Annotated in this window: 47 protein-coding genes and 11 tRNA genes (1 of these 58 only partly in view); 25 read left to right on the top strand and 33 right to left on the bottom strand. The window is 38.8% G+C overall.

Going from position 1 to position 57,671, the window contains the following annotated elements; genetic code table 11:
* The first annotated feature begins 97 nt into the window (after window positions 1-97).
* The gene (locus GQR38_RS12075) at window positions 98-1,456 is read left to right on the top strand and encodes an ATP-binding protein (RefSeq protein ID WP_231609244.1); all 1,359 of its coding nucleotides are present in this window, start codon (window positions 98-100) and stop codon (window positions 1,454-1,456) included.
* Window positions 1,457-1,460: 4 nt separating this feature from the next.
* The gene (locus tag GQR38_RS12070; RefSeq protein WP_165722930.1) at window positions 1,461-2,138 is read left to right on the top strand and encodes a response regulator; all 678 of its coding nucleotides are present in this window, start codon (window positions 1,461-1,463) and stop codon (window positions 2,136-2,138) included.
* 148 nt (window positions 2,139-2,286) lie between these two features.
* Here the strand turns inward: GQR38_RS12070 and GQR38_RS12065 are convergent, their stop codons facing one another.
* Window positions 2,287-2,973, bottom strand: coding sequence for a DUF3334 family protein (locus GQR38_RS12065; protein WP_007586957.1), 687 nt, complete (start codon window positions 2,971-2,973; stop codon window positions 2,287-2,289).
* Window positions 2,974-3,089: 116 nt separating this feature from the next.
* On the opposite strand from GQR38_RS12065, the gene cmoA reads away from it, so the two are divergent.
* The 5 genes from cmoA to GQR38_RS12040 all read left to right on the top strand — a co-directional run bounded on the left by cmoA (window position 3,090) and on the right by GQR38_RS12040 (window position 7,437).
* Complete coding sequence (cmoA, locus tag GQR38_RS12060; protein ID WP_007378000.1) at window positions 3,090-3,815, top strand: carboxy-S-adenosyl-L-methionine synthase CmoA; 726 nt, start codon at window positions 3,090-3,092, stop codon at window positions 3,813-3,815.
* A 12-nt stretch (window positions 3,816-3,827) separates the two neighbouring features.
* Window positions 3,828-4,796: a tRNA 5-methoxyuridine(34)/uridine 5-oxyacetic acid(34) synthase CmoB gene (cmoB, locus tag GQR38_RS12055; protein ID WP_165722931.1), complete on the top strand. Its 969-nt coding sequence runs from the start codon at window positions 3,828-3,830 to the stop codon at window positions 4,794-4,796.
* A gap of 190 nt (window positions 4,797-4,986) precedes the next feature.
* Window positions 4,987-6,039: a phosphoribosylformylglycinamidine cyclo-ligase gene (gene purM, locus GQR38_RS12050; protein WP_002959993.1), complete on the top strand. Its 1,053-nt coding sequence runs from the start codon at window positions 4,987-4,989 to the stop codon at window positions 6,037-6,039.
* A complete protein-coding gene (gene purN, locus GQR38_RS12045) occupies window positions 6,039-6,686 on the top strand; it encodes a phosphoribosylglycinamide formyltransferase (protein ID WP_007586949.1) in 648 nt (215 codons plus the stop codon). Before purM ends, purN begins: the two co-directional genes overlap by 1 nt.
* 16 nt (window positions 6,687-6,702) lie before the next feature.
* Entirely contained in the window at window positions 6,703-7,437 is a 735-nt protein-coding gene (locus GQR38_RS12040) for a DUF3108 domain-containing protein (protein ID WP_007586948.1), read from the top strand.
* 38 nt (window positions 7,438-7,475) lie between these two features.
* Here the strand turns inward: GQR38_RS12040 and GQR38_RS12035 are convergent, their stop codons facing one another.
* A complete protein-coding gene (locus tag GQR38_RS12035) occupies window positions 7,476-8,240 on the bottom strand; it encodes a class II glutamine amidotransferase (protein ID WP_024591316.1) in 765 nt (254 codons plus the stop codon).
* A 324-nt stretch (window positions 8,241-8,564) separates the two neighbouring features.
* Here GQR38_RS12035 and fadE point away from each other — a divergent pair, with 324 nt between their 5' ends.
* Window positions 8,565-11,021: an acyl-CoA dehydrogenase FadE gene (fadE, locus tag GQR38_RS12030; protein WP_007586946.1), complete on the top strand. Its 2,457-nt coding sequence runs from the start codon at window positions 8,565-8,567 to the stop codon at window positions 11,019-11,021.
* Between the two features lie 728 nt (window positions 11,022-11,749).
* Here fadE and GQR38_RS12025 read toward each other — a convergent pair.
* From GQR38_RS12025 to dnaQ, 13 genes are all read right to left on the bottom strand, one after another.
* Window positions 11,750-11,826 (bottom strand) — tRNA-Asp (locus GQR38_RS12025).
* A 54-nt stretch (window positions 11,827-11,880) separates the two neighbouring features.
* Window positions 11,881-11,957: transfer RNA gene (locus GQR38_RS12020), tRNA-Asp, on the bottom strand.
* 31 nt (window positions 11,958-11,988) lie between these two features.
* Window positions 11,989-12,065 (bottom strand) — tRNA-Asp (locus tag GQR38_RS12015).
* Window positions 12,066-12,102: 37 nt separating this feature from the next.
* Window positions 12,103-12,179, bottom strand: a tRNA-Asp gene (locus GQR38_RS12010).
* A 38-nt stretch (window positions 12,180-12,217) separates the two neighbouring features.
* Window positions 12,218-12,294: transfer RNA gene (locus GQR38_RS12005), tRNA-Asp, on the bottom strand.
* A gap of 31 nt (window positions 12,295-12,325) precedes the next feature.
* Window positions 12,326-12,402, bottom strand: a tRNA-Asp gene (locus tag GQR38_RS12000).
* A gap of 31 nt (window positions 12,403-12,433) precedes the next feature.
* A tRNA-Asp gene (locus tag GQR38_RS11995) sits at window positions 12,434-12,510 on the bottom strand.
* Between the two features lie 41 nt (window positions 12,511-12,551).
* Window positions 12,552-12,628 (bottom strand) — tRNA-Asp (locus GQR38_RS11990).
* A gap of 31 nt (window positions 12,629-12,659) precedes the next feature.
* Window positions 12,660-12,736: transfer RNA gene (locus GQR38_RS11985), tRNA-Asp, on the bottom strand.
* A 41-nt stretch (window positions 12,737-12,777) separates the two neighbouring features.
* A tRNA-Asp gene (locus GQR38_RS11980) sits at window positions 12,778-12,854 on the bottom strand.
* Between the two features lie 27 nt (window positions 12,855-12,881).
* Window positions 12,882-12,958, bottom strand: a tRNA-Asp gene (locus GQR38_RS11975).
* A gap of 97 nt (window positions 12,959-13,055) precedes the next feature.
* The gene (locus tag GQR38_RS11970; protein ID WP_024608203.1) at window positions 13,056-14,426 is read right to left on the bottom strand and encodes a TIGR03503 family protein; all 1,371 of its coding nucleotides are present in this window, start codon (window positions 14,424-14,426) and stop codon (window positions 13,056-13,058) included.
* 9 nt (window positions 14,427-14,435) lie between these two features.
* Window positions 14,436-15,149: a DNA polymerase III subunit epsilon gene (gene dnaQ / locus GQR38_RS11965; protein ID WP_007586004.1), complete on the bottom strand. Its 714-nt coding sequence runs from the start codon at window positions 15,147-15,149 to the stop codon at window positions 14,436-14,438.
* Window positions 15,150-15,217: 68 nt separating this feature from the next.
* On the opposite strand from dnaQ, the gene rnhA reads away from it, so the two are divergent.
* On the top strand, window positions 15,218-15,682 hold the full coding sequence (gene rnhA, locus GQR38_RS11960; protein ID WP_165723093.1) for a ribonuclease HI: 465 nt from the start codon (window positions 15,218-15,220) through the stop codon (window positions 15,680-15,682).
* A gap of 165 nt (window positions 15,683-15,847) precedes the next feature.
* Here the strand turns inward: rnhA and GQR38_RS11955 are convergent, their stop codons facing one another.
* Window positions 15,848-16,633 (bottom strand): class I SAM-dependent methyltransferase, encoded by a 786-nt coding sequence (locus tag GQR38_RS11955; RefSeq protein WP_101217180.1) that lies wholly within the window; start codon window positions 16,631-16,633, stop codon window positions 15,848-15,850.
* Between the two features lie 53 nt (window positions 16,634-16,686).
* Between GQR38_RS11955 and gloB the strand changes: the two genes are divergently transcribed.
* Both gloB and GQR38_RS11945 read left to right on the top strand, forming a co-directional pair.
* Window positions 16,687-17,460, top strand: coding sequence for a hydroxyacylglutathione hydrolase (gloB, locus tag GQR38_RS11950; RefSeq protein WP_101217181.1), 774 nt, complete (start codon window positions 16,687-16,689; stop codon window positions 17,458-17,460).
* A gap of 155 nt (window positions 17,461-17,615) precedes the next feature.
* Window positions 17,616-19,196, top strand: coding sequence for a LysM peptidoglycan-binding domain-containing protein (locus GQR38_RS11945; RefSeq protein ID WP_007586008.1), 1,581 nt, complete (start codon window positions 17,616-17,618; stop codon window positions 19,194-19,196).
* Window positions 19,197-19,261: 65 nt separating this feature from the next.
* On the opposite strand, the gene GQR38_RS11940 is transcribed toward GQR38_RS11945, so the two are convergent.
* From GQR38_RS11940 to GQR38_RS11930, 3 genes are read right to left on the bottom strand one after another with little or no spacing between them, the layout of a single operon-like run.
* The gene (locus tag GQR38_RS11940) at window positions 19,262-19,711 is read right to left on the bottom strand and encodes a flavodoxin (protein ID WP_010553680.1); all 450 of its coding nucleotides are present in this window, start codon (window positions 19,709-19,711) and stop codon (window positions 19,262-19,264) included.
* Window positions 19,711-20,475, bottom strand: coding sequence for a tRNA pseudouridine(65) synthase TruC (gene truC, locus GQR38_RS11935; protein ID WP_165721649.1), 765 nt, complete (start codon window positions 20,473-20,475; stop codon window positions 19,711-19,713). The genes GQR38_RS11940 and truC overlap by 1 nt, the downstream gene beginning before the upstream one ends.
* Window positions 20,468-20,788, bottom strand: a complete 321-nt coding sequence (locus tag GQR38_RS11930) for a YqcC family protein (RefSeq protein WP_165721648.1) — start codon at window positions 20,786-20,788, stop codon at window positions 20,468-20,470. The genes truC and GQR38_RS11930 overlap by 8 nt, the downstream gene beginning before the upstream one ends.
* Window positions 20,789-20,892: 104 nt before the next feature.
* Between GQR38_RS11930 and GQR38_RS11925 the strand changes: the two genes are divergently transcribed.
* Window positions 20,893-21,921, top strand: coding sequence for a DUF3549 family protein (locus GQR38_RS11925; RefSeq protein ID WP_165721647.1), 1,029 nt, complete (start codon window positions 20,893-20,895; stop codon window positions 21,919-21,921).
* Window positions 21,922-22,221, top strand: coding sequence for a DUF3301 domain-containing protein (locus GQR38_RS11920; protein WP_002963032.1), 300 nt, complete (start codon window positions 21,922-21,924; stop codon window positions 22,219-22,221).
* An 851-nt stretch (window positions 22,222-23,072) separates the two neighbouring features.
* Here the strand turns inward: GQR38_RS11920 and GQR38_RS11915 are convergent.
* Entirely contained in the window at window positions 23,073-23,726 is a 654-nt protein-coding gene (locus GQR38_RS11915; protein ID WP_008169301.1) for a GNAT family N-acetyltransferase, read from the bottom strand.
* A 153-nt stretch (window positions 23,727-23,879) separates the two neighbouring features.
* Here GQR38_RS11915 and GQR38_RS11910 point away from each other — a divergent pair, with 153 nt between their 5' ends.
* From GQR38_RS11910 to GQR38_RS11900, 3 genes are all read left to right on the top strand, one after another.
* Window positions 23,880-24,116, top strand: coding sequence for a DUF2789 domain-containing protein (locus GQR38_RS11910; RefSeq protein ID WP_002958240.1), 237 nt, complete (start codon window positions 23,880-23,882; stop codon window positions 24,114-24,116).
* A 96-nt stretch (window positions 24,117-24,212) separates the two neighbouring features.
* Complete coding sequence (locus GQR38_RS11905) at window positions 24,213-24,479, top strand: hypothetical protein (protein ID WP_010553684.1); 267 nt, start codon at window positions 24,213-24,215, stop codon at window positions 24,477-24,479.
* A 13-nt stretch (window positions 24,480-24,492) separates the two neighbouring features.
* Entirely contained in the window at window positions 24,493-25,266 is a 774-nt protein-coding gene (locus tag GQR38_RS11900) for a Zn-ribbon-containing protein (RefSeq protein ID WP_010553685.1), read from the top strand.
* 328 nt (window positions 25,267-25,594) lie between these two features.
* Here the strand turns inward: GQR38_RS11900 and syd are convergent, their stop codons facing one another.
* Window positions 25,595-26,134 carry a SecY-interacting protein gene (syd, locus tag GQR38_RS11895; protein WP_024593671.1) on the bottom strand — a complete coding sequence of 180 codons (540 nt, stop codon included), beginning with the start codon at window positions 26,132-26,134 and terminating at the stop codon, window positions 25,595-25,597.
* 59 nt (window positions 26,135-26,193) lie between these two features.
* Here syd and queF point away from each other — a divergent pair, with 59 nt between their 5' ends.
* Entirely contained in the window at window positions 26,194-27,039 is an 846-nt protein-coding gene (gene queF, locus GQR38_RS11890; RefSeq protein ID WP_024593670.1) for an NADPH-dependent 7-cyano-7-deazaguanine reductase QueF, read from the top strand.
* A 59-nt stretch (window positions 27,040-27,098) separates the two neighbouring features.
* Here the strand turns inward: queF and GQR38_RS11885 are convergent, their stop codons facing one another.
* From GQR38_RS11885 to GQR38_RS11875, 3 genes are read right to left on the bottom strand one after another with little or no spacing between them, the layout of a single operon-like run.
* Window positions 27,099-27,986 (bottom strand): peptidylprolyl isomerase, encoded by an 888-nt coding sequence (locus tag GQR38_RS11885; protein WP_165721646.1) that lies wholly within the window; start codon window positions 27,984-27,986, stop codon window positions 27,099-27,101.
* A 32-nt stretch (window positions 27,987-28,018) separates the two neighbouring features.
* A complete protein-coding gene (locus GQR38_RS11880; protein ID WP_165721645.1) occupies window positions 28,019-31,708 on the bottom strand; it encodes a translocation/assembly module TamB domain-containing protein in 3,690 nt (1,229 codons plus the stop codon).
* Entirely contained in the window at window positions 31,708-33,435 is a 1,728-nt protein-coding gene (locus GQR38_RS11875) for an autotransporter assembly complex family protein (RefSeq protein WP_007378193.1), read from the bottom strand. Before GQR38_RS11875 ends, GQR38_RS11880 begins: the two co-directional genes overlap by 1 nt.
* Window positions 33,436-33,649: 214 nt before the next feature.
* On the opposite strand from GQR38_RS11875, the gene GQR38_RS11870 reads away from it, so the two are divergent.
* The gene (locus GQR38_RS11870) at window positions 33,650-33,985 is read left to right on the top strand and encodes a ribonuclease E inhibitor RraB (RefSeq protein ID WP_007378192.1); all 336 of its coding nucleotides are present in this window, start codon (window positions 33,650-33,652) and stop codon (window positions 33,983-33,985) included.
* A gap of 34 nt (window positions 33,986-34,019) precedes the next feature.
* Here GQR38_RS11870 and GQR38_RS11865 read toward each other — a convergent pair whose 3' ends face one another.
* The 7 genes from GQR38_RS11865 to GQR38_RS11835 form a co-directional block, all read right to left on the bottom strand.
* A complete protein-coding gene (locus tag GQR38_RS11865; protein ID WP_165721644.1) occupies window positions 34,020-35,771 on the bottom strand; it encodes a DEAD/DEAH box helicase in 1,752 nt (583 codons plus the stop codon).
* 124 nt (window positions 35,772-35,895) lie between these two features.
* Window positions 35,896-36,198 carry an H-NS histone family protein gene (locus tag GQR38_RS11860; RefSeq protein WP_007586043.1) on the bottom strand — a complete coding sequence of 101 codons (303 nt, stop codon included), beginning with the start codon at window positions 36,196-36,198 and terminating at the stop codon, window positions 35,896-35,898.
* 533 nt (window positions 36,199-36,731) lie between these two features.
* Entirely contained in the window at window positions 36,732-39,359 is a 2,628-nt protein-coding gene (locus GQR38_RS11855; RefSeq protein WP_076924415.1) for a TonB-dependent receptor, read from the bottom strand.
* Between the two features lie 1,191 nt (window positions 39,360-40,550).
* Window positions 40,551-43,436: a TonB-dependent receptor gene (locus tag GQR38_RS11850; RefSeq protein ID WP_165721643.1), complete on the bottom strand. Its 2,886-nt coding sequence runs from the start codon at window positions 43,434-43,436 to the stop codon at window positions 40,551-40,553.
* Between the two features lie 1,684 nt (window positions 43,437-45,120).
* Window positions 45,121-45,363 (bottom strand): hypothetical protein, encoded by a 243-nt coding sequence (locus GQR38_RS11845; RefSeq protein ID WP_165721642.1) that lies wholly within the window; start codon window positions 45,361-45,363, stop codon window positions 45,121-45,123.
* Window positions 45,364-45,430: 67 nt separating this feature from the next.
* A complete protein-coding gene (locus GQR38_RS11840; protein ID WP_007584034.1) occupies window positions 45,431-48,319 on the bottom strand; it encodes a TonB-dependent receptor in 2,889 nt (962 codons plus the stop codon).
* A gap of 241 nt (window positions 48,320-48,560) precedes the next feature.
* Entirely contained in the window at window positions 48,561-50,903 is a 2,343-nt protein-coding gene (locus tag GQR38_RS11835; RefSeq protein ID WP_165721641.1) for a DNA polymerase II, read from the bottom strand.
* A 193-nt stretch (window positions 50,904-51,096) separates the two neighbouring features.
* Between GQR38_RS11835 and dinG the strand changes: the two genes are divergently transcribed.
* From dinG to GQR38_RS11805, 6 genes are read left to right on the top strand one after another with little or no spacing between them, the layout of a single operon-like run.
* Window positions 51,097-53,172, top strand: a complete 2,076-nt coding sequence (dinG, locus tag GQR38_RS11830) for an ATP-dependent DNA helicase DinG (RefSeq protein WP_165721640.1) — start codon at window positions 51,097-51,099, stop codon at window positions 53,170-53,172.
* Complete coding sequence (locus GQR38_RS11825) at window positions 53,172-53,948, top strand: TSUP family transporter (protein WP_024593658.1); 777 nt, start codon at window positions 53,172-53,174, stop codon at window positions 53,946-53,948. The genes dinG and GQR38_RS11825 overlap by 1 nt, the downstream gene beginning before the upstream one ends.
* A 1-nt stretch (window position 53,949) precedes the next feature.
* Window positions 53,950-54,558: a primosomal replication protein gene (locus GQR38_RS11820; RefSeq protein ID WP_007584039.1), complete on the top strand. Its 609-nt coding sequence runs from the start codon at window positions 53,950-53,952 to the stop codon at window positions 54,556-54,558.
* 13 nt (window positions 54,559-54,571) lie between these two features.
* Entirely contained in the window at window positions 54,572-55,465 is an 894-nt protein-coding gene (locus tag GQR38_RS11815) for a histone deacetylase (protein WP_165721639.1), read from the top strand.
* Window positions 55,466-55,516: 51 nt separating this feature from the next.
* Window positions 55,517-55,798, top strand: a complete 282-nt coding sequence (locus tag GQR38_RS11810) for a late competence development ComFB family protein (RefSeq protein WP_024599785.1) — start codon at window positions 55,517-55,519, stop codon at window positions 55,796-55,798.
* Window positions 55,782-55,934 carry a DUF2496 domain-containing protein gene (locus GQR38_RS11805; RefSeq protein WP_076915774.1) on the top strand — a complete coding sequence of 51 codons (153 nt, stop codon included), beginning with the start codon at window positions 55,782-55,784 and terminating at the stop codon, window positions 55,932-55,934. Before GQR38_RS11810 ends, GQR38_RS11805 begins: the two co-directional genes overlap by 17 nt.
* 2 nt (window positions 55,935-55,936) lie before the next feature.
* On the opposite strand, the gene GQR38_RS11800 is transcribed toward GQR38_RS11805, so the two are convergent.
* Window positions 55,937-56,458: a sel1 repeat family protein gene (locus tag GQR38_RS11800; RefSeq protein ID WP_165721638.1), complete on the bottom strand. Its 522-nt coding sequence runs from the start codon at window positions 56,456-56,458 to the stop codon at window positions 55,937-55,939.
* Between the two features lie 105 nt (window positions 56,459-56,563).
* On the opposite strand from GQR38_RS11800, the gene GQR38_RS11795 reads away from it, so the two are divergent.
* A complete protein-coding gene (locus GQR38_RS11795) occupies window positions 56,564-57,448 on the top strand; it encodes a DMT family transporter (protein WP_165721637.1) in 885 nt (294 codons plus the stop codon).
* A gap of 29 nt (window positions 57,449-57,477) precedes the next feature.
* Here the strand turns inward: GQR38_RS11795 and GQR38_RS11790 are convergent, their stop codons facing one another.
* Window positions 57,478-57,671 carry the end of a cupin domain-containing protein gene (locus tag GQR38_RS11790; protein ID WP_165721636.1) on the bottom strand. Its footprint extends 805 nt past the window's final position, so 194 of the gene's 999 nt are visible here — the last part of the coding sequence; the start codon falls outside the window, past its right edge — the gene reads right to left on this strand; it ends in the stop codon at window positions 57,478-57,480.

Here is a 57,671-nt window from a genome sequence, read left to right as displayed (position 1 = left end):
TACTATTTGCCAATCAGTGAAATTAATACATAAATTCTTTTTAGCTTTTTTTATCACTAATATCGCCCTTGTTGGGCTTATGTTTGTGTTTATATACATGACCTTTTCGTCAGGTTTTAACGACTTTGTTGAACAAGAAGAAACAAAACATGTAGCAATGGTTAAGCATCAACTTATTGAGCTTTATAGCGGATTAGGCAGTTGGCAACCCATTACACAAAGCACGCAATTATGGCGCTCTATTGTAGAGCCGCAAAAAAAGCCAGGCGAGCCCAAAGCGAATAAACACACAAGCACCCCACCCAAACCAAATAACAGCAATGCAACGCCTTCTTTATTGTGGGTACACTTACCTGCAGGTTCCCTTAAAACAGGGCAACGTATAAGTTTATATGATCAAAATAAAAAGGTTGTTATTGGTAGGGCTAATTTAAACGACAACCCACATATAGAACCTATTTTATTAAACAATAACGTTATAGGCTGGATAGGTTTAGTCCCTTCAAAACTTGTGCAAAGTAGCCCAACAAAAGCGTTTTTAGCAGCGCAATTTCATAACTATTTTATGATCACATTACTCGTTATTGTGCTCGCATTTATTATGGCTATTGTGTTATCTCGCCATTTAATAAAACCAATAAAGCAAATAGTGACTGGCACCGATGAGTTAACAAAAGGAAATTTTGCCAGCAGAATCATCCCCTCTAGTAAAGATGAGCTAGGTACCCTATCCAACAACTTTAACGCCTTAGCCCACACGCTTGAGCAAAACCAACAAATGCGATTTCAATGGGTGTCAGACACATCCCACGAATTAAGAACCCCACTTACCGTACTACGCTCGCATTTACTAGCCGTACAAGATGGCGTATTTACAGCCGATACAAAGCGCATTAATTTACTCATAAACCAAGTAGATAATTTAAGTCACATTGTTGACGACCTAGCCCAACTAGCACAAACAGATAGCGTTAATTTAACCTATAGCAATGCACACATTGATTTAATAAACATTTTTGAGCAATCAATTGAAAACTACACCGCTCGCTTTAAAGAGCGTGAATTAAATGTAGACAGCAAAAGTTTAACCAAAGCCGGCAAATGTATAATAAATGGCGATAAAGAACGCCTTGTGCAATTATTTTCAAACCTGTTAGAAAATACCTGCAGATACACGCATAAAGGTGGGCAAGTAATAATACTTGCCAACAAAACACCCAATAACATTGAGCTTATTTTACAAGACTCAGCCCCAAGTGTTTTACCAAACGAATTACAAAAATTGTTTGAGCGTTTTTATCGCGTTGAAAAGTCTCGAAGCCGAGAGCACGGCGGCTCGGGCTTAGGACTTGCACTTTGCAAACAAATAGTAGAGGCACATGGCGGTCAAATATCGTTGCACAACTCACCACTTGGTGGGCTAGAAGTAAAAATAACGCTGACACTTTTAGGTTAAAATAATGGCATCACAAAAAATACTTATCGTTGAAGACGAAGAAAACATTGCAGAGGTACTTATTGCCTATGCTAAGCAACAAAATTACGAAACTGAGCACTTTAATAGCGGCAAAGGTGTAGTTAGTTTTGTAAAACAAAACGCTGTAGATTTAATACTTCTTGATTTAATGCTGCCAGATGTTGATGGCACAGAGCTATGTAAGCAAATTAGAGTCTTTTCAAGTGTGCCTATTATTATGCTTACCGCAAAAAGTGAAGAAATAGACCGCTTACTGGGTTTAGAGCTCGGCGCCGATGACTACATATGCAAACCTTTCAGCCCTAAAGAAGTTATAGCACGCATAAAAGCCGTACTAAGAAGAACCAGCCAGCCTAAAACAAATATCATCAATCATAATAATTTTCAATTGCACAAAGACGATTTCGAAGCACGCCTTAACGGAAAAAGCATTGGCTTTACCGCCGTCGAATTTAAAATCTTTTTACTATTTATAAGTCACGTAGGGCGTGTTTTTACCCGCGAAGATATTATTAATAACGTATACAGCGACACAACCGACATCTCCGATCGCAACATAGATACACACATTAAAAATATACGAAAAAAGATTAACGACATTCAAGCAGGACTAAACCCAATAGCTGCGGTTTATAGTGTGGGTTATAAGTTTAAAGAGTAGGTTTACTTATTCAAATAAAGCTAACATGACGAAAAAGCGCGATATAAATCGCGCTTTTATTTTAATCACTAACCCGAACACTCATAACTAAAGATTAATAGCTGAGCAGTCGTTGGGTTTCGCTTCGCTCTACCCAACCTACATATAATTAAAGTCCTAAGCCTGCCATAAAGTCGTCATCGGCATCGTCTTGCTCTACTGCGGTAGATGCTTTTTCTTTGTCCGCTTTTTTACGTGCTTCGTTTTCAATTATGTCATCAGGGTCTAGTGCTTCTGCAATATCAAAGTCGTGTAATTTAATAAACTCTGTTTTATCCATCGCTAATTCCAAGTAAAAGATATTTTGTTTACTTGTAGTGAATGTTACGCGGCGGGCTTGCGGGCGATCCATGGTGGTATCTACCGATATTTGCACTTGCTTGTTTATTGCCATCATTTTTGGCTGGTTTTGCGTAATTGAAGTATGTAGCTGCTCGCGCACTTTAGACGTAAAGTCGCCAACAATTTGATTCATCAACTCACCTAGTACGTTTGATACGTCGTCTGATAAATGGCTATGTGCTATTTCATCTTCTGGCATCCCCATGTTGCGCATGTAATCGCCATAAATTTCCATCGCCGCTTGCGAAGTAAAGTTGGTAATTACAAGCCCTGTAAAACCGCCGTCAAATAAAACAAAGCAGCCAATATCTGGTCGCATACATGTACGTGTTATTTTTTGCACCATGGCTGAGTAGCTAATACCATTACCGCTGGCTGATGTGAGTACGCCTGTCACTGAATGACAAAGGGTTGCTAATATATCGTCTGTGCTGATGACCTTACTTTTGCTCATTTAATCTTCTCTTTTATACTTATTATTCATAATTCTAGTCAAGCTACTGAATTTATCACTGACTATCCAGTATAAAATGTTAAAATAGCGCCATTATTTACAAAGAGACTGCCTTCGTGACCATAAAAGACAGTATTTATGCCTCTGAGCAACAAGTAAAAGATTTTAGCTTTGACCAAAATGTAGTCGAAGTTTTTCCAGATATGATTCAGCGCTCGGTACCGGGCTACGCAACGATTGTCAGTACAATGGGTAAACTTGCCGGTGAATACGCACAAAGTAACTCAAATCTTTATGATTTAGGCTGCTCACTTGGCGCAGTAACACTTAGCATGCGACGAAATATTCGCACCGATAACTGCCATATAATAGCGGTAGATAATTCTCAAGCTATGGTTGAGCGTTGTAAGGTACATTTACAAGGCTTTAAATCAGATGTGCCTGTTACTGTTACTTTGGGCGATATTAACGAGCTTGAGATTCAAAACGCCTCAGTAGTAGCAATGAACTTTACGTTGCAGTTTATTCCACATGCGCAGCGCCAAGCTGTGCTGGAAAAAATATACGCTAATTTAAAACCTGGCGGCGTATTACTGTTAAGCGAAAAAATTAAAGCTGAAAACGAGCAATGCGACAATTTATTGATTGATTTGCACCACGACTTTAAACGACACAATGGTTACTCTGAGCTTGAAATAAGCCAAAAGCGTACCGCCATCGAAAACGTTATGCGCCCAGATACACTAAGCGCTCACTTTACTCGCTTACAAGATATTGGTTTTAGCCAAACTCAAGTGTGGTATCAATGTTTTAATTTTTGCTCAATGGTAGCAATTAAATAAAGAGAGTCATCCATGTCTCAATGGTTTAACCAATTTTACGCATCTATCGCACAAAGCCCACTTAGTCACTGGCTAGAAACCCTTCCTGCACAATTAAAACATTGGCAAAACGAGGCTAGCCACGGTGATTTACCTAAATGGCAAAAAGTACTTAAAAACTTACCAGAGGTGGCAACTTCGCACGTTGATATTTCTACTAAGGTAGAAATTGGCGCCCCAGGGGAGATGAGTGATGGCGAGCAAAAGCAAGCCATGCATTTATTAAAACGCATGATGCCATGGCGCAAAGGCCCATTTAGTGTGCACGGTATTGAAATAGACACAGAGTGGCGCAGTGATTGGAAGTGGGACAGACTCCTGCCTCATATTGAGCCATTAAAAGGTCGCACTGTTTTAGATATTGGTTGTGGTTCAGGTTATCATTTATGGCGTATGCGCGGTGAAGGCGCAGAGTTTGTAGTGGGTATTGATCCGTCTGATTTATTTTTATGTCAGTTTCAAGCAATTAAACACTACAATCCAGACGAAAACGTGCATTTACTGCCACTAGGCGTTGAAGCATTACCTGAGCTTAAAGCGTTTGATACGGTTTTTTCGATGGGCGTACTTTATCATCGTCGCTCACCTATCGACTTTTTAGCGCAGTTAAAGGCGCAGCTTCGCCCCGGCGGCGAACTTGTACTTGAAACGCTAGTAATTGAAGGTGATGAAAACACAGTATTAGTCCCTACCGACCGCTACGCTAAAATGCGCAACGTTTGGTTTATTCCAAGTACTGCAGCATTAAAACTCTGGATGGAACGCGCTGGCTTTAAAGATGTGCAAATAAAAGATTGCGCTATTACCACGCTTGAAGAGCAACGCAAAACCGATTGGATGGAAAACGAATCGTTAATCGACTTTTTAGATCCAAACGATACAAGTAAAACAATTGAAGGCTACCCCGCTCCACTTCGAGCCATATTAACCGCAAAAGCATAGCTGTTAATTTAACGCCTTTAATACTAAAAAAACGCCTACGGGCGTTTTTTTGTTTATTTAAACAACAGACAGCGGACAAGTGTCCTTGTTAATTATTTCAAAATTACATTTGAGCTAGCCGCGACCTTGCAATTGTTGTAAAATACGCGCGTTTCTAAGCAACCCAAAACAACTATTTTGAGGAAAACCTGTGAGCGAACAAAAACAGTCTCTAAGCTATAAAGACGCGGGCGTAGATATCGACGCTGGTAATGCACTTGTTGAGCGTATTAAAGGCGTAGTTAAAAAAACTCGTCGTCCTGAAGTAATGGGCGGAATTGGTGGTTTTGGCGCACTTTGCGAAATTCCTGAAGGCTACAAGCAACCAGTATTAGTTGCAGGCACAGATGGCGTTGGTACTAAACTACGTTTAGCAATCGACTTAAAAAAACACGATACTGTTGGTATTGATTTAGTTGCAATGTGTGTAAACGACTTAATTGTTCAAGGTGCTGAACCCCTGTTTTTCCTAGATTACTATGCAACTGGTAAACTAGATGTAGACACAGCAGCTGACGTAGTTACAGGTATTGGCAAAGGTTGTGAAATTTCAGGTTGTGCCCTAATTGGTGGCGAAACAGCTGAAATGCCAGGTATGTATGATGGTGAAGACTACGACATGGCAGGCTTTTGTACAGGCGTTGTAGAAAAATCAAAAATTATTGATGGCACAAAAGTAGCAGCAGGCGATCAGCTTATTGCACTTGCTTCAAGCGGCCCTCATTCAAATGGCTTCTCTTTAATTCGTAAAGTACTTGAAGTGTCAAAAGCTGATACCAGCGCTGACTTTGAAGGTAAAACATTAGGCGAAACCTTACTTGAGCCTACTCGTATTTACGTAAAACCTTTACTTGAGTTATTCAAAAACGTTGACGTACATGCGCTTTCGCATATTACTGGCGGCGGTTTTTGGGAAAACATTCCACGTGTATTACCCGCTTCAGCAAAAGCTGTAGTTAAAGGTGATAGCTGGCAGTGGCCACCTATTTTTAACTGGCTACAAGAAAACGGCAATATTACTACACACGAAATGTACCGTACATTTAACTGTGGTGTAGGTATGGTTTTAGTAGTTCCTGCAGACAAACTTGAGCAAAGCTTAACAATGCTAAAAGACTTGGGCGAAAATGCATGGCACCTTGGTGAAATTCAAGATGCCGCAGCTGGCGAAGAACAAGTTGAAATTGTAGGTGGTGCTAAGTAATGGCACCGACTCGTCTGGTAGTTTTAATCTCAGGTAGTGGCTCTAATTTACAAGCCATCATCGATGCCTGCGAACGTGGCGAGATAAACGGACATATAGCGGCTGTTATTAGTAACAAAGCAGACGCTTATGGCCTAGAGCGTGCAAAAAAAGCAGGTATTGCTACAAAAGTGCTCAGTCATAAAGATTTTGACTCGCGCGAAGCGTACGATGCGCAATTAATGAACGTTATCGACTCTTTTATGCCAAATCTAGTTGTATTAGCTGGGTTTATGCGTATTCTTACTCCTGGCTTAGTGCAAAAATATGTTGGAAAAATGTTGAACATTCATCCATCTTTGTTGCCTAAGTATCAGGGGCTGAATACCCACCAAAGAGCAATTGATGCAAAAGACGATGTTCATGGCGTAAGTGTTCACTTTGTTACTGAAGAATTAGACGGCGGTCCCGTTATTCTTCAGGCGCAAATACCTGTACTCAAGGATGATACAGCAGAAACATTAGCAAAACGCGTGCATGAGCAAGAGCATATAATTTATCCTTTGGTGGTCAAGTGGTTCAGTGAACACAGACTTACTATGGAAGCAGATTATGCAGTTCTTGACAAAAAACAACTTCCTGCACACGGCGCGCACTACTCACAATAAAAAAATAAGTGCCCTGTTGTTATGTGCGGGCGCTTTACTTCCAACTAGCCTAATTGCAGGCGAATTGACCCAATATCAAGCTAACTACGATATTTTACGCAAAGGTAAAAATCATGGTGAGGCTGTTCGTGAGCTCAAAAAAATGGGCGACGATACTTATGAACTAACATACCACAGCAATATTGAGTGGATGATTTTCTCTGATTCTCGTGAAGAAACATCAAAGTTTACCTTTAAAGATGGCAAGGTTACCCCGCATCATTACAATATGATCCGCACCGGTACAGGCCCAGATAAAGATTATAAAATTGATTTTGATACAACAAACAAAGTAGTGACTAGCAGCGCTAGCGAATACCCACTTAAATGCGAATGGACTGATGAATTTCAGGATGCTATTTCATACCAAGTGCAAGTGCGCGAAGGATTGAAAAAAGGCGAAACGAGCTTTTCATTCCCGCTTATAGACAAAAAAGGTAACCGCCGCGACTACAACTTTGAAGTTGTTGAAAAAGAGATGATCTCCCTACCTATCGGTAATGTAGAAGCCATTAAAGTAAAACGTTTATACGATAACGATAAACGCCAAGCAATTGCATGGTTTGCGCCAGAAATGGATTACATGCTGGTACGTATGTGGAAAGGCGAAAAAGGTATGGAGCAGTTTGAAGTTCAAATGAATTCATTTACTGTTACTGCGCCTACAGCTGTTGCGCCTGCAACAGCACAACAACCTCAAGAAGCTAACTAAATTTAATTAAACTAAAGTTAATATTTAAAATAGGTGGGCTAAATTAGCTCACCCATTTTAAACAATGCAAATTCCCCCGGCTCCATTTTTTGCCAACGCTCATCATTCGTCAAAGGCCTTGTAGCTATAACTGTTACTACATCGTTTGGTGTAGTCTCTTGTTGAAAATCAACCACCATGTCGGCATCAATCAACGTTGCTTTACCAAATGGCGCACGGCGCGTTATGTAATGTAAGTTATTAGTGCAATACGCTAAAACAAACACCCCGTCGGTCAATAACATATTAAACACCCCTTTTTCACGAAGGGTATGCGAAAGCTTAGCGGCGTATCTAAAAACCGACGCCATATTACTTGGACGCTTTGGGTATTTTTCACGAATTTTATCAAGTAACCAACAAAAAGCGAGTTCGCTATCGGTGTTACCTACTGGGCGATAGTACTGCGGTTTTAAATCATGATAATTAGATAGCTGCCCGTTATGAGCGTAAGTAAGCTCGCGCCCCCATAACTCTCGCGTAAAAGGATGAGTATTTTCAAGGCATACTCTCCCGCGGTTACCTTGGCGAATATGGCTAATAACCGAGACACTTTTAATGGGGTATGCTTTGACGAGCTTTGCAATTTCAGATTGATAACTCGGCTCAGGATCTTTAAAGGTTCTACAGCCTTTACCTTCGTAAAATGTAATACCCCAACCATCTTTATGTGGTCCCGTGTTTCCGCCACGCTCTAAAAGGCCTGAAAAACTAAAACAAATATCGGTAGGCACATTGGCTGACATGCCAAGTAATTCACACATTAATAAAATAACCCTTAAAAACCATACATTAAAATAAATAGCGTTATATTTGTGTATTAAGCGTACACTAATTTGCAGCCCGCTATAACGGCTATACTTACTTAAAAAGTGTCATTTTGCTATTAGATTTATTTATTTTTACGTTAACACTACTTACGGTTAATGCTTTGACTATACGATAGTTATTGTGCGTTCCTCTGTCGGGTAATTAAATATCGTATTTAAGTTACTTTCTACTACAATTTAACATCGTTATGTACTTGAAAATTACTGTTACTAGCGCTACTCTAAGTGAGGTGGTCTGACCTCTATTAAGGAATAAAAATGACACTCATATTTACACTGGTTCTAATCGCGTTGCTTTGCACTGCGGTTTACCACAGAGCAAGTTGGAACACAGCACTTGGTGTTTCGGCTATAACTTTATTAATTGGTACCTTTGCAGGTGCTTTTGGTTTAATTAGCTGGTTGATCTTTTTGATCATCGCGGTTCCTCTTTCTGTTACTGGCCTTCGTCAGCAATATATCATCAAGCCTATTTTTGCTACGTTTAAAAAAGTAACGCCAAGCATGTCTGATACTGAAAAATCAGCTATTGATGCCGGTACGACGTGGTGGGAAGCTGACTTATTTTGCGGTAACCCAGATTGGAAAAAACTTCACCAATACCCAGTTCCTAAACTTACTATTGAAGAGCAAGCCTTTGTTGATGGCCCTGTTGAAGTAGTATGTAGCATGTTGGACGATTGGGAAGCAACGCACGAGTTAACCGACCTTCCTCAAGATGTATGGCAATATCTAAAAGATAATAAATTCTTTGCCATGATCATCAAAAAAGAATACGGCGGTTTAGAGTTTTCTGCATTTGCACAGTCTTGTGTACTTCAAAAACTAACAAGTAAATCAACATTACTTTCGTCAATTGTTGGTGTACCGAACTCTTTAGGCCCAGGTGAATTATTACAACACTATGGTACAAAAGAGCAAAAAGATCATTACTTACCGCGCCTAGCGAGCGGTCAAGAAATTCCATGTTTTGCGTTAACTTCGCCAGAAGCGGGTTCTGATGCAAGCTCAATTCCAGACTACGGTGTGGTATGTAAAGGGCAATGGAATGGTGAAGAGGTTGTGGGTGTTAGTTTAACGTGGAATAAGCGTTACATTACACTTGCCCCAGTGGCTACCGTGCTTGGACTTGCGTTTAAATTACAAGATCCAGACGGCCTAATTGGCGACAATAAAGAGCCAGGCATCACCTGTGCACTTATTCCAACGGATACTCCTGGAGTTGAAATTGGTCGTCGACATTTCCCGCTTAACGTACCATTTCAAAATGGTCCTACTCGCGGTAAAGACATTTTCGTACCACTTGATTATATTATTGGTGGTCCAGATATGGCTGGTCAAGGCTGGCGCATGTTGGTTGAATGTTTATCGGTTGGTCGTGCAATTACATTGCCGTCAAACTCTGCCGGTGGCATTAAAATGATTGCTATTGCGACAGGTGCTTATAGCCGCATTCGTCGTCAGTTCCGTTTACCTATAGGTAAAATGGAAGGTGTTGAAGAGTCACTAGCTAAATTAGCTGGTTACGCTTACAGCTCTGATGCTGCGGTTAGTATGTCTACGGGTGCTGTTGATTTAGGCGAAAAGCCATCTGTTGTTTCTGCCATTATTAAATACCACCTGACAGAGCAAATGCGTGATGCAACTATTCATGCAATGGATGTGCTTGGCGGTAAGGGCATCATGCTTGGGCCAAATAACTATTTAGGTCGTGGCTATCAAGGTGCACCTATTGCCATTACCGTTGAAGGTGCAAACATCTTGACCCGTAATATGATTATTTATGGTCAAGGTGCTATTCGCTGTCATCCATTTGTACTTACCGAGCTAGGTGCGTGCGAAATTGAAGACCGTGAAGAAGCGCTTAACGTATTTGATAAAGCGCTAATGGGTCACATTGGTTTTACTATGTCGAACCTTGTACGTACTAAGTGGCTTGCTCTTACCGGCGCTCGTTTTACAAGTGTGCCGTACAACGACGAAACCGCTGAGTTTTACCGTATAGCGTCACGCTTTAGTGCATCACTTGCTCTTATGTCAGACATTAGCATGGCAGTATTTGGTGGTTCACTAAAACGTAAAGAACGTATTTCAGCACGTTTAGGTGACTTACTTAGTTACTTATATTTAGTGTCTGCAACGCTTAAGCGTTACAACGACGAAGGCCGTAAAAAAGAAGATTTTGCTCTAGTAAAATGGAGTTGCCAAGATCACCTTTACCATTGCCAACGTGCACTTGCTGATTTAATTAATAACATGCCTTCGGCTCCACTACGTGCCGTGTTAAAAGTATTGTTATTCCCGTTTGGTCGCCCGGTTCGTAAACCAACTGACCAACTTGAGCATAAACTTGCGCAACTACTACAAGTACCTAGTGAAACGCGTAACCGTTTAGCAAGCTATGTATACTTAACAAATGAGCCGCTTAACCTTGTAGGTCGTCAAGAGCAAACGCTTAAAGACGTACTTGCTGTTGAGCCATTATTTGACCGTGTATGCAAAGAAAAAGGCCTTAAACTGCCATTCTTCCAGCTTGATAAAGTAGCGCAAATGGGGCTTGAAGCAGGCATATTAAGCCAAGCAGAGGCTGATAAACTAGCTGCTGTTGAGCAATCTCGTTTAGATGTTATTAACGTTGATGACTTTGACCCTGCTGACTTACTTGCAGGCAAAGCCGCGCGTAATAGCGTTAAAAAAGAAGCTGATGCTGCTTAACTAAGCTAAGCATTTACAGACCAAAAGCCAGCATATAACGTGCTGGCTTTTTTGTGCACAATAAAAAGTTTTAACAACGTGATGGAGTAGTTTAATTCGTTAGATTGTTTAAATAATTATACAGCTTGGTATAACAGGCAGCTCTGACATCTAACCAACCCTAAAAGCTCTGTATTGATTAAATACCCTTAATTCATCTCTATACTCCTGTAAAAACTTAAACCCTCTCAAGAGCTCTACAAGTACAACACTATAAAGTTAATGACTATACCAATTAGCAATAATACTTAGAGCCTGCCTAGCAGTGTTAAAAGTCTCTGATATACGACTGCATGGATGCAGGAGGTAGAGCAATGCAGGATCATTTGCCGAAAACAACTAAATAACGAATTATTCCTTATTATCGACATGCTTTTCTTACATCAAAATAGATTACTTAATTAAGCGAATTGGGGTTAAACCTGGCGTTAAGTTAACTGCGGTAAAAGTTTCAAAGTTACGAAAGAAGGGATACAGCGCAATGCACAAGCACTTAACCAGAGCATCGGCAGATTGATATAGGTATTGATACGGATAATAAGGAATATTATCAGGTTCGTGCAAGGAATGTGTTTGATAGCTGATAGCTGATAGCTGATAGCTGATAGCTGATAGCTGATAGCCAAAGAATGTTTTACTAAATTATTTAATCAAGAATTTTATAAACTTGTTATTGAGGAAATAACAAGTGGCGGAGTGGACGGGACTCGAACCCGCGACCCCCGGCGTGACAGGCCGGTATTCTAACCAACTGAACTACCACTCCGCAGTGGTATGTGCATGGGGTAATGCACTTACTAATTTTAATCATGATATCAATTGGCGGAGTGGACGGGACTCGAACCCGCGACCCCCGGCGTGACAGGCCGGTATTCTAACCAACTGAACTACCACTCCAGCGCATATTTAAACTGTTATTTTTTTTAATTGGCGGAGTGGACGGGACTCGAACCCGCGACCCCCGGCGTGACAGGCCGGTATTCTAACCAACTGAACTACCACTCCGCAGAGATATCATTATACTTGTTATTACTTAATTTGTTGGCGGAGTGGACGGGACTCGAACCCGCGACCCCCGGCGTGACAGGCCGGTATTCTAACCAACTGAACTACCACTCCAGCATACAAATTTTGTAATATAACATTGTTTAAATAGTTGGCGGAGTGGACGGGACTCGAACCCGCGACCCCCGGCGTGACAGGCCGGTATTCTAACCAACTGAACTACCACTCCAGCGCATATTTAAACTGTTATTTTTTCCTATTGGCGGAGTGGACGGGACTCGAACCCGCGACCCCCGGCGTGACAGGCCGGTATTCTAACCAACTGAACTACCACTCCAGCGCATATTTAAACTGTTATTTTTTCTTATTGGCGGAGTGGACGGGACTCGAACCCGCGACCCCCGGCGTGACAGGCCGGTATTCTAACCAACTGAACTACCACTCCATAATAAGAATATGTTTTACAACCATACGTTGTGTAAGTATTGGCGGAGTGGACGGGACTCGAACCCGCGACCCCCGGCGTGACAGGCCGGTATTCTAACCAACTGAACTACCACTCCAGCGCATATTTAAACTGTTATTTTTTCTTATTGGCGGAGTGGACGGGACTCGAACCCGCGACCCCCGGCGTGACAGGCCGGTATTCTAACCAACTGAACTACCACTCCATAATAAGAATATGTTTTACAACCATACGTTGTGTAAGTGTTGGCGGAGTGGACGGGACTCGAACCCGCGACCCCCGGCGTGACAGGCCGGTATTCTAACCAACTGAACTACCACTCCAGCTTTTACTTACAAGTTTTACGATATTGGCGGAGTGGACGGGACTCGAACCCGCGACCCCCGGCGTGACAGGCCGGTATTCTAACCAACTGAACTACCACTCCATATTTCCGTTGCTGTTTAGGTCTCCCTGACAGCGGCGTGAATAATACGAACCAACCCCTATTTCGTCAAGGGCTTTTTTGTTTTTTTATAGGTTTTTTAGTCATCTGTCATCGAAAGGTTTAAAATTTCACCTGATCTGTCATTTTTTGAGCCATTTTTACCGACTTGATTTTTTTCTGTGTCGGCAACATCACCTTCACTTGTTTTCTTTTTCTTTAAAAAAGGCAGCTTCACTTTAAATTTAATCGGTTTTTTCTGAACAAATATACGAATTAACAACCAACCGAGTAATAAAATGAGCGTATTGCAGCCTACAATTAAACTAATAATTGTAGATGTGGCCATTTTTTCTTCAACAGGCTCACTCTCAATCATTTTATCTGGCGTAATAATCGTTGCAGGATCAATTTCGGGCACCGCTTCTATGGGTCGTTCTATCTCAAATTTATATGTTGGCAGCGTTGCCATAAATTCACGGCCATTAATATTAGTGCCAAAAACAGACAGTTCAACACTATATCTACCCCAATCATAATTTTTAACACTAAGTTGTCGTGAGTCTTTAGCAGCAGCATCTATGGTAAACATTTGCTCTTCGTTATTGGGATAGTAGATTTTTCCCTGGATGATGACTGTTTCTGGCTTAACAATACTTGGGTCTATATTTATAGTTAACAGATGCTCGTCTGTGTCTTGCTCTGCTAACGCGACTTCGGTTACAAAAGGCGGTTCGTGCACTTCTATTGTATTTTGCACAATGCGACGCTGCAGCAAAGGTGTCGCAACGTAAAGCTCTGGTGTCCATTCACCCGCAGGGAAATCTAAAGTAAACTCGCCGGTAAATACACCATCTTTAGGGCGCTCATCAAATCCACGTCCATCGTCTTTAAATTCAGCTACTTCTTGAATGCCTGCGCCAAAGTTAGCAAAGTTTTCATTGTTGGTACTTACAAAGTCAACATTAAGGCTAACAACATCTCTAAATAGGTTTGTGTTAATTGGCTCACCGTCATTTAGTATTTTTCCGGTGATTTTTATTGTCTCCCCCCTAAACAACATTGAAGGAAGAGGCTCTGCTTCAAGAGATATCTCGCCTAATACAACTATTCTGCTGTCGGGTAAAATACTGCCTATTACTTGCCAAGGACCTGCCATAGGTTTTTTTATGGTGACTAAATCGTAGCTGAGTTCGTCAAACCAATCTAAGTTAGGGTTTTTAACTGAGTCAGTAGCAAAGTACTTACTGCCATCGGGCCTCACTAAAATAACAGCAGGTGCACCTGATTTTCTAAAAAAAAGCAGTGTTATTTCATCTATTTTGCTATCTATGCGAAAACGATTATCAAGTAAAGGGATCTCATTTTGATGCCCATCGCGCTTGAGCACTTCTACTTGTTTTACGCCATATGCGTTGCCAGTAAATAAACTAGCTGCACATAACGCTGTTACAAAATACATCGTTTTCATTAAATCGCCTTATTCAGCGCGCCATATACATTGGCCGCCTTCTTTGTTTACAAGATCTAATCGTGCTTCGTGTGCGCTTTGCTCAGCGTCGCTTGCTCGTAATACAACTAATGGGGCTCTATCACTATTTAAACGCTTTATACCGCCCTTCTGTTGCTCGCTGCCATCATCTTTATTTTGATTCAAATTTAGCTTTGTTTGACCACCCGTCATGGCAAGGTACACATCGGCTAAAATCTCAGAATCCAGTAGCGCGCCGTGAAGCGTTCGTTTACCGTTATCTACATCGTAACGACGACATAATGCATCAAGGTTGTTCTTTTGACCTGGATGCAAGTCACGCGCCATTTTAAGCGTGTCGAGAACTTGACAAAAAGTATCTGTTTTAGGATAACCCTGATTAAGCAGCGCAAATTCGTTATCCATATGACCAACATCGAACGGGGCGTTATGAATAACTAACTCTGCCCCTTCAATATAGTCGAAAAACTCTTGGGCAATTTGATGAAACAACGGTTTATCACGTAAAAATTCGTTAGTGATACCGTGAACGTCGATTGCTTCTTCTTCGCTTGGGCGTTGTGGGTTTATATAAACGTGAAAGTTATTGCCTGTTAAACGGCGATTTACTAACTCCACACACCCAATTTCTATAATACGGTGCCCTTGTTTAGGGTCGATGCCGGTGGTTTCTGTATCTAAAACTATTTGTCTACGTGCCATATCGAATTTAGCCTGATTCTGGTATCTTTCTATAATCACTTTATTGTACATAAGATCAAGGTAAAACAGTGCAAAAAACCGTAGAGATTTACACCGATGGCTCATGTTTAGGTAATCCAGGCCCCGGCGGTTATGGTATTTTTATGATTTATAACGGCCACGAAAAAGAAATGAGCCAAGGTTATAAACTCACAACGAATAACCGAATGGAAATGCTCGCGGCTATTGTAGCCCTAGAATCACTCACTCGAGAATGCGAAGTAAATCTAACAACCGATAGCCAATATGTTAAGCAAGGTATTGAATCGTGGATCACTAACTGGAAAAAACGTGGCTGGTTAACATCAGCTAAAAAGCCGGTTAAAAACGTCGATTTATGGAAACGCCTAGATAAAGTCTGTAGCGAGCACAATGTAACCTGGAAATGGGTTAAAGGGCATAGCGGCCATAAGTACAACGAAATAGTTGACGATTTAGCGCGCGATGCCGCTGGCAGTAAAGATTTACTAGAAGATGTAGGCTACCAGCCTTAATTTATTCTAAGCTAGTTGCTGTTATACCAATTTTATTAAAAACATGTTCATTCTATCGCATTAAATAACTCACTAACTGCGTTAAAAATTATTCATATAGAACAACTATATGTCACAATTTTCGCCTTGTTAATGTGCTATTTTCTTAGCGCTATAGTAGATCACTTATTTAATGCAATTGGTATTATTTTCTTGCTCGCACGATTTAAAGTGTTGCTTTGACGTTTGTCTAAGCCCTGCCCCTTTTACTGGCGCAAACTGCGGCCTTGCATGCCACTTAGGTTTTATTGGCGTAAGTGGCGCAACTCTTTTTCGTGCCACCAGCATATAAACACTGCCCATCGGTTTTAAATACTGTTTTGCAAAAGTCCGCCAAAACTCAAACCTTGATAGCCTATTACCTCTTGCCAGTGATGAATAAATAAAACGTTCGTCACTTACAATTTCAAAACCAAGTAAGTTTAGCCAATCTTTAACCCTCGCAGGTGTAAAAAAGCGCCCCGTCCATGGTAATTTCTGACCACTAAAAGGCAGCATTTGTGCAAGTCCGCACAAACTAAACGGGTTAAATCCCGTAATTACTATATAGCCGCCCGGAATAAGTGTGCGATGTGCTTCTCGTAAAATGTGATGTGGGTCTGAATGATACTCTAAGCAGTGACTTAATATGCATGCATCAATACTGTGCTCGTAAAATGGCAGTTCATCTATGTCAGCAACTACCCCAGTGTAAGGCCCAGGCTCTGCAACACACACTTGGTGTTTAATCGTACTTATACTTGTATTTAATTCGCCACTTAAATTACCTAGCTTAAGCATATGATAGCCAAACATACGCGGCAGCCATTGCTCCATTTTGCGTTCAATATCTTTGCGCAAATAATCCCCATGAGGAAACTGTTGCCACGACAGTGGTTTGGGTCCTTCTTGAAAACTAAGGGCTGGTTTCATTTTTTGAGCTCGTTATACTATGCGGTAAGTGTCACTTTATAGAGCAATTTACCATGGTGCAAGTCAAAGCAATTAAAGCCTTTTCTGATAATTACATTTGGTGTTTAACTACCGATAACAGTAACCAAGCATGGGTAGTCGATCCAGGCCAAGCACAGAGCGTATTAGCGTATCTAGCTGAGCACAAACTAACGCTTGGTGGTATTTTAATTACGCATCATCACTACGACCACACTGATGGCGTAGCTGCATTAGTTGACGCCTATCCAGATATATCGGTTTATGGCCCCGCAAATAGTCCATTTAAAGGCGTCACTCACGCACTCACTGATGGTCAAAGCATCAGTGTGCTTAATATTAACTTTAATATTTTGGCAACTCCTGGGCACACGCTTGATCATATTTGCTATACAAATGATGAACTTGCTTTTACAGGCGATACATTGTTTAGCGGTGGATGTGGGCGCTTATTTGAAGGCACGCCAAAGCAAATGTGGGAATCGTTTAATAAACTAAGAGAGCTGCCTGCAAGCTGCAGTGTGTATTGCACGCACGAATACACGCAAGCTAATCTTGCCTTTGCCAAAGCGGTTGAACCACGTAACCCAGAACTCCTTGCGTACAGTAAAAAAGTAGATGAATTACGCAGTAATAACCAAATCTCCCTACCCACTTCTATTGGACAGGAGCTAAAAATAAATCCATTTATGCGTAGCGATTTGCCAACCATTACAGAGTTAGTGCCAGAAAAATTCATCTCGGTTACAAAAAACAATGAACCTTGGGGAAACTTTGCTAGTCTGAGACAGTTCAAAGACAATTTTTAATGCACAAACTAATACTTTAATATTTATTTTATTAGAATCATTAACTTAAGATATAGTGATGATTCTATTTCTGCGTTTTAAAAAGTCATTAAGTGGCAATGTTAACTCATAACAGGTAGTATTCGCCGAGTTTTTTACCCGATGTATTGGTATTTATGAATAAATCTCCCCTATTAGTAGCCTTGGCGTTAGCGCTAAGTGGTTGTCAAACTGTGACAACTCTAGACTCAGACTCTCAAGTCGCCACGCAAGCAAACCAACAACTCGAAGGCGCAAGTCCTAACGACATTAACAATGCATTGATGGTAAACGCACAATATCAGCAAGTTGACCCTGATGAGCAAGAAGCTCCCGTGTTTGATGATGTATGGGAGCGAATTCGCTACCAACTTTCTATCGAAATACCGCAAAACCGCCCTGTTGTTACTGAACGTAATTATTACGCTCGCCACCAAGCCTATTTAGATCGTATTTCTAAACGTGCAGAACCTTACTTACACTTTATAGTTGAAGAAGTAGAAAAGCGCGAAATGCCAATCGAAATTGCACTACTGCCTATTGTAGAAAGTGCATTTGACCCGTTTGGTTATTCTAATCGCAGCGCATCGGGCATTTGGCAGTTTATGCCTGCAACCGGTGAGCGATTCGATTTAAAACAAAACTGGTGGTACGACGGTCGTCGCGACATAGTGCAGTCGACTCGCGCAGCACTTGACTACTTATCGTATTTACATAAAACACTTGAAGGCGATTGGCTAAATGCAATTGCTGCTTACAACTCAGGTGAAGGGCGTTTAATGCGCGCGATTAAAAAGAATCGTAAAAAGCATTTACCTACCGATTTTTGGTCTCTTGATTTACCAAGCGAAACAACTGCCTACGTACCAAAGTTATTAGCACTTGCCGATTTATTAAAACGCTCAGATGATTTTAACGTTACATGGCAACCAGTAATTAATGCACAAGTGGTTGAAGTGGTTGATGTTGGATCGCAAATAGATTTAGCGCTTGCTGCTGATATGGCTGATATGACGCTTACTGAGTTATACAGATTAAACCCTGGTTTTAACCGCTGGGCAACTGATCCTAATGGCCCTCATTCTTTATTATTGCCTGTTGATAAAGCAGAGGAATTTAGCCAAAAACTAGCAAACACTGATGTTAAAAACAGATTACGCTGGCAGCGTTATATTGTGGCTCGAGGCGACAGCTTATCGGTAATTGCCAAAAAGTTTACAACAAGCTCAAGTGCAATCCGATCGCTTAATAAACTCAAATCAAATACGATTAAAGTAGGCCAAGAGTTATTAGTCCCGCTTACTGATGGCGCTATAAATAGCGAGCATTTACCAAAGCAGATGCGTTTAGCTGCTAATAAAGCAACTCGCACAAAGCTTTCGCACACAGTTAAAAGTGGCGATACATTATGGGACATTAGCCGCGAATATGACGTAACTATGGATGAGCTGGCTAAATGGAATAAGCTAAAGAAAAACTCTGTACTGCGCCTAAATCAAAAACTAACTGTGTATAAGTCAGCTAATAAACCACAAGCAACGGCAAGTACCAACCGTACTATTACATACAAAGTACGCCGTGGTGACTCACTTGCACGTATTGCGTCTAAGTTTAATCTAAGCGTTAACGAAATTATTAAGTGGAATAATTTAGCAGGTCAAAAATACTTACAACCTGGCCAAAAGCTAAAACTTAAAGTAGATGTTAGAAGTAGTTAATTTATAAAGCTATAAAAGCAAAAAGGAGCGCATGCGCTCCTTTTTTAATACCTTAAAGTTAAGGATTAAGCAGGTAGTTTTTCTAGCCATACTTTTAACCAAGGCTCGGTTACTGGCCATGGTTCAAAATCTTCACATGCATCTATTTCTAGGCGGTTGCCCACAGGCTTTGCTTGTAAATCGCGTAGTAACTCGTCAAAGCTACGCCCTGCGCCACAAAATGTATCGCCGTAGCATCTGTCACCCATTGCAATTACACCAAACGGTTTATCGGTAAGCATTGGGAAAGTGCTATTCATTGCAAAGTACAATCCTGCCAAATTACTCGGTACATCACCTTGGCCTGTTGTGGAGGTAACAATTAAAATATGCGATGCATTTTTTATATCATCAAGTGATGCTTCAGTAATTACTGTTGCAGTATGACCCGCTTGCTCTATTGTGGCTGCAACTTCATCGCTTAAACGCTCTGCACCGCCATTAACGCTGCCTACAAAAATACTAATATGTGCCATTAATAATCCTTTTCTTGCTCTGGCCAACCTAGCTGCTTACATATTTCAAGCATGTCTTCACCTAGTGGCGCTTTAATTGTTATTGATTCATTACTATAAGGGTGCACAAAACTAAGCTCTGTTGCAAATAACATTAGGCGTCTTAGCTCAAAATGCTCCCTAAAAAATTGATTATGCTGATTATCACCGTGATTTACATCACCAATAATAGGCAGTGATAAGTGCTTTAAGTGTCTGCGAATTTGATGCTTGCGCCCCGTTTTTGGAAAGCACTCCACTAACGAGTAACGCACTGTTGGGTACTTACCAATAGGAATAGGCAGTGCAACTTGGTGCAGACAATTAAACTGGGTTTGCGCTTCTTGCGGTGCTTTATCTTGATCTGCAAACTTATCGGCTATTTTATCAAGTTCTTCTTTAAGCGGTTTATCTAAAAATACTGACTCTGGTGCAAAACCACGCACTAAGGCCAAATAGCGCTTAGCAATAGTACCTTCAATAAATAGCTGGTTCATATCGCGAGCGGCTTCAGAGCTCAGTGCAAACAGCAATACGCCCGACGTAGGTCTATCGAGCCTATGTACTGGAAATACATGTTGCCCTAGCTGGTCGCGCAACATTTGCATAGCAAACTGGGTTTCGTGTTTATCTAAAAACGAGCGATGCACTAATAAGCCTGAAGGCTTATTTATAGCCACATAGTTTTCATCTTGATACAAAATAGTCAGCTCGCCATATTCAACAGGCGCTGGACGCTCACTCATTTGGTTCTCCTAAAAAGGTATCAAGGGCTGTTAGTAATTCAATTATTTCATAGCTCCCTGCTTTATTCACAAGTGTCATTTGCGCCATAGGGGCAATAGCAAAGTTACGAGGCAGTGGTTGTTTATGTGTTATTAATTGCTGTATTTTATTAATAAATACAAATTGTAACCACTGCTCAAATGCCATTGTATCGTGACAAAAAGGAGTATTTGAAAGTAGTGCCTCAGCGTCTATTGGCTCACTTTGCCAAAGCGCATGTTTTTGTAAAAGTGCGGTTAGCTGCACTAAATAAGTTTGGGTTTGCTGGTACATAACCACCCTCTTTTATATATGTAATGCAATTATACCCTGTTCCCTCATAGGCGGCTATGACGTATAATTAACGTAATTTTGCAGTAAAAACAGTTGAGAAAACAATGAGTGATCAAATAGCTACATTAGGTCAGCTTTTAGATGGTGCGGGTACTCAGTGGCGTGCTTTTGATATTGGCAGGCACATTACTAAGCTTGATAAAAAACAATTTTTAGCTATTGAACAAGCTCAAGTGCCTTACCCTTATCCTCTTGCTGGTCATGCTTGGCTCGCTATCCAATTTTGGGATACTAAAGCCAGTAAAGAACCGTATGTATGGTTTTTAAAGTTTCCACTTGATGAGCAAAGTATGCTTGTAAGTGCTAGCCGCGATCACTTTGCTGATATGGTTATTCAAGCGCTCGGCACTGAAATCACAGGTGAGCAAGCCGATGGAAAACTTGATAATAACCCTTATGTTTTTACACCAAACGCAAATAAATTAGCGGCATTTAACGCCCAAGTAAAAGTACTATTAAAACAGCCTGCGTCGCAGTATTACGAGCATGCACAGTTATACTTTAGCGGTAAAATTGGTTTTGATAATTGGCAAGGTGTTGCACTGCAGGGTATTGCCGATTTTGCACTACGCTTAGACAGCGATACAAACTTAAGTAATTTGCAAAAAGCATGGGCGCATTTACCTATTGAAGTACTACAACCACTCAGTGCCATGCTTGAACACGTTGAAATACCAACATCAATGAGTGAGTTACTTGTTGATTACACACAGGCCGCAATTAGTAATAACGATACATTAGCTATAACCGCAGCACTAAGATCTGTTTCAAAAGGTCAAGCTCAAGGGTTATGCGCTCAATTAGTTGATACTGTACTAAGCTCACAGGTAAGGCACGACTCTGACGTGTTACTAACAATAGCTGGGCGGTGTTTTAAGCAATTAGAAAACCCTGAACGCTTACATGTATTTATGGATAATTGCGCACATCATCAAAAAATTGATGAGTTGTTTCCTAGTATTTTTGCTGACTTAGTTGCAATACCGACTATTCGCCCGCATTTATTAGGCTTATTACGTAAAGAAAATCGTAGCGAAACCCTCGCGCGTGCAATTGGAAGGTTATTCTCTTAAATGGCAAGTTTATGGACGTTCATACTTATTGGTAGTGTAATTTACTTATTTTGGCTTAACCGAAAGGTTGCTGAAGCGGCGAACGTTCATGCTAAACGTCAAAGTGAGCAATTGCAGGTGCAGTTGATGAGTGTTGCATGCACAAAACGCCGCTTTGGTTTTTTAAAGAACGGCAAGCCAGGCATCAAAAGTGAATTTATATTTGAATTTTCAAGCGATGGTGAAAATGCTTATCAAGGTGTGTTAATTATGGAAAATGAGTTTTTGAAAAGTGTGGTTGTTCCACCGCATAAAATATAAAACTGAATATACTTTAAGAGTATTTGTCTTAAGTTGATAAACTTAATTCAACACAAAAAACTAAGGCGTAACTAAAGTTACGCCCCAATTGGACTGCATCCTGCTAGATATCCATTATCTTAAATCCGTATTATCATCCCCTGAACGAGTAAACAACCTTGTTTACCCTCACATTGCATCCTGCAATATCCATAGCCACCTTGGCAAACCCACGAAATCTATCGTTTGGCTACATACTGTAGCATCATCCCTGGTAATCCTTTTAAGTAGCTCCTGCCACTTTTTGCATCCTGCAATATCCATAGCCATCTTGGCAAACCCACGAAATCTATCGTTTAGCTACATCCCGTAGCATCATCCCTGGTAATCCTTTAAAGTAGCTCCTGCCACTTTTGCATCCTGCAATGTCCACTTGCCATCTTGGCCGTCCTACGTAAACTAACGCTCCTGCTACTTCCTGTAGCGTCATCCGTGATTATCCTAAAGTAACTCCTAGCTACTAAGTGCTTCATGCACTTCCTTATTCTTCCTTGTATCCGTTTTAGCTTGTCCTTTATGCTTCCTGCTAGCGTCTGCTATGTTGCCTATTCCGTATCCTTGGCAGTAACTCAATCATTGAGCTATGTCGTCTTGACAAAGAGAAGTTTAAAGCAATCAGGGGGGAGAAATAGGACTTAACACTAAATAAATAAACGTCACAAAAATGAAAAATAAAAATAAACTTTAAATAACAATAGCTTGAATCAAAAAAGGCTGCATATTAATAGCCTTTAACTGACAATGCTCACGATAATGTGAGATATATCTCACGGCCTTATGTCCGTTTGGGCGCATTGGTTTACATCATAATTTTAAATAGTTGGCTCAATTATTGATTTAAACAGTAACTCGCCCTCTACTTGGTTAAAAGTAAGGTGTTTAAATGCTTCAAACTTTTCGGTTTTAAAAAATTCAGTGTGTTCTTTACGCGTTACAAATACAGCCATCCCCGTTGACTCAGCGTTACATTTAACTAAATCATCAAGCCCTCGTAGTAAGTAACGACCAAACCCTTGCCCATGAAAATGTGGATCTACGGCAATAAAAGCTAAAAAGTAGTAATTGCCCTTCTCTTTAAGGGCATCTCTAATTGTTTGTTCTTTATCTATTAATTGATTTGTTTGTAAGTAGCCCGCACTCAGCATTAATTTTAAACGCCAGTGCCAATAACGCTGCGCTTGTAATTGGCTATTAGATTCAAATACACACGCTACTGCTTTTAATTTATCGTTGCGGTATAAACCAATTAATGGCTGCTTTTCTTGCCAAAAACTACTGAGCTCTTCGCGAATTAATGATCGTAATTTTTTTTCGTATACTGATTTATTTTCGTCATTGTAGCTAAGCATGTTTTGTAATACAGGATCGTCATGATAAGCCTGATAAATTAGGCTTGCTGCAGTGCTAATATCTTCTGCGGCTAAATACTGTACGCTGAACGTATCAGCTGGCGTGGTTACACTCATTGTATTTCCTTTATTATTTTAGCTGTAGACTGTTTAACTTTATACCTAACTATATACCTAAAATTATTAACCGTAAATTCAGCGAGAGTTTAACTAGCTAGGAGTAGAGTTAATCCTTAGAATAAGTTTTCATTCGTTTAAAGGAGCAATATCATGGATACGACTAAACACGACATCAATACACTATTTGCACAGCTTGGATTACCTAATTCTGATGAACAAATAGATGCATTTATTGCCTCACATGAATTAGAAGACACAACACTACTCCAAGAAGCTTCTTTTTGGGATGAGGCACAACAGCACTTTTTAGCTGAATCGCTTGCACAAGACGGTGATTGGAGTGAAGTAATTGACGAGTTAGATGTACGCATTCGTCAAAGTAAGTAATTTTATTTAATGTACCCTCCCTTATTTATTGCTAACATAGCATCTGCGCAGCATTTATATGCTGCGTATTTATTTTATTAAAGAGTTATATATCTAATGAATTCAGTTGTATTTGATGCAATTAAAGCCCTTCTTGATGAAGGCAAAACCCCTACTGTAGCACTAACTAAAAGCCGTTTGGCGCAACCGGTTCCTATGCCGATGATTATTGCAGCAGTAAGCCAATATAAAAACAATCCTGATTCAATAAATAACTTCATGAGAAACCCACAGCAGTCAGATAGTACTGAGCTTAAAACAAGTCAATTAGATAGAATTGAGCAAAAACTCGATAAACTTCTTGCACTGCTAGAACAAAAATAATTTGAGACTATAAATGTTCGTTGTTGATTTAACTTTTGATTGCTACCAAGACACCACCCTAGAACAAGCCGAACAAGCAATAAATCGCTTAGTAAATGCACTGCGTTTTAATGGTCAAATAATGGGCGAAGAATTTCCAACCGTTTTAAAAGATGGATTTTTTATTACCCGTGTAATGTGCCCTACTGAAGATGCAATGCACCCGCTAAATAACAGCCCGTTTGTTAAGCACAGTATCGAAAAGTTACATAGTGCGGGGCTACTTGCGCCAAAAGTAAAAGTGATTGGGCAAGATATTCACTCCAACGGCGCTGACTGCTGTAAAGAACCATCAAGTTATATTTTATACACAACCTATGTGCATACGTGTAGCCCGCTTTATTGTGGTGATGACTTTTTGCCTGTGCCGTTATTTCGTATTCCGGCAATTGCTAATGGTGACTATAAAACGCTTATAAAATGGCAAGAAGATTGGCAAGCCTGCGATCAAATTCAAATTAATGGCGCAACCCGTTGTGAGTTTCCGGCACTTGAAGAAATATCGAGTATCCAAAGCGACTTATACAGACGCGGAAAAGACATAACAAAGCGAATTAGTTTTTTAACTAAAAAGCCAACCTATTATTATTTATACCGTGTAGGCGGCGTAGATAAAGCGTCTGAACTTGAACGAAAATGCCCTAGCTGTCATGGCGACTGGAAATTACCTGAATCGTGGTTTGGGTTATTCGATTTTAGATGTGAGCCGTGTGGCTTAGTGTCTAATATATCGTGGGATTTTCAGTAACCATTAGGGCGTGTTGACCTTTGTGGATTGAAATTTGTTCAATCTAGGGGCGATTTAATCGCGGCGCGAGGTTTGTAACCTAGTGGGCTAAGTAAAAACCGAGCAACAAAGAGTAAATCGTCCCTAGAAAGAACCCAAAGGGCAGGCATGTTTGGCATTTATGCTTCGTTATCGCCTATTTATGGGGAGTAACCACACTACATAGGCTCTGCCTTGCCTAAAAACCAAACATACAGCTGCAAAATCAACCACGAAAGGTCAACACGCCCTAGTAATGGCTCTAAAAATCAGCTTAGTGATGACGCTAAGCTGATTTATTAAACACGTTTTAAACCTCTAATGCCTTTAAAAAAGCATTAATGTTAGGTGCAAGTACATGGTGTGTTTTTTTGCCTACGTGCTCTAAACATACTTCACCAGTGTGCACCAATACACTTACTAGTAAATCATCTTGATCTGTTAAACCAATAAATACCGTTTCTGGCTGCTTGAGCTTGCGTTTCATTAAAACGTGACCCGTTATATTTTGCTGTAACAAATTAAAATCTTCTTCGTTCCATGCTTGTAGTAATTCAACCTGATGCCCATCAATAACTGCTGAAATGCTTCCACCGTACATATGCCCATATAGCTCGCTAAGCTCTTTTGGGAAATCAAGCTCAAGTGCGCTGGCCAAATCATTAAGCGAACCTGCAGGTTGCTGACGCGCCCCCTGCCATTGAATGTTACCTTGCTCGTCAACCTCGCCAACTTCACACGGGCTTGGCCATTGCTCGTCGTGCACAATAAGTGGGTACTTTGCGGTATTTTTCAGGGTATTTTCGCTAAATGTTTGATGAAGTTGTTCTATAAGCAATGCAACAGACATACTGTGAAACTCATTTAAATTAGATATAATGTCCCTATTGTAACTATTTAAGAGCAAACATGACAGATTACAGCAATTCTCCAGACCTTAAAGGTAGCGTATTAGGCCAATCTACTGAGTATGTAGATGTGTACACGCCAAGCTTGCTTTTCCCTATTGCGCGCAAACTAAATCGTGATGCTTTAAATATTGACGAAGCAGAGCTTCCATTTAAAGGCCAAGATATTTGGACAGGTTACGAGCTTTCATGGCTAAACAATAAAGGTAAACCGCAAGTTGCCGTAGCCTTATTTACCTTTGAGTGCCAAAGCAGCCATATTATTGAGTCAAAGTCGTTTAAACTTTATTTAAATAGCTTTAACCAAACCCGATTTGAAAGCATTGATATAGTAAAACAGCACTTAATTGATGACTTATCAAACGCGGTTAACAGCCCTGTCAAAGTGACTTTATATAATCCTGATGATTACAATTGCTTACCGTGTACAGCGCTGCCAGGTGAATGTATTGATGACTTAGATATTGAGATTAATAATTACGATATTGATGCTAATTCACTTAAAGCAAAAAGTGATAACGTAGTTACAGAAACGCTCTACAGCCACTTACTTAAATCGAACTGTTTAATTACCTCCCAGCCTGACTGGGCAAGTGTGATCATAAGATACACAGGCGAGCAAATATGTCGCGAATCGTTACTGCGTTACTTAATTTCGTTCAGAACACATAACGAATTTCATGAACAGTGTGTTGAGCGTATTTATAGCGATTTAACAACACAACTTAATATTAAAGAGTTAGAGGTTTACGCGCGTTATACTCGTCGCGGCGGGCTTGATATAAACCCGTATCGCTCTACGCATTATAACGACACGCCATTTGCAGTTAAAATTAATCGTCAGTAGGTTATTTTAAACTGGAATATAAATATTGAAAAAGGAGCCTAGGCTCCTTTTTACATTTTTTAATTAACTTCGCGCTTAGTGGGTATGGGCATACCACACACATCAACGTAGTTATGTGCTTTAACAAACCATGGCTCAACACGGTTTTTACGAGCGCTGATTAAGTTTTTAAACACCGGTGAGTTTGTTTTCATCACTTTAAATATACTTTTATCGCTTTGTACATCGCCAAGGACTTGTATATTGGTAATTGGGTTAAATACTTTACCTTCAGTTGGTGTACGCGCTAAACGATTAAAATGCTCTATACCTTCGAGCACTCGGCCAAACACCGTAATGTTTTTATCAAGGTAGCGCGGGCCTTGCCCTATGGTTACAAAAAACTCCGTACTCGCACTATTTATATCGTTATCGCGCGCCATGGCAAACACGCCACTACAATGCACTTGCCATGTTTGCGTATGTGCTGAGTTTTGAGCAACTGCAAAGCCGTTTAAAAAGCCAGTAACTGGTGCATATCCGTCGCCATTTAGCTCAGTAATTAAAAGTGGTTTGTTTGTTGTTAAATAAAACTCAGCAGGGACTGTTTTATCTGCCGTTTTAATTAACTTTTTACCCGAGCTGTCCCCGCCTTGCGCTACAAAACCTTCAACAAACCGATAAACGCTAGTATTTTTATAAAACCCTTCTCGTGCTAACTTTTTAATGTTTTGAGCGTGCTTTGGGGCAAGCCGTTCATTAAGCTCAATATACGCATCGCCCGTTGGCAGTGTTATCTTTAAAATATTTTGAGCATCCACTACTCGCCAGTCATTATCTGTTGCACTAGCAATTACCTCACTCGCACTCAATAAAGGTAGCTCTTGATTAGCAACATCATCACCGAGTTGTTGAGCACAACCGCTCAATAAAACACTAAGCAGAGCTGGCAATATAATTTTTTTCATCGCTTATATCCTTATAATTATTATAGTTTTGGTTATTCCCAATCAAACTTATATAGCACATCAACATTTTGGTATAGCCCGCTTGTTATTTCTATGTATAACTGTGAAAGTAACTGATAACGCACAGCCACTTCACTGAGCGAATCAAATACACCCACGCTATATTTAACTTGTAAGCTAGGTGCTACGTAACCTGATATTTCTACTTTGGTGCTATCACCACTACCTGATGAGCTTAAACTTACATCTGACAACCCAAAGGTTTCACCTACCTTAGAAACAACCCCTTCGCTGCGACTAACACCTTGAGAGAGTAATAACTGTGTGAGCATAGCATCGCTTGACGAACTTTCCCCATCACCTAAAGGTTGGCCATTAAGTAAATATGCGAGTGCTTGAGCTTGATCCATCGCAGGCTCAGAAAATATTTTAAGCGTTGGTTGTTCAACATTACCCGTGAGCGTAACCCCTGCAATGACACCATTTGCAGTCGTATCGGGATTACGTATTGCTTTAATATTTAAAAATGGTTGTTCAATTGAACCGCTAAAACCTACTTGCCCGGTGCTGATTATTAAATCTTGTCCAAAGGCTAAGTAAGTACCTTCAATTAAGTTAAGCTCACCTGTGGCTATGATTGGCGCACCTTGACTCATTTTTATCGCTAAATCACCCGCAACTTTTGATTCCAAGCCAAACGACTCTACTTTTACATCGTTTTTAACAATCACTTTTAAATCTATGTCGTAATCAAACGGAACTGTTTCGGTGGCCTCAGTTTTTTGATCAACAATAATTTCATCATCGCTAACTTGCACCGCGCCCTCAGGAAGCTCTTCAATCATTATACGACCGTAAGGCACAACTACCTCACCAGCAAGCTTGAGTGCATTATTAGCCAAGCCTATTTTTAAATCCGGCGATACTTTAAAAGTGACCCCTTGCTGCGCACGTACATAAAACTGCTCGCCAACTACCGCAACATTTACAGCAGGCTGCGCACCTTGCCAATCAACGTCACCGGTTAGATTTATTTTACCGCCTTGATTGTCGTTTAAGTTGCCTTTTATTGTGGCTGTTGTTTTATCAAACAATACGTTTATATTTGAGTTTTGCAGCGCTATAGGTAATTGCTCGCCCTCTAAACTAATATCGCTCACATTAAGCTCCCCATTTAATAAAGGATCTTTTAACGTACCTGCTAACGCCACTTTACCGCTAATATCACCTTTTAACTGTTCGAGGGTTTCAAGAAAAGGTTGTAAGTCTGAAAGGAGTATTTTATCAATATTAATGGTGCCATTAAGCGCTTGCGTATTTTGTATATCGTCGATATTAATTTGTGTATTAATTTTGCCTAATACACTTGATTCTAAATTAGCTTCAAGCTTGCCAATTTGAGAATCCGAAAACGCACTAATACTTAATGTTTCGATTGGTAATTTAAAACGATCTTCTTCCGAGGTTAGCACTGCTTCTAAGTCGCTAGAATCGATATTTGCGCGTAATGTTTTAAGCGCGCCGCTTTGCCAATTAAGTGCTACATCGCCAGCTATATTACCGCGAGTACGAATGCTATTAGGTAAAAAGTGCTTAAGCTCCTCAAGTGCTAAGTTGCTTAGTTTAGCATTTAACTGACCGAGATTTTTTGACTGCGCTAAGGTGTCTATACATAATTCACTTTGATCAGATGCCCAACAATGTGCACTTACATCAAAGTCGCCACTTTGCGTATTAACCATAATGGCAATATTTCTAGTATTACTAAAACTAAGCTTTTTATCGCTAAGCGTTACATTACTAAGCTCGCCATTCCAAGTGGTATTATTAATTTTGCCATTAACTTCAAGCTCTATACTGCCTTGCTCGGCATCTACAGATGCCGTAAGTTGATGATCTGTTTTGTCGCCGCTAATATCAATTTTAACGCTATTAATTTGCTGTTCGGCCACCAGCGCCGAACCAACACTTACCGAAACATCGGTTTGCCAATCGGCTGCGGTATCTAACTGCCCTTTTACTGATAATTTATTAATGTTTATTTCATCAAAAATAAAGCGATCTAGTATTAGTGCTAAATCAACAGAGGGCGTTAACCTTTCCCCTCTCACTTTTAAATTTGCGTTGCCGTCGGCAGTAAATGGAATATTAGCTTTTTCATCACTTTTTAGTGTTACTTTGCCATCAACCTGCCAAGTGTCATCAACTTGCCCGCTTAGTGCTAATTTATTGGTGCCGCTACTTAAATAAAAGCTATCAATATTAGCTTTTAACGTGTTGTCGAGCTTAAAATTTGAGGCAAATTCTAGTGGCACGTCGTTAAGTAATCCGCTTAACTTTGTATTATTCATTTGTAGCTGCCACTTGTCGTCAGCTGCATTAAACGAGCCTTTAAACTGTCCTGAAATATCACTGGTAGCGGCATCAGTTAAATACTGCGCTTTTAAGTTAGCAAGCGTGCCATTAAAGTTAGCCTGTATGCCCTTTTGCCAATCAACATTGGCTTTTATAGTTGCACTGCTTTCGTTCGCTTTAATGCTTAGCGCTTGTAAAGTTGCTTTGGTGAGACTGCCTTTCAATTGGGTATTTAAGTCAACAGCTGGGTACGCACCTAGTTGGCTATTCGCCTGTAGGCTAAGCTGATAGTCGTCAGCATTACCTTGTGCGTTAAGGCTAACATTTCGTACTTTAAGTTCATTACTTTGTGCATCAATAAGCCACAGCTTAATTTTTCCATTTAACTCAAATGGATAGTTTTTTTGCTTTAAATTTGCCGTTGCCGTTAAACTAAGCGGATATTGTCCCTGCGTTTCTAAATTTAAGTTTAGATTTGATAAGTCGCCATTCAACTGCAAATTGGCTTGGTGCTCGTCACTTTGTAAAACAATATCCCCTTTCACGGGCAAATTCCCTGCAAGCTCAGCATTAAGATGCGTATTAAGCTGCCACTGTTCATACTTTGCTGAGAATGACTCTAAATTAATAACCGCATCTTCCACACTTAATTGCAGCGAGATGTTTTCAATAACATGTTGGGCTTCGTTTTGCTCAATCGTAATTTTAGCTATTTCAAAGTCTTCAACAACTAAATCAAGTGGCGAAGTAAATTCTATATTAGGCAATGCGGGTAGGTGCGTTAAAGGCGCTTGAGTATTTTGCGCCGTTTGTGTTTTCGCATCTTGTTCTTGCTCTTTTAAGGCAACAAGTATGGTGGGAATATTCAGGCTTTTAACCGTCAGCTTTGAACCCTCTGCTTTTGCTGAGAGTTTAAAGTTATTAACGCTTACGTTTGCACTTGGATGCTCTAGAGTAAATTTATTGATCGCAATGTTTTTTACAGCAATATTAAAAGGTAAGCTGATTTTTTCAAGCGGCTCTGCCGCGGCTTCTTCTTGTGACTCTGCAGTTTTTGGTAATGTTAAATTTATAGATTTAGCACTTAAGTTATCTATACAAATTCCATCGCACTGCCACCAAAACAAATCAATTTTCAATTGTTGTGCATTAAAGTCCAATCCGTTGCTAGCAAAGCGTACATTAAAGGCATCATTATAAATAAAACGGCCATCTTTAATTTCAATATGTAGTCCATCTACCGCTTTGTTTGCACTATAAGCAATAAATTGATTACCGGGTGCGGTAAATAACAAACAAAATAGTGCAACAACTAACGTGACAAAAATAGCACTTACGGCGGCTGTTATCTTTTTTAATACTGACATTAAATTTCTGGCCCTATGGTAATACTTAAACGTGTGCTTTTACTTTCTTTTGTTAATCCCCAAGCGTGGTCTATACGCACTGGGCCAACGGGTGTTAAATAGCGAAAACCAAAACCAGCACCTACTTCAAAATCATCAGAAAAATCATTAGTCGCAGTACCACCATCAACAAATAAAGCTGCTCGCCAATTTTTAGCAAACTGGTAGTTATATTCCATCGTGCCCGATAGTAAATACTTACCACCTATTAGCTCGCCGTCATCGTTCTCAGGCGAAATTGATTGGTACGCAAAACCACGAACGCTTTGATCGCCACCTGCGTAAAACCGAAGTGAAAATGGCACGTTGTTAATATCATCAACAAGCATTGCTCCCACATTCGCTTTTAAAAACACCAAGTGGCGGTCAAAATAAGTGCGTAGCCATGCATGTTGCATTTGCACCCTAATCAGATTAGTACTCGAAAGCACATCATCTAAGCCAAACTCAGCAGATATAAGCCACTGCTCTCCCCAATAAGGAGTCGTGCCGCCTTTTGATTTTTTGCGCGCGTAGCTAATGCCCGGCATTAACATTTCGGTACTTTCTTCGTCTTCATCACCAATACGGTAGGTTTCTTGGTCGCGGCGTAAAAATGCAGTACGCACCCACTTATTTTCGGTCAACCATTGGCGCTGAACTTGCCCTGTTAATATTTCACTGTAAGTGTCGTTTGTAAGCTCATCTTCTAATTTATAACCGACAGAGAATCGCCATAAATCATCATTAGGATCATCAACCGGAATTGTATAAGCCATGGAAATATCTTGCTGCTTTTGTGCCACATTTAAATTAGTTTCGAGATAATGACCGTCTTCTGTGATCCACGGTTTACTCCATTTAAAACGCACCTTGGGTCCTAAGTCAGTACTAAAACCACCGCCAATTTCATAGCTGTTAGCTGGCTTGGGTAATACTTCAACTTTAATCGGTACTTGGCTATTTTTACGCGCTGCAATGTCAGCATAAACACGTACACTGGCAAAATAAGGGGTACTTGATAAATCCAAGTTATAGTCAGCAATATGTGTTGATTTATAAGGTTGGCCCTGCGAGAAAGGCGCTATAGAGCGTATGTATTTTTCAGCGGGTGTACTACTGGCAATTTGTATATCGCCAAATTGATACCTAACTCCGGTATCAATTATGAAAGTAATAACAGCACTATTTTTTTTAAGCGACACTTCTAATTTGCGCGCTGGCCACTTAGCATCAAAATAACCAAGCTCCAGCAACATAGATTCTATTTTTTTATGAGCAGAGTCATATTTACCATGATTTAAAACATCACCTTGCTTTAAGTGATTGCTTTTAATCAATGCCTGTAATTGAGTATCACTTTGACCATCACCGTTTAGCGTAATATTAATTGCTTCTATGCGAGTTGCAGGCCCCCGTTCAACTTTAACAATTAGTTCGCTGTCGTCTTTATCATAAATAACCTCGACGGTCGGGCTATAATAGCCAAGTGCTTTGATGCTATTTTGTACTTGTTTTTGAGCATAACGGCGAAGTGTACGGGTTGGCTTCTCGCCAATTAACTGCTTGAGGTAAAGAGCTACGTTATTTTCTAAATCGCCACTTAACCCTTCAATTTCGTAATCTTCTATGACTTTTTCTGCCGCATAGCTATTTGTCGCAATTAAAGCGCTCACAACACACATGCAACGTAAAAACTTAATAAACAAGTAAATATCCTTACTTTTAATATCTAACAAAAAACTGTTTAATTACCCGCATATTAGCATAGCCATAATGAGCAACACATTAACTTAATAACAATCTAACGCGTAAATTTAACTTTGAATAAATATCAGCATAATTAAAATTAGTACGCGTTAAGACAATATTTTAGTTACAATAGTACCTACGAATAAAAAATTAATTTTAAATGAGTTTTTAATGCAATTCCCTGATGATGATAACGGCCAACTTTTAGCCGAAATAGCCGCTGCTGGCATTGATTTAAATAAAATGCACCAAGTCGATTTTTTTATTTTATTTGAACAAGAAGCCGATGCTGAAAAATTTGCTAAAGAAATAGTCTCTGATGCATTAGTTCAAAATGCTGAGCTTGAAAAATGTAAAGACACTGGCGTTTGGGAAGTAATCACTCAAGTACAAATGGTGCCAGAGCACACCCTTCTAGGACAAGCAGAGCAATACATTGAAAGTATTGCTAATAGCTTTAATGGATACGGTGATGGCTGGGGATTAATGGACGGTGACGAGGCTTAATCGCCTTTTAGTTCAATGTACCTATCAGTTAAGCTTAGCGGCTTAACTGATTTGCCTTTCTAAAACCCCCTTTATAGTCAAATAGCTTATCAGCCACTTTCCAACCATACTTTTTGCTTTTTCGTGCAATAACAAAATCCGGTGGTACTAATTCAAATTGTGCTTTTACTACTTGCGCTGCAGTTTTAAAATTAATAGGTGTTTGCCCAAGCCCTACTCGTAGACCAAATTGCTTATTAAATATAAATTGCCCGCCTTTATTTGTGAGGTTATATACTTCATCGCAACTTGCACCATCTTCATCAAAATACGTTATTTTAATAAGTTCATCTTTAATTTGAGTTACCGATAACCCACTACATCGAAGCACAAGTGCGTCTTTTAAGTTTAATGCATTACGTAACTTATCATCAGGGTCGGCCATTACCGCGCCGCAATCATGGCATTTACGTGCAGCAATATCATTTTGGGCACCGCACTGCTCACACTCTTTAAACCTAAAGCGATAATCGCACTGCTCTTTATGCCCATCATCGTCTTCTAACAGCCCTTTACAGCGCCTACCAAAGTGCTCTATTACTTTTCCTGCAGAATCAGTTTTACCCCAAAATATATTCGCAAAACCACAGCCAGGACAAAGTACCTGCACAGGTTCATTATCACTATCGCCTTTTTTATCGCCTACTTCTGGGTGAAATAAATTAAAACCATTGCCAGCATAATCTATTACTAAGCAATCCGTTTTTGATTCAGATAACCTGAGACCTCGCCCCACAATTTGTTGATATAAACTAACTGATTCTGTAGGTCTTAAAATAGCTATAAAGTCGACGTGTGGCGCATCAAAGCCGGTTGTTAGTACCGATATATTAACTAGATACTTTAATTGCTTAGCTTTAAATTGCTTAATGATTTTATCGCGCTCAGTGTTTGGCGTATCACCTGTTATAAGTGCACTTTGCTGAGCTGGCAAATAGCTTAATATTTCCTGAGCATGCATTACCGTGGCGGCAAAAACCATAACACCTTCACGCTCTTCACTGTATTGAATTACTTGCTGTAATATCGCTTTCGTTGCGCGCTCACTGTTTTTTAAAAGCGCATTCATATCATCAGTCGTATATTGCCCAAATGCATTGCTATCTAAAGACGAAAAATCATAATGGCTAATCGCTGCATCAACTTCGTTTGGCGGCGTTAAATAATTATGTTTGATCATATACCTGAGTGGTAATTCAAAAATACAACTTTTAAACGGGCTTTCATTAGTCCCTTTAACAAAGCCATGATAATGATGATGGTATATCCACCCCGTTCCTAGCCGATAAGGTGTTGCTGTTAAACCCAATACTTTTAACTGAGGGTTATATTCTTTTAAACTACTTATTACTTTTCCGTACTGGCTTTTTTTACCCCCATTTACCCTGTGGCATTCATCAATAATAAGTAACGAATAATGCTCATTTAATTTATTTAAATTACGAGAAAGTGATTGCACACTGGCAAAGGTTACTTGATGGTTTAATGACTTTTCTTTTAAACCTGCTGAAAATATACTCGCCTCTAAACCAAAACTTTTATATTTTTGCGAATTTTGCTCTACCAACTCTTTTACATGAGCAAGTACTAATATTTTTTGCTTAGCAATACGGGCAAGTTCAGCAATAACCAAACTCTTACCTGCGCCGGTTGGTAGTACAATAACGGCAGGATCATTACTCTTTCTAAAGTGTAAAACGGTGCGTTCTACGGCTTCTTGCTGGTAAGGTCTTAGTTTATAGCTCATGGGAAAACAAATAGGTTTGAGTGAAGAGATTTTAGCAAATAATAGCTGGGAGTTTTAAACTTTAATTATATTTTATTGAGGGGTAAACAAAAAAGAGAAGCCGAAGCTTCTCTTATATTTAGCTTTAGGCTAAAAATTTCTCAAGCTCAACACCTTCAAACGCTTTAGGACGACGGCCACGGCCCGTCCATTCAATAGTCTCACCATTAAGTTCCATGCGGTACTTAGGCTTAACTTTAGTACGTTTGTCTGATGCTCCATCTTGTAAATCTTCTAGCGTAAGTCCTTTTTCTTTTAAAAGATCCAAAACTTCCTGTTTCGCTTTTTGCTGCTGGGTATATTTTGAAATTGCATCATTGATAAGCTGTTGAGCTTTTTCAAGATCCGTTAATGATGCTGTTTTAATAAAAGATCGGACTTCTTTCATTTATATCTCGCTAAATTGTGTGATTGGATTTATTTAATTATTCTTTTTTAGTATAAGGGTATTTTTCAGGAATGACTATTACAAGATATAAACTAAATAATCCCTCTGTTAAATATACGCTATTAGTCCTACCTTATTAAATTAGGAGTAATTTAATATAAATTGTCGATGTATAAGGGAACTTCATTTTATAAAATATATAGTCGATAAAAAAACACTACTAATCCGTTGAATAATAAATGCCAGCTTTCAGTACAATAAAGCAGCTATGAACTTATATGTAATTTGCAAATATCATTACTTCGACTCTATTAAAAACCACATTATCTATTTTTCGTGTCAGGTGAATATAATCGGAAATCACAAGGTAACAAACTTAAAAATGAAGTGGGCCAGTAAGTACATACAAACCATAATTAAAACTTTAAAGATAAAATAGAAAACCAAATGTAAAAAGGTCAGAAGCATAAGCAACTGACCTTTTTTTATAATCGTCAACGTATTAAAGACGAAACATAATCTATAAACGATTTTTAGAAGTTTTGTTCAACTTTTAAAAATACAGCTCGGCCTAAAACATCATATAATGATGTTGAAGCATCGCGATAACCTCTAGTGCCATCGTTTAGCTGTGGTGCTTCTTTATCAAACACATTGTTCACACCTAGTACAAACTTACCATTCCATTCATGGTTATATGATACTTGGATATTGTGTTTAATATAGCTTGGAATATCAGCTAAATATGTTACACCATACTCTTCATTACCTGAGTCTTGGTCGCCTATGTAGTATGTAGTCCATGCTGCACCAAATGCATCATTTGTCCAATCAAAGGTAACATTACCACGAAGCTCTGGGTACTCTTGTAAACCAGCGTAATCGAATGCGTCAGCACCCTCTTCTGTTACTTCTTCAAAGTCACTTACATAACTTAACTCACCTTTAAGAGCGAAGTTACCAATGCTAGATTCAAACATGTAAGCTGTTTTAAAATCAAAACCTGATGTTTCTAAACTCGCCATATTTTGGTCAAAGCTGTACATTACATCAATACGACCTGTATTTGGATCGCGAACTACTGCAGGGTTAGAACCATTGTCTTGCTCGTCTTTTAATAGACGTTCAACACTTACTGCTGCAATTCTGTTTTCTAACTTAATATTATAGTAAGAAAGCTCTACAGATAAGTCATCTGTTACATTCCAAACAAAACCTGTTGTAAATGATTCACCTTCTTCTGGCTCAAGATCTGGATTACCACCAAACCAAGTTTTATGTTGCTGTGAAGCATTTGGGTTACAGTAAATAGCATCAGAACCTGCATTGCCTTGCGTATCACACCAAATTGTATCGTAAGCTTTTTCGAAGCTTAGTGCCTGACTAGAGAACATTTCGCCCATGTTAGGTGCACGGAACGATTCACCCCAGCTAGCTCGCACTAATAGCGCATCAGAAGGACGCCATGCAACACCAATTTGAGGGGCAACATTATCGAATGTTCCTGATACAAATTGTGAACCAACGTCACCTTCTTGCTCGTACTTGTCGTATCGAACAGCTGCTTTAATATCAACATTGTATGGTAGGTTTACTTGAAGCTCTGAATATACAGATGTTCTATCACGTTCTGCATTAACATCGTCACCACCTGAGCCACCTGACACTCGACCTGAAGCCGATTGAGGGTCACTCATTTGTTCAAATTCTACTTGCTCAAATTCAGCACCAACTACGCCAGCAATCGAAACATCACCATTATCAAACAATAATGTAGATGCTACCGTATCAAATTGAGTACTTGTAAAACGAGCTTGATACACACCTGTGTGAGCAGCTTGCCCATACAAGTCTTTCATGCTGCTATCCCAGTTAGCAAAGCTCATTCCTGATGTATTAAAGATATCATATTCGCCGCTATCAATTAATTTCTGAACAACATCATCATTTATCAGGTTTGTATTGAATGAGTTAGTTGTAGAACGGCTGTGTTGTACATTAAATTCCCAGTCAATACCATTTGCAACATCTACAAAGCCGACTAAACCACCTAAGAAATCAATACTATTAATTTCAGTACGAGTATCTCGCTCACCAATGTTAGCTGAGCGCATGTATAGAGTTAAATCTTCGCCTACAGGGTTTAAAGGATTATCAGCCAACATAGTTGGTTGGTTTGTAGATACAGGTGTACCTGCATAGCGAGAATCAGTTTCAGAAAGTGATGCACTTGCGCGACCGCGGAACTTTAAGTTATCAGTGAATTCATAATTGAAATTTGAAAGCATTGAGTTCTGAGTAGTATCACCAAATAACTTAGTTACTGCACCATAGTTATATAAACAGCGAGTGCCACCATCAACCGTGTTATTTGATTCTGCACACATAGTAGGGCTTGTAACCCAACCACTAGCACCATTACCATTTGGAACTGAACTAAATGACGAATAATCAGCATAAGTCTCATCATTTAATTTCCAAATATCTCTATCGTATACTGATTCAGCATCATAATATTCATAAGTTAATGTAATATTACCCTTCTCACCAGAGTAACCTGTACTTACATTAAAACGATTTGTATCACCACCTTCGGCACTAGGTAGCTCAGTATCATATGAAAAACTTAAACCGTTAAAGTCTTTTTTTGTAATAATGTTAATAACACCTGCAACAGCATCTGAGCCATATACAGCAGAAGCACCTTCACGAAGAATCTCAATTCTTTCTACTATTGCCATTGGAATACGAGAAGTATCTGCGGCAGCGCCTGAAGACGAACTTGTACCAGGCATACGGCGACCGTCAAGTAGCACTAATGTGTACTCAGCCCCAAGGCCACGCATGTTAATATTACTTGTTGCTGCTGCGCCGTTACCGTAGCCAGACATACCACGCCATGAACCAAAGCTATTTACAGAAGTATTATTTAAAACATCAGCAACTGATGCTTCACCTGATAATTGTAGATCTGCAGCGGTAATAACAGTTACTGGTGATGATGTTTCCATATCAACTTGCTTAATGCGAGACCCAGTTACTTCTATACGCTCAACTTTTTCTTTTTCTGCTGCCATAGAGCTTGCAGAAAAAGCAGCGGTGGATACCGCACTAAAAGCGATAGCTAAGCGAACTGCCTTTGAAATTTTATTATTTAACATATGGTTCTCCCTAGAATTCTATTTTAATTATTTTGTTTTCAAAACGGTCTGTAATTAATCACAGTACCTGTTTCGATTTGAATAGTAGTCCCAAGTTATGCAAAAGGTCAACACTTGGCTAACCAAATAAAACCCTTTATTTACAAAGCCTTAAAGTAACAAAAAACAAACACAATGCTCTTTCTGCATTATTGCATTATTGCATTATTGCATTATTGCAAAAACTTGATTTAGAATAAGTGCTATTTACTGAAGAAATCATATCTAAGTCTCGCCTCAAACAAGTTACTTACTTCCTTATTGTGGCGAATTATGTAGGTGTAAAAGCATGCAAAAAAATAAATTACCTACATAAAATTAACAAAAATGATTGAGACAACTATAGCTATTCAACTATCTGAAAAAGTACTACTTGGCCTTTCTAAAAAAGAAAAAATCCATAAAGCTATATTTTCATTGATTTCAAAAATCGCACACCGATGGCAGGCTAACTAAAATAGCTGAGTCACTTTTAGTAGTAATTACTATTAAATATGTATAAATGCTTAGTCTGTATTTCAGAAAGTCGGCGAGGTAGGAGTGTTAATAACTCCCTATATAGATAAAGATGCTATGCGAGTGACGCAAGCTTAATACTGAAACGAAAAAATGAAAGAGCTGCTGTTATGCGTGATGTAATGTGATGCTGCTGATAGCTTTAAAACTCAAAGATATTAAAGCACCACCCTATTCATCAGATTAGAATATAATAAATTTAGAATAGGCTTTTAAAGGATACGAAGACGTTGTTAACGTAGCTTTGAGGCACGTAACCACTCTATCAATACAGTAATTGGCATATCAGATATGATCAAGGTTGAGGGCTGTACTACCCAATAATATATCCAATCACAACATTTTCAGCTTAAGTAATGAAAAATAATTTTTCGTTGATATCCATTATGTTTTTAAACTTCTGAAGAACCGCTAAGTAAATCCAACAATTTCCAGTCTAAAGAAACGTAATATCAACTAGATATAAAAAATTTTTGCCTAGTTATAGCGAAATTTACTTATCGTTAAATAAACCCCATATATAAGCCGGTTGGTATAAACACATATTAGGGCAAGTAAAACATAAAAAAGCCTACTGAAATTTCAGTAGGCTTTAATATTAAACACTTTCGTTTATAAACTTATTTACTAAAAATATTAGAAACGTAAGTTTAGTCCTAAGTTGAAACGTCTGCCGTATACGTCGAAAAACTCGCCATCATCGTATGTGCCAGGATTTCTAGGAGGTGTAATATCAAATAAGTTTGAAACACCTAATCTTACTTCAAGCATTTCGCTAACAGTATAACGACCATTTATTGACCATTCTGTATAAGAAGGAACATCATTATAGTTGTTATTTTCAGCAGTCCACTCTCTGTCTAATACTGTTGAATGACGGTATTTACCAATCATACCTACGTATAAATCATCGTAAGTATAGCCTACCGTTAGGTTACCCTGCCAACGAGGGTATCTTACTTCACCAACTGTAGGTGTTGGTTCATAGCCTTCGCTAGAAACATCTGTATTAAACTCTCTATGCTCAAGGTAACTTGCTAGTAAACGGAAGTTAAATGAACCGTAGCTCGTTTCATACTTGTATGTACCTTCTAAATCAACACCTTTAAGAGAGTAAGATGCTAAGTTATATGGTCCATTACGAACCTCAGAAATATCAAGAGTCGTAGGATCACGGTCAACTAAGTCACAAGCACTATTATCTAAACTAGACGCTTCGTAACAATCATCAATTACACGCTGTGCACCTAAAGAGTTAATTGCATCTTCAACGTCAAAACTCCAATAATCTGCAATTAACGTGATATTTTCAGTTGGGGTATAAATTACACCAAATAATGTATCGTCAGACGTTTCTTCTTGAAGGTTTGCATTACCTGAATTCACACTTGGTGGAGTAACACTACGCCAATCATCAGATGGTCTCCAATCTCCAACTGTAGTACCTGGGTTTGGAATACCTGCAGCTTGACAGTTAGCAATTAAGTTTGCTTTTTTGCTATCACTCGCTGTAGATATATTAGTTTGGTCACATGGATCGCCATAAGACGCGAATGACTGAGTACCAGCAGAATAAAGTTGAGATAATGATGGAGCACGAACCGACTTAGACTTTGTACCACGGAAACGAAGTTCATCGTTCATTGCATAGTTAAAGCCTACCTTCCAAGCTACATTATCGCCCACTGAAGAGTAATCCATGTAACGAGCGGCTAACTCAAGGCTTAATGAATCAACAAATGGTGCATCCACTAATAATGGAACTGACATTTCAACACCAATTTCATCAACTGTAAATTCACCATCCCATGCTTTTACAAAGTTACCAAACACTAGATTATTCTGCATTGCTGCACCAGGTTCATTAGAACCAGTTTCTTTACGATGCTCAGCACTTAAAGCAAAAGAAACACCACCGGCAGGCATATCAAAAGCATAACCTGAAATAACACCACCAATAACTTGCTGCTGTTTAACTTTAGAAATTGATGCTGAGGTAGTAACGTAATCTAAAGCTTCTTGAGATGCACCATTAAGACCGAACAGGCTCAATGCCTGACAACCATCTAACGCACCAACTAAAGAACCATCTGAATCACGGTCTGCACAACGAATTGCTCCGTCAATTTCTACCGCGTCAATAGCCTTGTTAAAGTTCTCAGTAAGGAATTCACCGTTCCATGTAGTGTCGTTTTTATTGCGACCGTAACTAAAATATACTTCGTAATCGAACTCTTCTAATAATAACCCTTGGAAAGAAAGAGTTGTATTAAGTGTTGTACGATCATCTTCATAGGTACGATTACCGAAACCCGAAGCTAGCTTATAAATTGTAACTGAATCTCTACCAGCTTCATCTAGTTGTGCTTTAGCAGCTGGGTCTAAAAATGCATTATCTGAACGAATCGATTCAGCAAGGAAAATTGGGCTACTTTCTGCATAAGCACTTGCTTTTGAAAAAGAAACTTCAAAATTCATTGAATGATCGTCAGCATAATTATTTACAATGTTTGTAAAAACATTAAAACGATTAAGTGGTGTTGCAAGATCTTGATGTTCAATAAATTTGTAACCATTAGAGAAGCCGTCACCAAAATATCTAAGTTGATTATTCGGCGCAGGTCTTGTTACACCACCAACTATAACGGGACTAAATTCACCATTATCACCAAATACAACATGGCCATCAGGTAAGAAAGCATCACCTGCGCGATCGTAATAGCCTAGTGTTTGCAAACCGGCAAACTCACCTGTAGCTAAAATATTCTGTGGAATTCCATCCGTGTCAGAAACGTTATCAGGGTTTAACATCCCAGAAACTGGGTTACGAAGAAAGTCACGGTCTTGAGCTTCAAGCTGTTCTGTTTCTGAGTAAGATAAGCTCGTAATAAAACTTATTTTATCGCTTTCACCACCAAACGTGAATGAAAAAGACTCTTCTTCACCACCACTTTGTTCTGTAATAGATTTTTTGTAGTTGAAGTCCATAGTATCTTGAGACTTTTTCAAAATAATATTAACTACACCCGCAATTGCATCTGAACCGTAAACTGCTGACGCGCCGCCATGAACAATATCCATACGTTCAATCATTTCAGTCGGAATGCCGTTTAAATCTACCGCAGGATTATCTACAGAAGCACCTACGTATCGACGACCGTTTACAAGTACTAAAGTACGACCTTCTCCAAGTTGACGAAGATCTGTAGTATTTATACCCGCACCAAAAATAGTGTTAGTAGTTGTTGTAGGTGCAGAGCCTACGCCAGATGAAGGCAGCTTTTGTAACAAATCTGAGATGTTTGTGATGCCGGCATTAGATAGCTCTTCGCCAGTAATTGTAGTTACAGGAGTAGGTGAAACCTCTGAAAAACGCTTAATACGTGAACCTGTAACCTCTATACGTTCTACTTTTTCAACGCCTTCTTCTGCCGCAATTGTATTTGCAGCGAAAACAGCCGTTGATGCTGTACCAAAAGCAATCGCTAAGCGAACTGCCTTTGAAATTTTATTGTTTAACATTTGATTCTCCCTAGAATACTATTTTATTATTTATGCTTAATTTTTAAAATTAATGCGCAATAAAGCCACTTAATAAGACTAAAAATGCCTATATGAAGGTACAGTAGGACTTTATTGTGTGACGGATGATAGTACTAGAGAAACAAAGAGGTCAACACATTATTAACTTTAAACCAGTAAAAATAACAAATGTATCTTTCACCATTACAATAAAATCAACAGTAAGCAGCTGATTTTATTGAAAAAGTAATATGTGTATATTTAAAGCTTATATCACCTTAAAATAAAATACTTTAATAACAACAACTTGAATGTTTGTAAAGATTTGTAACAAAGCATCACTAAAATATATAAAAACATTCATATTTAGTAGAAATATCTAAAGCTGCAGGTTTAAAAAAGTGTCTCTTTTATTTAAGGTGAAATAAAAAACAACCTTACTATCAATTAGATAACCTCACTTTTATACCTTAACAATAAGATATATATGCGATTACTTTAGTCTTTTCGAGTATATGACTTATAGTATGCTTGTAAAATTTATTATAGGAATGGACCCAATTAATGTGTAAACATACATAATTACTTACTCCTTCCTTATTTTGCAATCTGAGTTGTAAATTTTATGTTTTTTAACTTAGATATGTGGAAAAAACCTTTTGAAGTAATCACTTAAATTTTATCCTGATCTTTTTAGGATAGGCAGATTATAACCAAGCTACCTGTGTGGCTTTTATGTAAATACCTACTACTGCCTGCATTTAATTTGTTTGAAAAATTCAGTTTAGAACTATTGGGTACACATGTCAGATTATAAGTTTGGTTATATTATTTTGTAATTTGGCCTACATCGTGTTTAACCTGATTTATTGAGCTAGCCAGCTGCAAATCATAAATAAACTTTCTTTGATATGTCGTAAAAATGTTCATTATCATTTTTATACTCGAAAAGAGCATCGACTGATGAGTGTTTGTTTAATGAGAGGAAATTATGAACTCAATTGTGAAGGTAGTGCTTGAACATTTGGTTATTAACTGGCCAATATTATTCCTTAATACTTGTTCTAATGATATTGAAACCATCTCTTTATTTACTAATTTGGTAACATTCATCTGAGTATCACATTAACCGATAAATCAAAGTTAAAACATCCAAAATTATCAGATAAGCTACATGTATCTGATACGGCCTTAACTGTTAATATTGAATGTACTTAAGAAGAGTTACCCCCTATTAAGTGTAATGCGGGATACCCTCTATATTCATATTTACAGATACTTTTGCCGGGAGCCTCTACAATGATTATCGCTAGAAATAGAACAACTAAAGTTTATGGTTACTCAGAATAAATAAGCTATGAATTATAAATCACGACAAACACTTAAAAAACTTATTGCCATTAAATCAAGCACTTAATTTCACGAAGAGATAAATAATATATAATATTTTTGTAAAACATACGTTATTGAAATACCAGAAAACACCAACTAAATACAAAGTTACCACGTTAACAAGGTTTGGCAGATAGTCGAAATTCAATGAAATAATGTAGCCTGGAGGAGGGGTAAGTTTAATAGCAAATAGTTTACTTAATATAGATAACCTGTCCGCATTATTATTAGTACTAACACATCAAGATTTCAAACATAAGTTAAAGTATTGCAATTAAACTTAGTAGTAAAATTAGTTCCTATCTTGGTAAATATTTCCTCTTTTGTTAATTTCTCTCATTGCCTCTTGGTTTTTTTTGCGTATTTCTTCTGCCAACTCTTTTGACATGCATGTACGCTTTTTAATATTACTACCTGTCACCGCTATTTTTTCGCATACCATATTTTCATTACTGCTTAGAGAGTCTTCACTCAGTGAACTACAACCAGATAGAAATAGTAAACTTGAAATGATTATTACGATTAGCTTTTTCATTTTATTCCCTTAAAGTAAAAGCGCTAATATTATAAATATTAGCGCTTTATTATTGTTTTTCTGAACTCTAGAACTTAGCGTTAAGAGTCAAAAATATATGACGACCAGTTGTATTGTAAGTACGAGGGTCTGTATTATCGTTAAACCCTGTTGCTGCATACGGAGGATCTTCATCAAATACGTTATTAATACCAACAGTAGCTGTGTAGTTATCAAGGAAGTAACTAAAGCGAACATTGTGTATTACTTGTGAGTCAACGGTTCTAATAACATCATAAGAATCAAGAGTACCACCGATATTAACGGCTTCAGTTCTAAATGAAGAGTTAACATCAGCTAAATCATCAGGGTCAATATTTGTAAAGTTTTCTTCAACTTCACCAATGTAACGCAATGCATAAGTTGCAGACCAATTCTCTTGAGCTAACGATACATTGAAGTTAGTTTTCCACTCAGGGAAGTTACCATCACCACTATTTCGGCGGTAGTAGCCAGCATTTTGAAGTGTTGAACCGTCGGCTTGAGTTATTGTGTAGTCGTCATAGTAAGTTGCATCTAAGCTTGCTGATAATGAACCAATTGACGTATCAGTTGTATAAGCAACATTAAAGTCGTAACCAGATGACTCTACACCACCAACATTTATGTTTCTGTTATCAATATCACTTGAGTTACCAGCTAAAATACCTGATGTATAACGAGTTATTTGATCACAGTATGTACCGCTTTCAGCACACTTGTTTAAAATTAACTGCTCGCCTACAGAGCTAATTGCATTTTCTAGCTCGATATCCCAGTAATCGATTGTGAAAGATAAACCATCAACAAACTCAGGGCTATAAACTACACCAACTGTAAATATATCAGCTTCTTCTGGTTGCAACTCTGGGTTACCACCAAGAGTAGAAGATAATTGGTCACCAATAGGTTCAAAACCAGCTGCTGGTACGCCGTCAGCTATACAGAATGATGTAGGGTTAGTAGCACACGGGTCCGAAACTTCAGGGCTATTATCTGATGCGCCAGAGAATAAATCAGAAGTTGAAGGTGCTCTAAATGCAGTAGATGATGTTCCTCGGAACATAAGGCCGTCCATAGGAGACCATTTAATTCCTACTTTATGGTTTGTAGTATCGCCAAAAGTATCATAATCAGAATAACGAATTGCTAAATCTAGCTCTAACACTTTTGCAAAAGGTGCGTCATATAATAGCGGTACATTAAACTCAGCATAAGCCTCATCTACAGTGTAGCTGCCTGATGTTTCTTGACGGCTAGATCCAGATGTAATTCCTAATGCTATTAGTGCATCAGGGAAATCACCACCTTTCTCTTCACGATGTTCTAGACCAAATGCCATACCTAAACTACCTGCTGGTAATTCAAATGCACTACCAAACACACTACCACTAATAATTTGCTGTTCGTTTGAACCAAAATCGTGAGCTTCAAACGAAATAAAATCTAACATTTCTTGAGTAACTTGAGTATCAGTTCCTGGGATACCAAATACATTTAATGATGTACAACCAGCGATAGGATCATCTACAGTTCCACATACAATGCTACCGTCAACGTCTTGGAATGAAGGACCTACGGCTTGTGAAACTTTTTCAAAGTTTACGCCACCAGCTCGTTTAGTTGTAGAATCACTTGAACCAAAGATGTATGAAACTTCATAACCCCAATCGTCATTGATATCGCCTTCAAAACCAACTACTGCGCGAACTGTATCTACGCGAAATTGAGTATCTCGACCACCAGTTTCAACCATACGACGGCGCCAATCAGAAATCTCAACTGAGTCACCATTTCTGTCTTTAGGACCAAATTGTTGGTTATAGTAGTTATCTGCAGAATAATTTGCATTTGTCACACCAAAGAACGCAAGTGGTGCTAGAGGTAATGGAGCAAGCTTAGTATCTGAAATACGGCGGTTTAAACTAACTTCTGAAAAGAAACGAACATGATCAGAAAACTCATAGTTACTCTGAACAAATACGCCATATCGCTCAGCCGGAGTTAAGTGAAAGTTTACAGGCGCAAAGTTGTAAGTATCTTTATCCCAATCCCAACAATCATAACCAGTTGGATTAGAAAAATCGCTTGGATCTGATTGACCAGGACCATTAGCTGCACCGTGAGTAAAAGAAGAACAATCTTCACCAGCTACTGAACCATCAATACCGTTGTAACGACCCCATGGTGGAGCTGAAGAACCACCTTTAGAAAGCTCACCTGTATGATCCATGTCTAAAGAAAATTTAGACCAGTCTCTATCACCAGAAGACTGAGAACCCTGCTGAACGTAATATGCACTAGCTACCACGCTGCCTTTATCGCTTGTTAAACCTACAGTAAAATCGTAGCTTTTAGTTTCGCCATCACCGCCATGTGTCGAAGCATCGTAACTTGCTGTAGCTTCAAAACCTTCAAAATCATCACGTGTAATAACGTTAACTACACCGCCAATAGCATCTGAACCGTAAATTGCAGAAGCACCGTCTTTTAGAATTTCAACTCGCTTGATAATTGCTGTAGGGATTGTACTTAAATCTACAGAAGAGTTTGCACCGCTACCCGACGCAACCATTCTACGGCCATTTAATAATACTAGCGTTCTTGAAGAACCCAAACCGCGTAAAGATACACGCACCGCGCCTGAACCACCATTATTAACAGAAGCATTAGTACCCGCACCAGCAACTGAAGGAATTTCTTGAAGAATGTCACCTACGTTACCAATACCTGAAGCAATTAGGTCATCGCGTGTTAATATTTGTACTGGATTCGCACCTTCCATATCAGTTCTTTTGATACGTGAACCAGTTACTTCAATTCTTTCTACTTTATCGGCGCCTTCGGCTGCCATTGTATTACCTGAAAATACAGCTGTTGAAGCTGCACCAAATGCAAGTGCGACACGCACTGCTTTAGCTACTTGATTGTTTAACATTTGATTCTCCCTGGTGTCACTACTTTATAGTAGCAATCATTATTTAATTATTTTAGTTACATAAGATTAACAGTAACTAAAGCAAATAATAAACAAAAATCATCAAAAAGCCAACAAAAAGTTAACAAACCTTTGCGGAAAAAGAAATATTTGCGAATATAATAATTAAAATCGCAATAAACTAGAATAAATAAGATGTGGACAGTATGAAAACACAGATATGTTGCCATTTATGGTGTTATTAAAAAAGTTTCTCTTGTAAATTTAACCCAAAAGAAACACTTGAGTGCGAAACAAGATCAACCATTTCAATTAATGGTACAATCTGTTTTTCTACATAAATTGCATAGTCATAGCTATGAAAGCCTTGATACAGCTCAACTCCAGCAGTTGTGTAAACGAATGTAACAAATTCACCTCTATTAACCGTAAATTCGCTATTTTTTTTCTGGTGTTTTTTAACTGCTTGAACATGAGGGGGGATATTTTTCTTATAATCGATTAAGTTTTGACCTAATCTCTTTTTAAAAATGAGTAAATGATCAAAATCACCTTGGTATAACTTTGTTGTATAGTCTTTAACAAGGTCATTTATATTTAAATTTCCATCAAAAAGACTAGTAAATAGGTCGAACTGGAATTGTTGAGCAAGTTTAGTCCAATCACTTCTTACTGTTTCTAATCCTTTAAATACTAGTTTTGATTCGTTTGGTTTAATTAATTTACCGACATAGCGCTTTTTAGAGCCAACTAGCTTTCCCCTTATGGTTGGCAAAAAGAAAGGGCTATAAAGAGATTCAAATTCTATTTCTAAATGACTTGTTAAGTTGTGCGTTTGTTTAATCTCGTTAATCCAATCTGTAGTTATCTTTTTAGCTAAAAACACACCAATTTCATTACACTCGTCGTGGGTTAAATCATCATCCAACTTAATAAATGTAGAATCGGTATCACCATAAATAACGCTATAACCAAGCTCTTCTATCCATTTTTTAGTTTGTAGCATTATTTCGTGCCCTCTTAACGTAATAGAGCTAGATAACCTGGGGTCGTAAAACCTGCACCCTTTTGAGCCTAAAACACCATATAAGCTATTCATTATTATTTTTATTGCTTGAGAAAGCATTTGATCTTGATTGTCTTTGGCGAGCTGCCTTTGGGACGCTAAGCTTTTAACAAGTAAAGGTAAGTGATGCTTGTCTCGCGAGAATAGGGCTTCATTAAAACCCTGCACACTTTGGTTTGGATTTTTTAAACCTTCTATCAGTCCGAGTGGATCAATGTAGAAAGTTTGCATAATACTGGGGTACAAGCTTTTAAAATCTAGAACAATGACATTTTTATAAAGCCCAGGAATAGACTCCATTACATAACCGCCTGGGCTTTCAAATGTAAGTCCATGATCGCCCATATTAGGGGCAACATAACCGCTGCGATGCAGTAGTGGTAAATACATATTAATAAAAGCAGCGACAGAGCCGCCCTTTTTTTCAAGCTCTAATCCTGTGAGCTTTGTTCTTATAATAGAAAAATCGAGTAGCTTTAATTTATCAAAAATTTTATTTACCAAAATACAATCTTGTCGATTATATTTTGCTAAAGAAAGCTTATCTTCATTAAATTGCCTAATAATTTCCTGTAGACTATTAGCCGTGTCGATTAATTTGGACTCACCCAACACTTGATTTGAAACATTAGCTAAAGAAAAACTCTCAAAGCTATATGTACCATTTTTTAAAGTGTCTATTCCATCAACCACACATCGCCCAGGGATCGATACTCGAGTAAAGTGTCCTTTGCGAACATATAAAGGTTGATCTCCCCTACCCAGTAATAACTTAATGCCTAGTGCTTCAGCTCTTTCATGAATAACCGAAAAATCGAACTCAATTACATTCCAGCCAATTATGACATCAGGATCGCTAAGCTTAATAAAATGCTCCAATCCCTTTAAGAGCTCAGCCTCATCTACACACCAAATAATATCAAACTCTAGGTTTTCAGCTTCTCTATCTGGCTCGCCAATCATTAAAACACAGTCTAAATTACAGCCCACAAGTCCAACAGAAAACAAAACGCCACTTTCGTTACATTCAATGTCTAACGACAGCTTATTAAGAGTTGGGGAATACTCATCATTTGCTTTTAATTTTGCCTCTGTTACTAATGTATAACCATTTTGATAAAAAACATTACCCGTTACCCAAGCACCTCCTTTTATAAAGCGCTCCATTAAATAGCGCTCTATTGGTCGAATATCTTCTTCAAATAATACAACTCCACGTTGCTTTAAAGCTTTAGCAGCAGAATAAAAATGCTTTAGTGATTTGAAGTAACAGGCCGACATATCTTCTTGCTGAAAGTTTTTTAACTCAAGACTTTTAATATTAAAGATAAGTGACTCAGCTGCTAATATTTTATGCACTATTTCAGCATCTTTACTTTTGATAAAAAACAGCGCATTTTCGTTAGCTGATACTGTTTTTATAGGCCCTTTATCACTACAAAACCACGCTTCGTAGCAGATGCCGTTAGCAGTATCATAAGCATGAGAAGAAACAATAAAACCGGCTGTTAAGTACATTATTACTAAACCTTATTCATATATATGTAAGTTTTTACTTAATTCAAAATGCTTTAAAGCCATACATTCAACCTAAATAAACACTCAGATACTTTATTTGCTAAATTAATCTCATCACTTCTTGTAGTTACACTCTTATAACTCTAAAATCCATAGCACTGTAATTATATACATACTTTAGGTAAATCATCCCATGCTTTCTGACTCACTAAAAAAAACAATTAGGCAAGTACACCAGCATGTGGCTAGCAACCTAAACGATTATCGCCCTCGTAGCAGTCAAAACTACCTTGTAGCCGAAATAGCAAAAACGCTTGCTGGCGAATACCATAAAAAGCAGCGTATTTGCGTAATTGAAGCAGGCACCGGTACCGGTAAGTCTCTTGCCTATTGTTTAGGCGCATTGCCTCTTGCCTTGGCGCAAAAAAAGAAGCTAGTTATTTCTACCGCAACCGTTGCACTGCAAGAACAATTAATAGCAAAAGAACTCCCATTTTTTAAAAAGCATTCAGGCCTCGACTTTAAATTTGATTTAGTAAAAGGTCGCCATCGTTATATTTGTGCCCACAAATTACATAATGCTGTAAACGGCGATAGCCAAACACAAATGGACTTTATGCCAACGCTTATTTCACCATTGAGCGCAATGGAAACCAAGTGTTTGAATGAGCTATATAACGCCTATGTGAATAAAAAATGGCAAGGCGATAGAGACAGTTGGGCCGATACTGTACCAGATAGAGTGTGGAACTTAATAGCGTGCGATAAACATTCATGCCAACGCCAAATGAAGGCCCATCAAACGTGTCCGTTTCAGCTTGCTCGTAATCAATTAATGCAAATGGATGTGCTGGTAATTAACCACTCTTTATTACTTGCCGATTTAGACCTAGGCGGTGGTAAAATTTTACCAGAGCCCGACAACACCATTTATGTAATTGATGAAGCGCACCATTTAGCACATATAACACGCGATTTTTCATCGGCCGCAGCAACAATCAAAGGCACGATAGAATGGCTTGATAAGCTCACCAAGTTTAGCGGGAAAATGGCGAAGGTTTTAGTGGGGCAAAGAGCTATTGGGCAAAACTTTAAACTTTGCGACAGCATTAATGACGCGAATAAAGATTTAAAAGTAGTTCGCGATATTCTTGATAATGCCGACTTTGAATACTCAAAAGACGATACTTATCGCTTTGAACACGGTGAAATTCCAGAGTCACTGCACAGTAAAGCAAAAGACATAAGCGAAGCCACGCAAGATGCGCTGCGCTGTTTAAACAAAATGCACGACACCCTTACCCAAGATGTAAGTGATGGCGACATAAAACCTTACGTTGCCGACCCAATACTAGGCGAAAGCGGTCAATACATAAATCGGTTAGAGCAACTAAACAAACTATGGTTTAGTTACGCAAAAAAAGGCGAAGGTGCTCCTCATGCACGGTGGATAAAACGCCTTGAATACAAAAGCCATCACGACCACTTATTAAGCGACTGCCCTATCGAGGTCGGTTATTACTTAAAAGATAAATTGTGGCGAGAATGCGCGGGCGCTGTTTTGTGCTCTGCTACATTAAGTGCACTGGGCTCGTTCGATCACTTTGCTTACGAAACAGGACTTGCTAAAGAAGAAGGCGTTAAATTTATTAAAGTACCTTCTCCTTTTGATTACCCCAAACAAGCCACTTTACGTATTCCGGTATCTAAAGTAGAACCTACCGATAAAGACTTTAGTGATCACCTAGCTAAAACTTTACCAGAGTACCTAAATGATAAAAAAGCGAACCTTGTACTATTCGCTTCTTACTGGCAAATGGACCACGTAACAAAGTTTCTTAGAACAAAAGGTTTTAACTTATTAGTACAAGGTGAGATGTCGCGAGAAGCGTTGCTTAAATTACACACTAAAAATGTAGACGAAGGCAAAGGCAGTATTTTATTTGGAACACAAAGCCTTTCAGAAGGTCTTGATTTACCAGGGAAATATTTAGAGAACTTAATAATTACTAAAATTCCGTTTGCTGTACCTACTTCGCCGATAGAAGAAGCGCAAGCAGAATTTGTACAAAGCAAAGGTGGTAACCCGTTTTTAACGATTACCGTGCCAGACGCCGCAAAGAAATTGGTACAAAGCTGTGGTAGACTGCTGCGAAAAGAGAGTGATGAAGGCTGTATTACTATTCTCGATAGACGCTTAGTAACTAAGCGATACGGTAAAGCCATGCTCGACACCCTACCACCTTTTAAAAGACAAATAGATTATTAATGTTTGAACTCGCACTCGATCCAACAACCTGGGCTGTTTTATGTGCTGTTGCACTTGCCGCAGGTTTTATAGACGCTATCGCCGGTGGCGGTGGCATGTTAACTGTGCCCGCTTTATTAACTGCAGGCTTACCTCCGCATTTAACACTAGGCACCAATAAACTAGCAGCAAGTTTTGGCTCGTTAACGGCAAGCTATACTTATTATAAAAAGAACTTATTTAGTCCAAAGTTTTGGGCTGCCTCTATTATTGCTACCGCAATAGGTGCATTGATAGGTACTGTTATTGTTGATCATTTAAGTATCGATTTTTTAAACAAACTACTCCCCATTATTATTATTTTAGTTGCCGCTTATAGCTTATTTGGTAATTTAAGTACCACAGAAGGCGATGAACTCCCTAAACTAAACAAAGCGATGAAAATAAAACAATGGTTACAGGGTTTAGCATTAGGCTTTTTTGATGGTTTAGCAGGCCCAGGTACGGGGACATTTTGGACCGCTTCTAATGGCATGCTTTATAAAATGAACTTGCTACTCAATTGTGGTTTAGCGCGTTCAATGAACTTTGTTTCTAATTTTATATCGCTCATCACCTTTGTAGCACTCGGCCATGTAAACTTTTTACTTGGCATAACAATGGGCTTTTTTATTATGCTAGGCGCATGGTTTGGAGCACATTCGGCAATACGTTTTGGTAGCAAATTTATTCGCCCTGTATTTAATACTATGGTTATACTTTTAGCTTTAAAACTAATTTACGAGGCTTACTTTTAATATGCATTCAATGGCTTTAGATAAACTACGCCAACAAGTTGCAACGCTAAAACAACAAGCTGAGCAATTTGATAAAGCTAAACTTTTTTCTAAAAATCGTTACATGCAAGCGCAACCTAGCTTGTTTGACCGCGCAGTTTTTAGTACAAAAAGCATGAACCTAGTCGATTACGTAATAGAAATAGAAGACGAAGTGTCAAGATTACCGCCAAGTGAGCATCGCCATGCTTATACCTACGCGCTTGAACGTATAGGAGCTCAGGTACAAGCTGTATTCAACGTTATTAAATCAACGCCTATTTGGGTTAAAGAAAACAAAAGCCATTATAAACCACGCCCTAAGCAAACCGTTTATAAGCAAGCGGTACAAAAAATAATGCAATCATCGCACGAGCTTTACGACGAATTAAAACAAAACCATGAGTTTGAACGCCGTTTAGTGCTCATGATTGAAGAGCGTAAAATGCAAATGGATAAAGCCTCGCCAGCTAAAGCACAAAAGCTTAACCTTGAAATATTAAGCACACACGCTCGATTAGGCCGCTGCAGAAAAGCAATTTCTGCCACTGAGGATAAAATACAACAAGTAGAAAAACAGCAGCTGCGTTAAGCCGCACTTTACTATGCAGCTTTATTATCATCCATTGTATTCAGACCTTATCCTTGCAGAACGTCATCGATTCCCTATTCAAAAGTATAAGTTACTTACAACCGAAATAGAAAATCTAGGTGTTTCGGCTATTCACTTTCAAGAGCCTAAAAAAGTAACCGTATCTCAACTTGCGCTATGTCATAGCCAACGTTATATAGATGACTTTTTAAATGGGACTCTAGGTGATAAAGCAATTAAAAAGATGGGATTTCCCTATTCGCAACAACTTGTAGAGCGTACTCTTTTATCTATTGGCGGGAGTATTCAAGCTGCTGAAGCGGCTTTTAGTCACGATCTAACCTTCAATTTAAGCGGTGGTTATCATCATTCTCATAGTGATTTTGGCAGTGGCTTTTGTATTTTTAATGATTTAGCTATTGCAGCAGCACATTTAATAAATACAGAGCAAGCCGACACTGTTTTAATTTTTGATTGCGACGTACACCAAGGCGATGGCACAGCACAAATCACTCAAAACCATAACCAAATTATTACCTGCTCAATTCATTGTGAACAAAATTTTCCTCGTAATAAGCAAGAGTCCACTTACGACTTTGCATTGCCCGCTAAAACAGCCGACGATGAGTACCTTGCTACATTAAAGCAAGCACTCGATTTTTGCGTGCGCATACATAACCCTGATATGATTTTGTATAATGCAGGCGTTGATATTTACACTAAAGACGAGTTAGGCTTGTTTAATATATCGCTCAATGGCGTATATGAGCGCGACTTGTTTGTTCTCAACTTCTGTAAGCAACATCAAATCCCACTAATGTGCGCTTTAGGCGGCGGTTATCAGCGTAATTTGAGTTCACTAATTAATGTTCATAAACAACTATTTAAAGCCGCTATCGATTTATAGTAAGCCTTAGTATAGACTCAGTTAAACGGATTATTTTAAAGCGGTGGGAATATGCGATTACACGAAGATATACACAACTATTACGAAAAGATTGTAGTTGAAGAAATCATCAAACTTAAACTTGATGAAAAATATGGTGAAGATGTAATGGCTGACTTTTGTTGTACGGTACTAAATCAGCTCCCGCCACGATATATTCGCTACGATGTAGATATGGCGTTTTATTTACCGCAATCAGAACGCATACATATGGAACAGCGTGTGCAAACAGCAATAAATGTCGCCATTAGTCAAATATCAAAAAAGAAAGAGTTAAATGACCAACCCACTTGATCAAGCCCCTACACATATTAAACTTGCAGTAGATTTAATTATGATACTAGAGCAACACGATGTTGCTCCAGAAGAGGTCTTAAAAGCACTCGATATTGTTAAAAGCGACTTTGAAAAAAAGCTAGAAAAGCCGTAACTCTATTCTATTATTTGTATGTCGTACTCGGTAACGATACCTTCGTGCTTAGTGCAATCAATTTTAACTTCACCAAATGTGCGCCTAGGCGAAGTTGAACGACGACAGGTCATATTTTGTGCTTTAACGCCAAATTGCGTTATATACAACGCAACTATTTCGTCTATTTCTTGTTTTTGCTGCACAATCGCTGCACTGTAAAATACATCGTATTGCGCAGACCAATTTTCAACCCCCGCTTCTTTTGCAACGCCTAGCCAGCCCATCCCTAGTTTAGTAGATTGCTCCAAGTATTGGCCTTTCAAAAACATAAACGCCAACGTGTATTGTGCGCTTTTATAGCCTAGCCCAGCAGGCTCTTTTAAATAATTGAAAGCGGCCTCAAACTGTCCTTTTCGATACGCTTTAATACCATTGTATTCATTCTTTTTCATGGTGGTATCACTGTAAAGGTTGATTGAGCTTGAATTACATCCACCCAAAAAAGTGATAAATACCATAGAAACTACTGAGAACGTTTTCATTCTTATCCTTAATTTATTATTTTTATATGCCAGTTCCGAATATGGCTTACACTTTTTATAAACCCTGTTATTCTAAAAACCAATCAGCTTAATTAAAATACTATCATGACCTTAGCAAGCTTACTGCGATTATTTTTTCTGGCCGCTATTTGGGGCGCTTCTTTTTTATTTATGCGAATGGCAGCAAATAGCTTGGGGCCTGCGGTATTAATTGAGCTTAGAGTAGGCTTTGCTGCAGTTACTTTATTTATTGTTGCTTTGTATTTAAAACGCCGCTTAGCGTTTATCCAACATAAAAAACACTTTTTTATTATAGGCGCGTTTAATTCTGCTCTTCCGTTTTTATTTTTTGCTTACGCAGCTCAAACTATTAGCGCATCCACACTCTCAATTTTAAATTCGACAACACCAATATGGGGTGTTGTCGTTGGAATTTTATGGACGAAAACAAAGCCCAATAAAAGTATGGTGCTTGGTTTACTACTTGGCTTAATAGGCGTTGCAATACTCGTTGGGCAAAATCATTTTGTATTAAATAGCCAATCTATAATGGCTATAATAGCAGCATTGAGTGCTTCACTTTGCTATGCCATTGCATCGCATTACACTAAAAACGCGCCTAAACTGGTCCCATTCGATAACGCCCATGGCTCAATGTGGGCTTCGAGCTTTATGGTATTACCGCTTATCTTATTTATGCCAATACGAGAAATACCAAGCACCAACATTATGCTAGGTGTATTAGTACTGGGCGTAGTATGTACCGCCCTTGCGTATATATTATTTTTTAAACTTATTGACGATATAGGCCCAACTTCAGCACTCACTGTCACCTTTTTAATTCCATTATTTGGCATATTTTGGGGGCATTTATTTTTAGATGAGCAAATAGGGCCAAATACATTACTAGGCGCACTATTTGTAATTGTAGGCACTATGCTGGTTACTGGTTTCTTACCACGAAAGAAGCACTTAGCTAAAACAAGCTAAGTGCTTTAAATTACATATGGCATTAGAGTTTAAATAAATTGCGGATCTTTTGGCGCATCATTTCTGCGAGTGATATACATAATGCAATCACCTTGCGCTTCATTACTAAGCGCTCGGCTATGTTCAATAGGGACTGAAAATGTATCACCTTGAGTAAGCGTTAGTACTTCATCGCCTAAATCAATGGTTAAACTACCTTGATGAACAAAAATAACCTCTTCTT

The organism is Pseudoalteromonas sp. c7(2019), assembly GCF_011378625.1.
GTDB lineage: Bacteria > Pseudomonadota > Gammaproteobacteria > Enterobacterales > Alteromonadaceae > Pseudoalteromonas > Pseudoalteromonas arctica.
Note: the sequence above shows the minus strand (reverse complement) of the source record. Positions and strands in the feature narration are given on the sequence as shown.

Excerpts from the sequence above, each read along its gene's own strand:
- GQR38_RS12075 (WP_231609244.1), top strand. The coding sequence starts at position 98 with ATGACCTTTTCGTCAGGTTTTAACGACTTTGTTGAACAAGAAGAAACA.
- GQR38_RS12070 (WP_165722930.1), top strand. The coding sequence starts at position 1,461 with ATGGCATCACAAAAAATACTTATCGTTGAAGACGAAGAAAACATTGCA.
- GQR38_RS12065 (WP_007586957.1), bottom strand. The coding sequence starts at position 2,973 with ATGAGCAAAAGTAAGGTCATCAGCACAGACGATATATTAGCAACCCTT.
- cmoB (WP_165722931.1), top strand. The coding sequence starts at position 3,828 with ATGTCTCAATGGTTTAACCAATTTTACGCATCTATCGCACAAAGCCCA.
- purN (WP_007586949.1), top strand. The coding sequence starts at position 6,039 with ATGGCACCGACTCGTCTGGTAGTTTTAATCTCAGGTAGTGGCTCTAAT.
- GQR38_RS12035 (WP_024591316.1), bottom strand. The coding sequence starts at position 8,240 with ATGTGTGAATTACTTGGCATGTCAGCCAATGTGCCTACCGATATTTGT.
- fadE (WP_007586946.1), top strand. The coding sequence starts at position 8,565 with ATGACACTCATATTTACACTGGTTCTAATCGCGTTGCTTTGCACTGCG.
- GQR38_RS11970 (WP_024608203.1), bottom strand. The coding sequence starts at position 14,426 with ATGAAAACGATGTATTTTGTAACAGCGTTATGTGCAGCTAGTTTATTT.
- dnaQ (WP_007586004.1), bottom strand. The coding sequence starts at position 15,149 with ATGGCACGTAGACAAATAGTTTTAGATACAGAAACCACCGGCATCGAC.
- GQR38_RS11955 (WP_101217180.1), bottom strand. The coding sequence starts at position 16,633 with ATGAAACCAGCCCTTAGTTTTCAAGAAGGACCCAAACCACTGTCGTGG.
- gloB (WP_101217181.1), top strand. The coding sequence starts at position 16,687 with ATGGTGCAAGTCAAAGCAATTAAAGCCTTTTCTGATAATTACATTTGG.
- GQR38_RS11945 (WP_007586008.1), top strand. The coding sequence starts at position 17,616 with ATGAATAAATCTCCCCTATTAGTAGCCTTGGCGTTAGCGCTAAGTGGT.
- GQR38_RS11940 (WP_010553680.1), bottom strand. The coding sequence starts at position 19,711 with ATGGCACATATTAGTATTTTTGTAGGCAGCGTTAATGGCGGTGCAGAG.
- truC (WP_165721649.1), bottom strand. The coding sequence starts at position 20,475 with ATGAGTGAGCGTCCAGCGCCTGTTGAATATGGCGAGCTGACTATTTTG.
- GQR38_RS11930 (WP_165721648.1), bottom strand. The coding sequence starts at position 20,788 with ATGTACCAGCAAACCCAAACTTATTTAGTGCAGCTAACCGCACTTTTA.
- GQR38_RS11925 (WP_165721647.1), top strand. The coding sequence starts at position 20,893 with ATGAGTGATCAAATAGCTACATTAGGTCAGCTTTTAGATGGTGCGGGT.
- GQR38_RS11920 (WP_002963032.1), top strand. The coding sequence starts at position 21,922 with ATGGCAAGTTTATGGACGTTCATACTTATTGGTAGTGTAATTTACTTA.
- GQR38_RS11915 (WP_008169301.1), bottom strand. The coding sequence starts at position 23,726 with ATGAGTGTAACCACGCCAGCTGATACGTTCAGCGTACAGTATTTAGCC.
- GQR38_RS11910 (WP_002958240.1), top strand. The coding sequence starts at position 23,880 with ATGGATACGACTAAACACGACATCAATACACTATTTGCACAGCTTGGA.
- GQR38_RS11905 (WP_010553684.1), top strand. The coding sequence starts at position 24,213 with ATGAATTCAGTTGTATTTGATGCAATTAAAGCCCTTCTTGATGAAGGC.
- GQR38_RS11900 (WP_010553685.1), top strand. The coding sequence starts at position 24,493 with ATGTTCGTTGTTGATTTAACTTTTGATTGCTACCAAGACACCACCCTA.
- syd (WP_024593671.1), bottom strand. The coding sequence starts at position 26,134 with ATGTCTGTTGCATTGCTTATAGAACAACTTCATCAAACATTTAGCGAA.
- queF (WP_024593670.1), top strand. The coding sequence starts at position 26,194 with ATGACAGATTACAGCAATTCTCCAGACCTTAAAGGTAGCGTATTAGGC.
- GQR38_RS11885 (WP_165721646.1), bottom strand. The coding sequence starts at position 27,986 with ATGAAAAAAATTATATTGCCAGCTCTGCTTAGTGTTTTATTGAGCGGT.
- GQR38_RS11880 (WP_165721645.1), bottom strand. The coding sequence starts at position 31,708 with ATGTCAGTATTAAAAAAGATAACAGCCGCCGTAAGTGCTATTTTTGTC.
- GQR38_RS11870 (WP_007378192.1), top strand. The coding sequence starts at position 33,650 with ATGCAATTCCCTGATGATGATAACGGCCAACTTTTAGCCGAAATAGCC.
- GQR38_RS11865 (WP_165721644.1), bottom strand. The coding sequence starts at position 35,771 with ATGAGCTATAAACTAAGACCTTACCAGCAAGAAGCCGTAGAACGCACC.
- GQR38_RS11860 (WP_007586043.1), bottom strand. The coding sequence starts at position 36,198 with ATGAAAGAAGTCCGATCTTTTATTAAAACAGCATCATTAACGGATCTT.
- GQR38_RS11855 (WP_076924415.1), bottom strand. The coding sequence starts at position 39,359 with ATGTTAAATAATAAAATTTCAAAGGCAGTTCGCTTAGCTATCGCTTTT.
- GQR38_RS11850 (WP_165721643.1), bottom strand. The coding sequence starts at position 43,436 with ATGTTAAACAATAAAATTTCAAAGGCAGTTCGCTTAGCGATTGCTTTT.
- GQR38_RS11845 (WP_165721642.1), bottom strand. The coding sequence starts at position 45,363 with ATGAAAAAGCTAATCGTAATAATCATTTCAAGTTTACTATTTCTATCT.
- GQR38_RS11840 (WP_007584034.1), bottom strand. The coding sequence starts at position 48,319 with ATGTTAAACAATCAAGTAGCTAAAGCAGTGCGTGTCGCACTTGCATTT.
- GQR38_RS11835 (WP_165721641.1), bottom strand. The coding sequence starts at position 50,903 with ATGTACTTAACAGCCGGTTTTATTGTTTCTTCTCATGCTTATGATACT.
- dinG (WP_165721640.1), top strand. The coding sequence starts at position 51,097 with ATGCTTTCTGACTCACTAAAAAAAACAATTAGGCAAGTACACCAGCAT.
- GQR38_RS11825 (WP_024593658.1), top strand. The coding sequence starts at position 53,172 with ATGTTTGAACTCGCACTCGATCCAACAACCTGGGCTGTTTTATGTGCT.
- GQR38_RS11820 (WP_007584039.1), top strand. The coding sequence starts at position 53,950 with ATGCATTCAATGGCTTTAGATAAACTACGCCAACAAGTTGCAACGCTA.
- GQR38_RS11815 (WP_165721639.1), top strand. The coding sequence starts at position 54,572 with ATGCAGCTTTATTATCATCCATTGTATTCAGACCTTATCCTTGCAGAA.
- GQR38_RS11810 (WP_024599785.1), top strand. The coding sequence starts at position 55,517 with ATGCGATTACACGAAGATATACACAACTATTACGAAAAGATTGTAGTT.
- GQR38_RS11805 (WP_076915774.1), top strand. The coding sequence starts at position 55,782 with ATGACCAACCCACTTGATCAAGCCCCTACACATATTAAACTTGCAGTA.
- GQR38_RS11800 (WP_165721638.1), bottom strand. The coding sequence starts at position 56,458 with ATGAAAACGTTCTCAGTAGTTTCTATGGTATTTATCACTTTTTTGGGT.
- GQR38_RS11795 (WP_165721637.1), top strand. The coding sequence starts at position 56,564 with ATGACCTTAGCAAGCTTACTGCGATTATTTTTTCTGGCCGCTATTTGG.